General features: G+C 57.7%; 59 protein-coding genes (2 of these 59 cut by a window edge). 23 read left to right on the forward strand and 36 right to left on the reverse strand.

From position 1 onward, the window contains the following. The 9 genes in view from AC2FJ5_RS15150 to AC2FJ5_RS15190 are tightly spaced (at most 21 nt apart) and all read right to left on the reverse strand, a layout consistent with a single transcriptional unit that may run on beyond the window. Nucleotides 1-139, reverse strand: the 5' end (the start) of a protein-coding gene (locus AC2FJ5_RS15150) for a flagellar basal body-associated protein FliL (protein ID WP_496793849.1). The gene continues 380 nt to the left of window position 1, outside the view; 139 of the gene's 519 nt are visible here — the first part of the coding sequence; its start codon is at nt 137-139; the stop codon falls past the left edge of the window. A gap of 12 nt (nt 140-151) precedes the next feature. Continuing rightward, complete coding sequence (gene flgH / locus AC2FJ5_RS15155; protein ID WP_496793850.1) at nt 152-883, reverse strand: flagellar basal body L-ring protein FlgH; 732 nt, start codon at nt 881-883, stop codon at nt 152-154. Further along, nucleotides 883-1,299: a flagellar basal body P-ring formation chaperone FlgA gene (gene flgA, locus AC2FJ5_RS15160; protein WP_496697358.1), complete on the reverse strand. Its 417-nt coding sequence runs from the start codon at nt 1,297-1,299 to the stop codon at nt 883-885. The genes flgH and flgA overlap by 1 nt, the downstream gene beginning before the upstream one ends. After that, a complete protein-coding gene (gene flgG / locus AC2FJ5_RS15165; protein ID WP_496750505.1) occupies nt 1,299-2,084 on the reverse strand; it encodes a flagellar basal-body rod protein FlgG in 786 nt (261 codons plus the stop codon). Before flgG ends, flgA begins: the two co-directional genes overlap by 1 nt. A gap of 21 nt (nt 2,085-2,105) precedes the next feature. Next, nucleotides 2,106-2,816 (reverse strand): flagellar hook-basal body complex protein, encoded by a 711-nt coding sequence (locus AC2FJ5_RS15170; RefSeq protein ID WP_271950829.1) that lies wholly within the window; start codon nt 2,814-2,816, stop codon nt 2,106-2,108. Beyond that, the gene (locus AC2FJ5_RS15175) at nt 2,816-3,088 is read right to left on the reverse strand and encodes a flagellar biosynthetic protein FliQ (RefSeq protein ID WP_496697355.1); all 273 of its coding nucleotides are present in this window, start codon (nt 3,086-3,088) and stop codon (nt 2,816-2,818) included. The genes AC2FJ5_RS15170 and AC2FJ5_RS15175 overlap by 1 nt, the downstream gene beginning before the upstream one ends. Before the next feature lie 3 nt (nt 3,089-3,091). Then, nucleotides 3,092-3,382: a flagellar hook-basal body complex protein FliE gene (gene fliE, locus AC2FJ5_RS15180; protein WP_496793851.1), complete on the reverse strand. Its 291-nt coding sequence runs from the start codon at nt 3,380-3,382 to the stop codon at nt 3,092-3,094. Nucleotides 3,383-3,393: 11 nt separating this feature from the next. Next, the gene (gene flgC / locus AC2FJ5_RS15185; RefSeq protein ID WP_496697353.1) at nt 3,394-3,780 is read right to left on the reverse strand and encodes a flagellar basal body rod protein FlgC; all 387 of its coding nucleotides are present in this window, start codon (nt 3,778-3,780) and stop codon (nt 3,394-3,396) included. Nucleotides 3,781-3,793: 13 nt separating this feature from the next. Continuing rightward, nucleotides 3,794-4,180, reverse strand: a complete 387-nt coding sequence (locus AC2FJ5_RS15190; RefSeq protein ID WP_496703074.1) for a FlgB family protein — start codon at nt 4,178-4,180, stop codon at nt 3,794-3,796. 87 nt (nt 4,181-4,267) lie between these two features. Here AC2FJ5_RS15190 and AC2FJ5_RS15195 point away from each other — a divergent pair, with 87 nt between their 5' ends. From AC2FJ5_RS15195 to AC2FJ5_RS15220, 6 genes are all read left to right on the forward strand, one after another. Then, nucleotides 4,268-5,605 (forward strand): FliI/YscN family ATPase, encoded by a 1,338-nt coding sequence (locus tag AC2FJ5_RS15195; protein ID WP_496793853.1) that lies wholly within the window; start codon nt 4,268-4,270, stop codon nt 5,603-5,605. 85 nt (nt 5,606-5,690) lie between these two features. After that, on the forward strand, nt 5,691-6,530 hold the full coding sequence (locus AC2FJ5_RS15200) for a flagellar motor protein MotB (protein ID WP_496790072.1): 840 nt from the start codon (nt 5,691-5,693) through the stop codon (nt 6,528-6,530). Nucleotides 6,531-6,628: 98 nt separating this feature from the next. Then, complete coding sequence (locus AC2FJ5_RS15205; protein ID WP_496793854.1) at nt 6,629-7,924, forward strand: flagellar hook protein FlgE; 1,296 nt, start codon at nt 6,629-6,631, stop codon at nt 7,922-7,924. A gap of 33 nt (nt 7,925-7,957) precedes the next feature. Beyond that, nucleotides 7,958-9,409 carry a flagellar hook-associated protein FlgK gene (gene flgK, locus AC2FJ5_RS15210; protein ID WP_496793855.1) on the forward strand — a complete coding sequence of 484 codons (1,452 nt, stop codon included), beginning with the start codon at nt 7,958-7,960 and terminating at the stop codon, nt 9,407-9,409. A gap of 2 nt (nt 9,410-9,411) precedes the next feature. Continuing rightward, nucleotides 9,412-10,419 carry a flagellin gene (locus AC2FJ5_RS15215; RefSeq protein WP_496793856.1) on the forward strand — a complete coding sequence of 336 codons (1,008 nt, stop codon included), beginning with the start codon at nt 9,412-9,414 and terminating at the stop codon, nt 10,417-10,419. Next, nucleotides 10,416-11,510, forward strand: coding sequence for a flagellar basal body P-ring protein FlgI (locus tag AC2FJ5_RS15220; protein WP_496703064.1), 1,095 nt, complete (start codon nt 10,416-10,418; stop codon nt 11,508-11,510). The genes AC2FJ5_RS15215 and AC2FJ5_RS15220 overlap by 4 nt, the downstream gene beginning before the upstream one ends. 52 nt (nt 11,511-11,562) lie before the next feature. Here AC2FJ5_RS15220 and AC2FJ5_RS15225 read toward each other — a convergent pair whose 3' ends face one another. From AC2FJ5_RS15225 to AC2FJ5_RS15260, 8 genes are read right to left on the reverse strand one after another with little or no spacing between them, the layout of a single operon-like run. Beyond that, nucleotides 11,563-12,207 (reverse strand): DUF1523 family protein, encoded by a 645-nt coding sequence (locus AC2FJ5_RS15225; protein WP_496689870.1) that lies wholly within the window; start codon nt 12,205-12,207, stop codon nt 11,563-11,565. 10 nt (nt 12,208-12,217) lie between these two features. Continuing rightward, nucleotides 12,218-12,484, reverse strand: coding sequence for a hypothetical protein (locus AC2FJ5_RS15230; RefSeq protein WP_282022190.1), 267 nt, complete (start codon nt 12,482-12,484; stop codon nt 12,218-12,220). 1 nt (nt 12,485) lies between these two features. Further along, nucleotides 12,486-13,823, reverse strand: coding sequence for a DUF6638 family protein (locus AC2FJ5_RS15235; protein ID WP_496793858.1), 1,338 nt, complete (start codon nt 13,821-13,823; stop codon nt 12,486-12,488). Further along, a complete protein-coding gene (locus AC2FJ5_RS15240) occupies nt 13,820-14,572 on the reverse strand; it encodes a hypothetical protein (RefSeq protein WP_496793859.1) in 753 nt (250 codons plus the stop codon). Before AC2FJ5_RS15240 ends, AC2FJ5_RS15235 begins: the two co-directional genes overlap by 4 nt. Next, nucleotides 14,572-16,503 (reverse strand): AAA family ATPase, encoded by a 1,932-nt coding sequence (locus AC2FJ5_RS15245; protein ID WP_496793860.1) that lies wholly within the window; start codon nt 16,501-16,503, stop codon nt 14,572-14,574. The genes AC2FJ5_RS15240 and AC2FJ5_RS15245 overlap by 1 nt, the downstream gene beginning before the upstream one ends. A gap of 22 nt (nt 16,504-16,525) precedes the next feature. After that, the gene (locus AC2FJ5_RS15250) at nt 16,526-17,644 is read right to left on the reverse strand and encodes a hypothetical protein (RefSeq protein ID WP_496793861.1); all 1,119 of its coding nucleotides are present in this window, start codon (nt 17,642-17,644) and stop codon (nt 16,526-16,528) included. Further along, nucleotides 17,641-18,033 carry a hypothetical protein gene (locus AC2FJ5_RS15255; protein ID WP_496793863.1) on the reverse strand — a complete coding sequence of 131 codons (393 nt, stop codon included), beginning with the start codon at nt 18,031-18,033 and terminating at the stop codon, nt 17,641-17,643. The genes AC2FJ5_RS15250 and AC2FJ5_RS15255 overlap by 4 nt, the downstream gene beginning before the upstream one ends. Before the next feature lie 14 nt (nt 18,034-18,047). Further along, nucleotides 18,048-19,127: a hypothetical protein gene (locus tag AC2FJ5_RS15260; RefSeq protein ID WP_496793864.1), complete on the reverse strand. Its 1,080-nt coding sequence runs from the start codon at nt 19,125-19,127 to the stop codon at nt 18,048-18,050. Nucleotides 19,128-19,385: 258 nt separating this feature from the next. Here AC2FJ5_RS15260 and AC2FJ5_RS15265 point away from each other — a divergent pair, with 258 nt between their 5' ends. Then, nucleotides 19,386-20,861, forward strand: a complete 1,476-nt coding sequence (locus tag AC2FJ5_RS15265) for an NAD-dependent succinate-semialdehyde dehydrogenase (RefSeq protein ID WP_496793865.1) — start codon at nt 19,386-19,388, stop codon at nt 20,859-20,861. A gap of 122 nt (nt 20,862-20,983) precedes the next feature. Here AC2FJ5_RS15265 and AC2FJ5_RS15270 read toward each other — a convergent pair whose 3' ends face one another. From AC2FJ5_RS15270 to AC2FJ5_RS15295, 6 genes are all read right to left on the reverse strand, one after another. After that, nucleotides 20,984-21,451 (reverse strand): Hsp20 family protein, encoded by a 468-nt coding sequence (locus tag AC2FJ5_RS15270; protein ID WP_142638359.1) that lies wholly within the window; start codon nt 21,449-21,451, stop codon nt 20,984-20,986. Between the two features lie 122 nt (nt 21,452-21,573). After that, nucleotides 21,574-22,347 (reverse strand): trypsin-like serine peptidase, encoded by a 774-nt coding sequence (locus AC2FJ5_RS15275; protein WP_496692695.1) that lies wholly within the window; start codon nt 22,345-22,347, stop codon nt 21,574-21,576. A 38-nt stretch (nt 22,348-22,385) separates the two neighbouring features. Then, entirely contained in the window at nt 22,386-23,177 is a 792-nt protein-coding gene (locus AC2FJ5_RS15280) for a trypsin-like serine peptidase (protein ID WP_282022199.1), read from the reverse strand. A 106-nt stretch (nt 23,178-23,283) separates the two neighbouring features. Then, a complete protein-coding gene (gene glcF / locus AC2FJ5_RS15285; RefSeq protein WP_496793866.1) occupies nt 23,284-24,606 on the reverse strand; it encodes a glycolate oxidase subunit GlcF in 1,323 nt (440 codons plus the stop codon). Between the two features lie 4 nt (nt 24,607-24,610). Then, nucleotides 24,611-25,711: an FAD-binding protein gene (locus AC2FJ5_RS15290; protein ID WP_496793868.1), complete on the reverse strand. Its 1,101-nt coding sequence runs from the start codon at nt 25,709-25,711 to the stop codon at nt 24,611-24,613. Nucleotides 25,712-25,732: 21 nt separating this feature from the next. Then, the gene (locus AC2FJ5_RS15295) at nt 25,733-27,181 is read right to left on the reverse strand and encodes an FAD-linked oxidase C-terminal domain-containing protein (protein ID WP_496793869.1); all 1,449 of its coding nucleotides are present in this window, start codon (nt 27,179-27,181) and stop codon (nt 25,733-25,735) included. A gap of 82 nt (nt 27,182-27,263) precedes the next feature. On the opposite strand from AC2FJ5_RS15295, the gene AC2FJ5_RS15300 reads away from it, so the two are divergent. After that, the gene (locus AC2FJ5_RS15300; protein ID WP_496692691.1) at nt 27,264-27,974 is read left to right on the forward strand and encodes a DUF599 domain-containing protein; all 711 of its coding nucleotides are present in this window, start codon (nt 27,264-27,266) and stop codon (nt 27,972-27,974) included. 233 nt (nt 27,975-28,207) lie between these two features. On the opposite strand, the gene AC2FJ5_RS15305 is transcribed toward AC2FJ5_RS15300, so the two are convergent. Further along, nucleotides 28,208-29,743, reverse strand: a complete 1,536-nt coding sequence (locus AC2FJ5_RS15305; RefSeq protein ID WP_496793870.1) for a winged helix-turn-helix domain-containing protein — start codon at nt 29,741-29,743, stop codon at nt 28,208-28,210. Between the two features lie 131 nt (nt 29,744-29,874). Here AC2FJ5_RS15305 and AC2FJ5_RS15310 point away from each other — a divergent pair, with 131 nt between their 5' ends. From AC2FJ5_RS15310 to AC2FJ5_RS15320, 3 genes are all read left to right on the forward strand, one after another. Continuing rightward, entirely contained in the window at nt 29,875-30,921 is a 1,047-nt protein-coding gene (locus AC2FJ5_RS15310) for a PLP-dependent cysteine synthase family protein (protein WP_496793872.1), read from the forward strand. Further along, a complete protein-coding gene (locus AC2FJ5_RS15315; RefSeq protein ID WP_496793873.1) occupies nt 30,921-32,399 on the forward strand; it encodes a pyridoxal phosphate-dependent decarboxylase family protein in 1,479 nt (492 codons plus the stop codon). The genes AC2FJ5_RS15310 and AC2FJ5_RS15315 overlap by 1 nt, the downstream gene beginning before the upstream one ends. 237 nt (nt 32,400-32,636) lie before the next feature. Next, nucleotides 32,637-32,984, forward strand: a complete 348-nt coding sequence (locus AC2FJ5_RS15320; protein WP_142638371.1) for a hypothetical protein — start codon at nt 32,637-32,639, stop codon at nt 32,982-32,984. Between the two features lie 2 nt (nt 32,985-32,986). Here the strand turns inward: AC2FJ5_RS15320 and AC2FJ5_RS15325 are convergent, their stop codons facing one another. The 4 genes from AC2FJ5_RS15325 to AC2FJ5_RS15340 form a co-directional block, all read right to left on the reverse strand. Next, nucleotides 32,987-33,472, reverse strand: coding sequence for a flavodoxin family protein (locus AC2FJ5_RS15325; RefSeq protein ID WP_496793874.1), 486 nt, complete (start codon nt 33,470-33,472; stop codon nt 32,987-32,989). A 1-nt stretch (nt 33,473) separates the two neighbouring features. Then, a complete protein-coding gene (gene rlmH / locus AC2FJ5_RS15330) occupies nt 33,474-33,944 on the reverse strand; it encodes a 23S rRNA (pseudouridine(1915)-N(3))-methyltransferase RlmH (RefSeq protein ID WP_496703039.1) in 471 nt (156 codons plus the stop codon). Nucleotides 33,945-33,988: 44 nt separating this feature from the next. Beyond that, nucleotides 33,989-34,351, reverse strand: coding sequence for a ribosome silencing factor (rsfS, locus tag AC2FJ5_RS15335; protein WP_496750536.1), 363 nt, complete (start codon nt 34,349-34,351; stop codon nt 33,989-33,991). Between the two features lie 162 nt (nt 34,352-34,513). Further along, nucleotides 34,514-35,866 carry a mechanosensitive ion channel family protein gene (locus AC2FJ5_RS15340; protein WP_496750538.1) on the reverse strand — a complete coding sequence of 451 codons (1,353 nt, stop codon included), beginning with the start codon at nt 35,864-35,866 and terminating at the stop codon, nt 34,514-34,516. Nucleotides 35,867-35,968: 102 nt separating this feature from the next. Here AC2FJ5_RS15340 and AC2FJ5_RS15345 point away from each other — a divergent pair, with 102 nt between their 5' ends. From AC2FJ5_RS15345 to AC2FJ5_RS15370, 6 genes are all read left to right on the forward strand, one after another. Beyond that, nucleotides 35,969-36,067 (forward strand): isopropylmalate isomerase, encoded by a 99-nt coding sequence (locus tag AC2FJ5_RS15345; RefSeq protein WP_271950909.1) that lies wholly within the window; start codon nt 35,969-35,971, stop codon nt 36,065-36,067. Between the two features lie 52 nt (nt 36,068-36,119). Next, a complete protein-coding gene (leuC, locus tag AC2FJ5_RS15350; protein ID WP_496697309.1) occupies nt 36,120-37,523 on the forward strand; it encodes a 3-isopropylmalate dehydratase large subunit in 1,404 nt (467 codons plus the stop codon). A gap of 37 nt (nt 37,524-37,560) precedes the next feature. Then, nucleotides 37,561-38,115 carry an HdeD family acid-resistance protein gene (locus tag AC2FJ5_RS15355; protein WP_271950915.1) on the forward strand — a complete coding sequence of 185 codons (555 nt, stop codon included), beginning with the start codon at nt 37,561-37,563 and terminating at the stop codon, nt 38,113-38,115. A gap of 42 nt (nt 38,116-38,157) precedes the next feature. Further along, entirely contained in the window at nt 38,158-38,763 is a 606-nt protein-coding gene (leuD, locus tag AC2FJ5_RS15360) for a 3-isopropylmalate dehydratase small subunit (RefSeq protein WP_142638386.1), read from the forward strand. A 362-nt stretch (nt 38,764-39,125) separates the two neighbouring features. Then, nucleotides 39,126-39,956: a hypothetical protein gene (locus tag AC2FJ5_RS15365; RefSeq protein WP_496793876.1), complete on the forward strand. Its 831-nt coding sequence runs from the start codon at nt 39,126-39,128 to the stop codon at nt 39,954-39,956. Further along, on the forward strand, nt 39,953-40,978 hold the full coding sequence (locus AC2FJ5_RS15370) for an endonuclease/exonuclease/phosphatase family protein (RefSeq protein WP_496793877.1): 1,026 nt from the start codon (nt 39,953-39,955) through the stop codon (nt 40,976-40,978). Before AC2FJ5_RS15365 ends, AC2FJ5_RS15370 begins: the two co-directional genes overlap by 4 nt. A 6-nt stretch (nt 40,979-40,984) precedes the next feature. On the opposite strand, the gene AC2FJ5_RS15375 is transcribed toward AC2FJ5_RS15370, so the two are convergent. After that, a complete protein-coding gene (locus AC2FJ5_RS15375; protein WP_496793879.1) occupies nt 40,985-41,884 on the reverse strand; it encodes a sugar nucleotide-binding protein in 900 nt (299 codons plus the stop codon). Between the two features lie 86 nt (nt 41,885-41,970). On the opposite strand from AC2FJ5_RS15375, the gene AC2FJ5_RS15380 reads away from it, so the two are divergent. Further along, nucleotides 41,971-42,864 (forward strand): LysR family transcriptional regulator, encoded by an 894-nt coding sequence (locus AC2FJ5_RS15380; RefSeq protein WP_142638394.1) that lies wholly within the window; start codon nt 41,971-41,973, stop codon nt 42,862-42,864. A 141-nt stretch (nt 42,865-43,005) separates the two neighbouring features. Further along, nucleotides 43,006-44,109, forward strand: coding sequence for a 3-isopropylmalate dehydrogenase (gene leuB, locus AC2FJ5_RS15385; protein ID WP_142638396.1), 1,104 nt, complete (start codon nt 43,006-43,008; stop codon nt 44,107-44,109). Nucleotides 44,110-44,272: 163 nt separating this feature from the next. On the opposite strand, the gene AC2FJ5_RS15390 is transcribed toward leuB, so the two are convergent. Next, nucleotides 44,273-45,253, reverse strand: coding sequence for a hypothetical protein (locus AC2FJ5_RS15390; protein ID WP_496709714.1), 981 nt, complete (start codon nt 45,251-45,253; stop codon nt 44,273-44,275). A gap of 325 nt (nt 45,254-45,578) precedes the next feature. Further along, the gene (locus AC2FJ5_RS15395; RefSeq protein ID WP_496793880.1) at nt 45,579-47,762 is read right to left on the reverse strand and encodes a transglycosylase domain-containing protein; all 2,184 of its coding nucleotides are present in this window, start codon (nt 47,760-47,762) and stop codon (nt 45,579-45,581) included. A gap of 258 nt (nt 47,763-48,020) precedes the next feature. Here AC2FJ5_RS15395 and AC2FJ5_RS15400 point away from each other — a divergent pair, with 258 nt between their 5' ends. Continuing rightward, nucleotides 48,021-48,359 (forward strand): P-II family nitrogen regulator, encoded by a 339-nt coding sequence (locus AC2FJ5_RS15400; protein ID WP_142638403.1) that lies wholly within the window; start codon nt 48,021-48,023, stop codon nt 48,357-48,359. Between the two features lie 33 nt (nt 48,360-48,392). Next, nucleotides 48,393-49,715 (forward strand): ammonium transporter, encoded by a 1,323-nt coding sequence (locus AC2FJ5_RS15405; protein ID WP_281973849.1) that lies wholly within the window; start codon nt 48,393-48,395, stop codon nt 49,713-49,715. A 64-nt stretch (nt 49,716-49,779) separates the two neighbouring features. On the opposite strand, the gene AC2FJ5_RS15410 is transcribed toward AC2FJ5_RS15405, so the two are convergent. The 4 genes from AC2FJ5_RS15410 to AC2FJ5_RS15425 all read right to left on the reverse strand — a co-directional run bounded on the left by AC2FJ5_RS15410 (nt 49,780) and on the right by AC2FJ5_RS15425 (nt 52,728). Continuing rightward, nucleotides 49,780-50,964: an amino acid aminotransferase gene (locus AC2FJ5_RS15410; protein ID WP_496709712.1), complete on the reverse strand. Its 1,185-nt coding sequence runs from the start codon at nt 50,962-50,964 to the stop codon at nt 49,780-49,782. After that, on the reverse strand, nt 50,964-51,818 hold the full coding sequence (gene sseA, locus AC2FJ5_RS15415) for a 3-mercaptopyruvate sulfurtransferase (RefSeq protein WP_496694075.1): 855 nt from the start codon (nt 51,816-51,818) through the stop codon (nt 50,964-50,966). Before sseA ends, AC2FJ5_RS15410 begins: the two co-directional genes overlap by 1 nt. A gap of 80 nt (nt 51,819-51,898) precedes the next feature. Further along, nucleotides 51,899-52,168, reverse strand: a complete 270-nt coding sequence (locus AC2FJ5_RS15420) for a CBU_0592 family membrane protein (protein WP_142638410.1) — start codon at nt 52,166-52,168, stop codon at nt 51,899-51,901. A gap of 2 nt (nt 52,169-52,170) precedes the next feature. After that, entirely contained in the window at nt 52,171-52,728 is a 558-nt protein-coding gene (locus AC2FJ5_RS15425) for a helix-turn-helix domain-containing protein (protein ID WP_142638464.1), read from the reverse strand. Between the two features lie 106 nt (nt 52,729-52,834). Between AC2FJ5_RS15425 and ilvD the strand changes: the two genes are divergently transcribed. Further along, nucleotides 52,835-54,667 (forward strand): dihydroxy-acid dehydratase, encoded by a 1,833-nt coding sequence (ilvD, locus tag AC2FJ5_RS15430; protein WP_496703026.1) that lies wholly within the window; start codon nt 52,835-52,837, stop codon nt 54,665-54,667. A gap of 184 nt (nt 54,668-54,851) precedes the next feature. Here ilvD and AC2FJ5_RS15435 read toward each other — a convergent pair whose 3' ends face one another. After that, nucleotides 54,852-55,670 (reverse strand): sulfotransferase family protein, encoded by an 819-nt coding sequence (locus AC2FJ5_RS15435; protein ID WP_282027281.1) that lies wholly within the window; start codon nt 55,668-55,670, stop codon nt 54,852-54,854. Between the two features lie 142 nt (nt 55,671-55,812). On the opposite strand from AC2FJ5_RS15435, the gene AC2FJ5_RS15440 reads away from it, so the two are divergent. Beyond that, on the forward strand, nt 55,813-55,901 hold the start of the coding sequence (locus AC2FJ5_RS15440) for a DUF5928 domain-containing protein (RefSeq protein WP_281973851.1). The gene runs 1,489 nt beyond the window's last position; 89 of the gene's 1,578 nt are visible here — the first part of the coding sequence; it begins with the start codon at nt 55,813-55,815; its stop codon lies off the right edge, out of view.

The raw sequence follows: 55,901 nt of genomic DNA on the forward strand, positions 1-55,901 counted from the left end.
TGGCTTTCTTGGGTTCGGCCTTGGCGGATTTTTCCATCTCACCATCTTTGGTTTTCCCGGACGGAGACATGGCAATTCCCGCACCAATACCGCCGCCCAGGCCAGCAAGCAGAAACAAAATAGGAAGTAGCTTTTTCATCGTTGGACGACCTCAGAACGGCAAAAGTGTATCGAGGACCTGCTGGCCGTAACGAGGCTGCTGCACATCCGTGATCTGGCCTCGGCCACCATAAGACACGCGCGCCGAGGCGATCTTGTCATAGGTGATTTCATTCTTCCGCGAGATGTCCTGTGGCCTCACATATCCCGTGACCAAAAGCTCTCGCAGCTCGAAATTAACGCGCAGCTCTTGCGAGCCGGATATGGCCAGCACGCCATTCGGTAAGGCGTCGATGACGGTCGCCGCAACCCGCAGGGTCAGCTTTTCCTTACGCTTGACCGAGCCCTTGCCTTTACTGACCGAGGATGAGTCGATCCCGACAGCTTTGTCCAGCGTCGCCCCATCGGGCAGCCGTTCCAATGCGCGCTGCGGCAGGCCGAACAGCTCTGGAACCTCAAGGCTTTCGGACCCGCTGCGCGAGCGGTTCGTATCGTTGGAAATCTCGGCTTTCTCGTCCAGCTCGATCACAACTGTCAGGATATCGCCCTTTTTGATCGCGCGCTGATCACCCAGAAGCGATTGCTGCCCCCCGCTCCACAGCGATGACCGATCCACATTGCGTTGCGGCTGCGTGTGCAACGGTAAACCCGGCCACAGCATGGCGACATGTTCAGCAGATTCGTCCGCGGGTGTGAAACTTGGTGGCTTTCCCAAATGATCTATGCGGCCGCAGGCGGTCAGAGCCAGACTTGCCATCATCAACAATTTTAGTTTTCCGGACATCATTTTACCTCGATTTGACCGTCTGGTCGGATAAAGCCAACGACGGTAGTGCGGGACGACAGATTCATGACGCGAATACGATCACCGACAGCCCCACGCCCAAGGGCACGGCCCTCGGCTGTGATCGAAAGGGGCTGGCGGTCAAAGACCAGAACCACCAGATCATTGCGGTCCACCAATGCGGGCGGTCCAACATCGGCAGCGCGCACCGGACGTCCGGGGTAGAGCGCGATGCGCGTTTCCTGACCGATCAGATCATCGGGGTTTGTAACCGCTCCGGGGACAACCTGATCTTTGATCTCAAGATCGGCAGCCGAGATCACCTCTTTGGCGCGGATGGTCCGGATCGGCACCACAATTTCAGCCAGGGCGCAAAGCGGGCTGATCGTCATCAGCGCTATGAACAGGGCACGCATCACCGTACCTGCGTTGTAGCGCCCATCATCTGATCGACGGCCGAGATGACTTTGGCGTTCATCTCATACCCCCGCTGGGCCTCGATCAGTTCAGTGACTTCGCGCACCGCATCGACCGAGCTGTCCTCGAGATATCCCTGCCGCAGGGTGCCCATCCCACCCTCACCCGGAGTGCCGATGACAGGCGCGCCCGAGGCTTCGGTTTCTTTGAACAGGTTGCTGCCGATCGCCTCCAACCCCTTCGCATTGGAGAAACTGGCCAGGGTAAATTCACCCAGCAGCTGCCCCTCGGCGGCATCGTCGAAATAGGCATAGACCTCACCCGATGCGTTGATCGAAATCGACCTTGCATCGTCCGGAATCGTGATCTCAGGCGCGACGGCGAAACCGTCTGAGGTAACGATCAACCCCTCTGCCGAGCGCTTCAGGCTGCCGTCGCGGGTAAAGCCGGACTGACCGCTGGGCAACGTCACCTCAAGATAGCCGCGCCCTTCGATTGCGACATCCAAATCGCTGCCAGTGGCCGCCAACGCACCCTGTGCCAGCTGCACGGTGACCGCAGCCGGGCGCACCCCCAGACCCAGTTGGATACCTGTGGGCAAGACGGTGCCGTCATTGGCATTCACCGTCCCTGCGCGCGCCATTTGTTGATAGTGCAGGTCTGCAAACTCGGCGCGGCGCGCGTTGTAGCCTGTGGTATTCATATTCGCCAGGTTGTTCGAGATCGTCTCGACCCGCATCTGCTGCGCGGTCATGCCTGTCGCTGCGATTTTCAGTGCCCGCATATCAATTCCTCCGTTATCAAATCAGCGCATCAGCGCCTTAAGCGCCCCACGCACACGTTCGTCTTCGGTTTCAAGAAAACTCTGCCCCAACTCATAGGCGCGCTGGATTTCGATCATCCGGGTGACCTGTTCGATCGCGTTCACGTTCGATCCTTCGAGGAATCGGTGCACAATGACCGGCTCCTCCACGGGTTCAATCGCTGCATCTGACCGAAATTGCGTGCTGCCCTCGCGCACCAGGCTCGTGGGATCAGCAACGCGGTAGACGCCGATCTGTCCCAGAACCTGCCCTTCGATACTGAGCGTGCCGTCGCTGCCGACATCAATCGACGCGGCATCCGGCGGAATGAAAACAGGGGCGCCGTTGCTGTCCAGAACCCGGTACCCATCCATGGTAACCAGATCACCCTCGGCACTGGGTGAAAACGCACCCGCCCGTGTCAGCCGGTTGCCGCTGGGGGTTTCGATCATGAAAAACCCGTCGCCTTCGATGGCGAAATCAAATTGCCCGCCGGTTTCGGTCAGAACGCCTTGTTGCAACGAGGTATTGCGTGCCTCTGCCCGCGCCATGGACAAGGACGGATTGCCCGGCGAGGCTTTCACGAACTCGGAAAACACCAAGCCCTGCTGGCGGTAGCCCGTGGTATTGGCATTGGCGATATTATTCGCCACCAACCGCATTTCATTCATCAGCCCCGATTGGCGGGACAAGGTGGTATATGAGGTATCCATCAGCGGCCTCCGGCGATCAGTGGGATGAGGGTTGAGGTGAAGAACGTCACCAGCGTCTGGGTCATGAACCCCATCGAAATCCAGAAAACGATCACGATGGCGACCAGCTTTGGCACGAAGGTCAGCGTCATTTCCTGCACCGAGGTCAGCGCCTGGAACAGACCCACAACCAGACCCGAGACCAGTGCCACCGCCAGGATCGGGACGGATGTGATCACCGCAACCCACAATGCCTGGCGGACGATGTCATAATAGAGACCTTCGCTGAGCATCGATCAGACCGGCATCCGCAGGATTTCCTGATAGGCCTCGACCACTTTGTTGCGCACGATGACGGCGGTTTCGACGGCCAGTTCGGTCTGCGCCAACGCCTGAACCAGCGCGTGCGGATCGGCTTGGCCGGTCATCGCCGCGCCGGACATCTGCTCGGACTGTTTCAATGTTGCGGCAAAGTCCTGAAAGGTTGAGCGCAACCCCTGTGCCATTCCGGCAAGGTCGGGGTCGGGCTGCGTAGCGGGCCGCGCTACGGCATAGCACTGCGCGGCGGTCAGGGATCGGATATCCATTCTGGTGTCCTTTATTTTCTGAGAAGTTCCATAAGGCTCGACGACATTTGTCGTGTCTGGTCGAACATCTTGAGATTGGCTTCGTAGCTGCGCTGCGCTTCGCGCGCGTCAGCGATTTCGATCATCAGATCAACGTTGGACCCGCGATAATGGCCGGTCTCATCGGCCAAAGCGTGGCCCGGGTCATAGATGCGGGCCAGGTCGCGGCGATCAAGCTTAACGCGCCCGGTCTCGACCATTTGCGCGCCGTCTTTGCTGACCGCTTCAAACGGCACGGTTTTGCGCCGATATCCCGGCGTATCCGCATTCGAGATGTTTTCGGAGACGTGCCGCAAACGGGCCGCCTGCGCGCGCAGGGCGCTGGCCGAGGCGGAAAGGGAATGGGAAAAATCGCTCATCTCTCAGCCCTCCTCACCCGCGACCAAGGCTGGTGCGCAGCATGCCAATCGAGGATTTATAGATCGCCAGCGCGCGATCATGTTGACGCTTGACCTCGACCGCTTTGAGCATTTCTTCCTCAAGAGAAACACCATTTCCGTTGGGATCGCCCGAGGGCGCGGCATCGAACTCGGCCCAGGGTTGGGCTGCGGCGGCGCCGTTCAGATGCCCGGCCCGCGTGGCGGTCATCGCAACCTCACGCCCGGAATTTTCGAAAGCTATCTGAAAGGTCTCGATATCGCGGGGCTGATAACCCGGCGTATCCGCATTTGCCATGTTTCGCGCAATGACAGACTGCCGTTGCCCGGCATGGGCTGCCATTGCGTACGCTGTCTTAAAGACGTTCAGGTCAGAGAACATCGGGGCTTCTCCCTCGATCAATTTCAATCAAGGCTTAACCCCGATTCCTTTAGAAACCGTTTTCAGAAACCCGTTGGAGAACCCACGATGACCGATCTCGACCCGATGCTTCTGAAATGCGAATTCGACCGTCTGTCCGCCATGCGTCATATGGGCCGCGTGGCCAGTGTTGGGCGCGGCGTCATAGAAATAGAGGGGTTGGAGTACGTTGCCCGCATCGGCGACAACCTGACCCTGCGGCGGCGCAGCGGCCCTGATCTGGCGGGTGAAGTTCTGCATGTCGAATCGGATCTGATCCACATGTTACCCGCCGCTGCACCCGATGGGGTTTGCTTGGGTGATCGGGTGATTCTAAATCAGACACCGGCATTTTCCCCCGGGCTGCACTGGCTGGGCCGGGTCATTGATCCCTTCGGCAAACCGCTGGACGGCAAGCCGTTGCTGTCGGGCACTCAGGAACGAGACATCCTGCAAAATCCACCACCTGCCGTTGTCCGCAAACCGCTGGGCGCACGGATGGAAACCGGGCTGAGCATTATGAACACCATGTTACCTGTGGTGCAGGGGCAGCGTATCGGCCTGTTCGCCGGGTCAGGGGTCGGCAAGTCGACCCTGTTGGCCACGCTGGCGCGGTCGATGCAGGCAGACGCGGTTGTGGTCGCTCTGGTCGGCGAACGGGGTCGTGAGGTCAATGAGTTCGTTGAACATGCGCTTGGGGCCAAGGGGTTGGCACGATCTGTGGTTGTGGCGGCAACCTCGGATCAGTCTGCGCTGGCCCGCAGGCGCTGTGCATGGTCGGCACTTTCAGTCGCGGAATTCTTGCGGGATCAGGGGCTGAACGTCCTGTTTCTGGCTGATTCGGTCACCCGCTTTGCCGAGGCGCACCGCGAAATCGCTGTTGCGATGGGTGAGGCCCCCTCTTTGCGCGGGTTCCCACCTTCGGTCACGCCCTTGATCGCTGGTCTTTGCGAACGAACCGGGCCGGGCACGGCTGATCAGGGTGATATCACAGCAGTTTTCAGCGTTCTGGTTGCGGGCTCGGACATGGATGAACCGATAGCGGACATTCTGCGTGGCGTTCTGGACGGGCATATCGTCCTGAGCCGCGGAATCGCCGAGCGCGGCCGTTTCCCCGCCATTGACCTTAGCCGGTCGGTTTCACGCAGCCTGCCGGGGGCTGCCTCCGAGGCGGAAAACCGGATGATCTCGGAAACCCGCAAGCTGGTTGGCAGTTACGAGCAATCCGAGGTTATGATCAAAGCCGGGCTTTATGCCGAGGGGGCAGACCCGTTATTGGATCAGGCAGTCCGGGTTCATGACGAGCTTGATGCCTTTTTCGGCAAGGCCGAGCCGGACGGAATCAGCAACAGTTTCAACCACCTGCAACTGATTCTGCGCCGTGCCGGGGCAGCATTACCGCAGTGAGGAACTCAAGACAGTTTTAAGTGTTAAGCCCACCTTAAGACCTGCCCGGCTACCCCTGTAACTGGGTGATAAAAAGGTGGTGGAGATGGGTGCGCAATCCAATGTGGCGCCAGTCATCATCAAGAAGAAACGTGTGTCAGGTGGCGATGGTCACCATGGTGGCGCGTGGAAAGTCGCATATGCCGACTTTGTCACGGCCATGATGGCGTTCTTCATGTTGATGTGGCTGCTGAATGCAACAACGGAACAACAACGCAAAGGGCTTGCGGATTATTTCTCGCCGACCATTCCGATAAACCCGGTTTCGGGTGGCGGCGATGGGGCCTTTGGCGGCAATAACATGTTCTCTGAGGAAACTCTGGTCATGGACGGGACCGGCGCCAGCAAACGCAGCCCGACGCCCGCGCGACAAGCGCGTGGATCGGTTGGCGTCAGCTCGGACGGCGGCGGAAAAGAAACGGTCGAAGACTTTTCCTCACTGGAATCAGAGCTTATGGGGCGAACCGGCGAAAGCATGGTGTCCGACAAGGTCCTCAAACATATCGTCACCCGCGTGACGGATGAGGGTCTGGTGGTCGAACTCTTCGCCACCAAGGATCAACCTCTGTTCGAATCAGGGACGAACCAACCAACCAATATGCTGCGTGCTCTGACATTGTTGGTGGCCCGATCCTCTGATCTGGTGACAAATGACATGGCGGTCGGAGGGCATGTCGGTTCCTCGCCGGTGGTTCTGGCCAAAAACCCGGCCTGGGATTTGTCTACCTCGCGCGCTCAGCAAGTTCGCCAAATGCTGCAGGACAAGGGTGTTGCGCCGCTCAGGTTGGACCGCGTAACCGGTCATGCTGATCGAAAATTGTCGGATGAAAACCCGATGGCCGCACGCAACAACAGGATCGAGATTATCTTTCTGCGCGGCACCTGAGAATAAAAGGATAGACGGCATTTTACCTGTTAGCGCGCTGTTAAGGCCCAGCGCGTTAGCTGTTGCATCAAGATTTGACGCAACAGAAGGGCGTGCCAATGACAATTTCCTCTTCGCTGAACGCTGGTGTGGCCGCATTGAAGGCCAATGCAAACCGGCTGGCGACGATCTCGGACAATATCGCGAATTCATCAACCTTCGGGTATAAACGGGTGGAAACTGATTTCCATTCTATGGTCACCTCCGGCCAGGGCGGCAGCTATTCCGCTGGGGGCGTTCGCACCACCAGCCAACGCCTGATCGACCAGCGCGGTTCGCTGGTGACAACCAACAACTCCACCGACCTTGCGGTGCGTGGGCGCGGCATGATGCCTGTACGACCAAGTTCTCAGATCGCGGCCGGTTCGAATGAGATGTTGCTGACCACGACAGGGTCGTTCCGCACCAATGAAGAAGGATATCTGGTCACCGAATCAGGGCTTGTTCTGCTGGGTTGGCGTGCGAATGCGGATGGAACCATCCCTGCGGTTCCGCGTGACACTCCAGCTGCGCTTGAACCCATTCAGCTCAGTGTTAATCAACTGTCGGGCGCACCCACGACGCAGATGAATCTGCGCATGAACCTGCCCGCGACCGCTACGGATGCGGGTTCCCCTGGCGACATGCAACCCTTGTCCGTTGAATATTTCGACAATCTGGGAAAATCCGAAAGCGTTGATATCGAACTCGTCCCTACAGTGCCGGCCACCGGCAGCAGTAACGAATGGACGATGATCATGCGCGATTCAGCCTCGGGCGGCACCATTATCGGTGAATACACCCTGACCTTCACCGATAGCCGAACTGCGGGTGGCACGCTGTCCAGCGTAACTGCGGTCACCGGCGGTGCATATGACCCAGCAACCGGCAGCGTTGTGGTGAACGTGGCCGGCGGCCCAATGGAGATCAATATAGGGGAAATCGGGGATGCCGACGGAATCACGCAACTGTCCGATACATTTGCACCAGTTTCGATCACGCGCGACGGTTCGGCGGTCGGCACCATGACCAGCGTTCAGGTTGACGAAAACGGGTATGTTTATGCGTTCTACGATACCGGCGTCAGCCGACGCATGTACCAGATCCCATTGGCGGATGTTCCGAACCCAAATGGACTGACCGCGCTGGACAGTCAGACCTATGCACCATCCCGGGAAAGCGGGACGTTCTTTCTGTGGAATGCGGGGGACGGGCCAACCGGCGACCTGGTTTCTTTCGCACGAGAAGAATCCACTACCGATGTGGCGACCGAGCTGACCTCGATGATCCAGACACAGCGGGCTTACTCTTCCAGCGCAAAGGTTATCCAAACGGTGGATGAGATGCTTCAGGAAACAACCAATATCAAACGCTGATCAGGGTTTTGATTCAGGAAAGGGACCTGCAGAATGAATATGTCCACAGCATTGAACAACGCGTTGGGCGGCCTGACCGCCGCCAGTCGCGGTGCGGCGGTTGTGTCCGAAAATATTGCAAACGCATTGACGCCCGGCTACGCGCGCAGGTCTTTGGAACTGGCAACCAACACGATTTCCGGCCACGGCGTGCGTACCGTAGGTGTCATTCGTCATCAGAATCCCGTCCTCACGTCCAACCGCCGGGCCACGGATGCCGATCTGGCCTTCCACACCACCATTTCAGACTTTCACACAAGGTTGGAATCTTTGGTAGGGCCCGCCGATGATCCCGCTTCGCTTGTGGTTCGACTGGCTGATTTTGACAACAGCCTTTTAACAGCGGCAAGCCTGCCGGATTCCAGTGAAAGACTGGACCAGGTTGCGCGCACGGCTCAGGATCTGGCGCGCGGCCTGAACGCAGCATCGGAAGGGTTACGGCAGATGCGGTCCGAAGCTGACCGGACCATTGGCAAACAGGTCGATACCCTGAATCAGACTCTGAAGGACATCGAAGAGCTGAATGCCAAGATCCCGGCCATTAAGTATTCCGGCGCCGATATTGGTGGGCTACTGGATCAACGACAGGTCCTGATTGATCAGGTCAACGAACTGGTTCCTGTAAATGTGATTCAAAGGGACAATGATCAAGTCTCGCTTTATTCTGATGGCGGCTTGATATTGCTGGAAAACACTGCGGCCGAGTTCTCCTTTTCGACAACCGGCGACACCAAGCCCCATATGACCCTAGCAAACGGGTTGTTGTCCGGGCTTGAGCTGAACGGAAACCCTGTCCGCACCAGTGGCGATTTTGCCCAAATTCGCGGTGGTGCCTTGATGGCCCAATTCCAGATTCGGGATGAAATCGCGGTTGAGGCTCAAGTCGATCTGGATGCTGTTGCGCGCGATCTTATCGAAAGATTCGAAACGCCGGGGCTGGATCCGACGGCGCTGGCCACGGATCCGGGCGTGTTCACCGATGATGGCAGCCGGTTTGATCCGGCATCGGTGACGGGATTGGCCTCGCGCATCAGCTTGAACGCAATCGTCGACCCGGACGCCGGGGGAGACAGCTGGAAACTACGCGCCGGGCTGGGGGCAGCCACACCTGGTAGCGCCGGAGATGCCAGCCAGCTGCGCGCCTTCAGTTCAATTCTGAACGACGAACGCCCTGTTGCAGGCTCGGTTTTCGGGGCCGGAAACATGCGCGCCGCCGACATCTCTGAGGCGCTGCTGTCACGGGTTGGCTCGGACGCCCATGTGGCCGATGGGCGGCGGGTGTTTGCAAACAGCGCCAATCTGGAAATGACGGCCATTGAGGCTGAACAGGGCGTCGATACCGACCAAGAGCTGCAGCGGCTGATGCAAATCGAACAGGCCTATGGGGCAAATGCCAGACTGGTTTCAGTCGTCGATGAACTTATGGATACGTTGTTAAGGCTGTGATGATGAATGTAACCTCTATGGGCGACCTAGCGCGCGGATTGACCCTGAAATCGCGGGCGACTGATATCAAAAATCAGATCGAAACCCTGTCTTATGAGATGTCTTCAGGCAAAGTGCAGGATGTCTCCGGCCATCTTGACGGGGATTATTCCTATCTTCTGGATATGGATCGAAACCTGTCACGCCTGGATGCCTTTCAGGTGGCCACAGCCGAAGCTGGCCTGTTCACCAACGCTATGCAGCTTAGCCTTACAACGGTCAACGACGCGGTGGGGCGCCTGACGTCATCCTTACTGGCATATGGGACCTCCAATCAGGCGGTCACGCATGAGCATGCCTCTGTCCAGGCCAGAAATGAGCTGGATACGGTCATGTCGGCATTGAACACCCGTGCGGGTGGCCGAAGCCTGTTTTCCGGCGTGGATACTGATGTGTCGCCTCTGGCATCTGCGGATACCTTGTTGACCGCGTTAGAGGCGGAGTTGACGGGGCTGACAACACTCACAGATATCACACAAGCGGCGGAAGACTGGTTCAATGACCCTGCGGGTTTCGATGCGGTTATCTATCAGGGCTCAGATACGGCGCTGGCACCGATGAGCATTTCGGAGAATGAAAGTGTCTCTATTCCGATCACTGCGACCGATCCGACGCTCAAAGCCGCGTTGCGGGACATCGCCGTCGCCGCTCTGGTTTCGGACGATAATCTGGGACTTCCCAATGATCTGCGGACGTCCTTGTTTACCCAGTTGGGTGTCGAGCTTGCCAATACGCAGGACGGCACAGTGAACCTGCGGGCGGATGTTGGTTCGGCGGAGGCCCGGATTGAACAAGCCGCCACGCGCAACGCGGCGGCGCGTACAAGCCTGGAATACAGCCGAAACTCTCTGATCGCCGCGGACCCGTATCAAACCGCAGTGCAACTGCAGACTGTCCAATTTCAATTGGAAAGCCTGTATTCTGTCACCGTTCGCAACGCGAACCTATCGTTGGTGAATTTCCTGAGATGAGATTACTTGCCATTCTCCTGATCCTGCTTCCGAGCCTGTCTTTTGCCGGGGCAATCCGGCTGAAGGACCTTGTCGATTTCGACGGGGTGCGCGGCAATGATCTGGTTGGTTATGGTCTTGTGGTCGGATTGAATGGAACCGGCGATGGGCTCAGGAATTCTCCGTTCACCGAAGAGATCATGTCCAATATTCTGGAACGGCTTGGTGTGAACGTGAATGGTGAGGATTTTCGCCCCAAAAACGTGGCCGCCGTGCTTGTGACAGCCAGCCTACCCCCCTTTTCGCGGGTCGGTGGCCAGATTGATGTCACCGTTTCGGCCATCGGCGATTCCAAAAGCTTGCTGGGCGGGACGCTTATTATGACACCGCTGAATGCGGCAGATGGTCAGATCTATGCGGTGGCACAGGGGTCAGTTCTTGCAGGTGGCGCCGTTGCCGAAGGCGATGCGGCTTCGGTCACCCAAGGGGTTCCGACATCCGGCGTGATCCCCTCCGGGGCACGGGTCGAACGTGAAATCGACTTTGAGCTTTCCGATCTGACCCAAATGCGCCTGGCCCTGCGTGAACCGGATTTCACAACCGCCGGTCGGATCGAGCAGGCAATCAATACCGAATTCAACCGGGCCGTAGCGATCATGCGCGATTCCGGGACGGTCGAACTGAATATTGCAGCGACACAGGCGATCTCGACCGCGCATGCGCTTGGGCGCATTGAGAACATCCTGGTAGAGCCAGAAACAAAGGCGCGAGTAGTAGTCGATCAGCGTTCGGGCACGATTGTCATGGGTCAGGAAGTGCGTATCTCACGCGTGGCAGTCTCGCAGGGCAACCTGACACTGACGGTCGAAGAGGCCCCAATCGCGGTTCAGCCAAACCCGTTCGCACGAGGCGAAACCGTCGTGGTTCCGCGTACCGTAGCCGGTATCGAAGAAGAGGAAGGCACCGGTCTGGCGGAAATTCCCGAGGCCACGACCTTGTCCGAAGTCGTCGCAGGGCTAAACGCGTTAGGTGTCTCACCCCGCGACATGATCGACATCCTGAAAACGATCAAAGCCGCCGGAGCGTTACACGCCGAGTTCATCGTTCGATGACGGGCTATCCCGGCGGTAGGCGCACAGCCCCAAGACCCGCCGGGAATTCACGTCACTTTGATTTCCAACTGTCCAACCATTTGCGGAATCGGTTGCGATGCTCGCCGATGGCGTCGCCGGTTGCATACAACCCATCCTCGACACTCTCGATCATCGGATCGATCCGCGCCTGACGGAACCTGCGCCAGCGCACCCAGATTGCCCAGACAATCGCAAAGAAGACCGTCAGGAAGACGATGTTGAACCAAGGGATCAGACGCGCATCCGGACCATCGACATGTTTGATAAAGACAGCGTTGGGAAAGATCGACATGAACTCATTCCGCCAGCCATAATGCGTCACGGCAACCCAGTCCGGGTCGTTTTTGTCCGAGATCGCGTCATTGGCTTCGGTATACAAATTGGCAGTGTCGAATTTGAAATAGGGCGGCCAACCCCAGCTGGTATCTTCGTTGCGATACACAATCGGTTTGCCATTGGCACGTACGGCCTGAATGAACTGTACATCCCGGTTCGACAGACTGGCCGACTGATCATCGGGCTCGGACCAGAAGATCCGGGTCCAGTCGTTCAGGTCCTGCCGTTCTTCATAGGTGTTGACGATCCGAACCACATCCCGTTGCGGCAGAGAATACTGAAGGATTACGGCGACCGTTCCCCAGAAAATCAGAATGAATGCCCATTTCAAATAGGCCATGCTTTACCTCTCACATGTAGTTCACAATGTAGATCAGCGACCCGATCGCTACCCAAGGCACAACATAGACACCCAGGATCAATTTGCGCCGGAACGAATTGTCATAGACGTGCAGCCCCCGTGCGACAAAGGCTGCCTTGTCTCCGGTTTTGCCCTTTTCGTCCCACCAACGCTCTAGCCTGCGGCGACGCGCACTGCGTGAATACAGCGACAGGGCAAAATAGGCCACGGTCTGGATGACTAGCAGGATCAGAAACAGGCGCATCGCTCCGAACATTTCAATCCTTTCCTAATGCGCCCCAGGGACCAACGCGGGCGATAACGGTTTCGCTGATCCTGTCTCGACCGCTCATATCCGGCTCATGTCCGAACAGGGCAGCGCGGGCACCCGCCTTGTCCACCTGATACTCACGCGCGAGGAAATCAGCAACATAGGCCTTCTTGGCCTCGGACCAGGATTTGTAGGTGCTATAGAACAGCTCTTTGTGGCAGATGAACATCTGGCGCGGGTCCAGTGGGGCCAATTCGGCCAGCAGCATGTTCACCAGATCACGGTTCGGCGTATCGGCAGCCCGCAGCGTATAGAAATACGCCGAATGATCCGAGGTGATCCGGGGCCACCGCCCGCCATCCGTCGCCCAACGCAATAGCTGCGCCAGCCCATGATAGGCCTCTGGCAACCGATCCGCGTGGGTGCGCGCCAGCCGACGCATATCACTGCGGTTCAGGCCAGTCAGATCGACCCCGGCATCAGCGGCCGCGTCGACGGTCAGGAAGTCCATCTTTTGCTGCAGGATCGCAGCAGCATCCACGCCGCGCGCCTTGACGATGGGTTCGACCAGGTCGTTATAGTCCAGAAACTTGGCGATCTGGTTCCGCTGCGACGGGTCAAACGTGTATTTGATGTTCAGATCGTCGGGCTTTTCGCCCATGCAGATCGCCGCCGGGTGATCCATGTCTGGAAACAGATACAGCCCGCCGAAATGCGCGGTCCAGAAATTACGCTGTTCAAAGGCAGTGTGGCGCAGGTGGACCGGGTTGCGGGTGACATCGCCAGTTTCCTTGGCCGTTGCGATCATCTTTGCGATCAACACATCGTCAAACCAGGCGTCCTCTTCGGTTTTGAACTGCTCGACCATGCCTGCCAGTTGCTGAGCCTTGCGTAGGGTGCCGCCAGCAGTATCGGCCTCAATCTCGATCTTCTGGATGTTGAAAAGATCGCGCGGGGTGCTGAGCTTGATGACCGAGTTCACCAGCTCCCCGGCCACCGCATCGGTGGCGGTCAGGGCAAACAGCTGCGCCTCGTTCATCTCGATGAATTCGCGCAGGATATCGCGCGAGGTCGAGAATTTGACGTTCAGCAGAGGCGCGCGTTTCTGCTCGGTCGTCAGCAGGATGAACTGCCGGTTGACCCCGTTGGGGTTGAGGTAGAGCTCATCCTCCAGCTCAATCCCCACCTCTGGCGAATAGCCCGAGATATCGACATGGAAATCCGTCAGTTCCGTGGTCTTGCCCGCCAGATGCTGCAACGCGCGGTTATACCGCTCGACCAGAGCCGGGCTTGAGATGTGGACGAGGTTGCCAAACATCAGGCCTTTTTCGATGAGGCGGATCATTTTAGATCACTTAGCCTTTCGCGTTGTTTGCGACTGCCCATTTCTTGAACTGCGGTTTCGACGAGACGAACCTTAGACATATTTGTTTCACGCAGCATTTCCTCCGCTTCGGCTTCTCCATGTACAAGCTCATTACGGATTTTTTGGACTTGCGCGAACGCGACGATCACATCTGCCGACAGCTCACCTTCTTGTTGAAGCTCAATGATATTTGCTTGGGCTGTTTTTCGAGCACCATTCGGTGCCCACTGTGCAAGGATTCGTTCAATACTTATCCAAGACTCAAAGAACTCCCCAATTAGCTTAGTGCTCGAGTCACTGGGAACCTCTAGGTCCAAGCTGACGTCAAAAAGAGCCTCAAAAAGCTTTTCGCAGAGTTCAGCATAAACTTCCAGATTACGTCGCTCTACCGTGAGTCCGTTTCCCTGATGATAAAGTTCATTTCGCAGCCTATGAAACCACTCGAATTCACCAAGGTTCAAACCGATTATCTTGTCTTGCGCGTGCCGTTCGATACCATCCAATAAACTTGGGAAGTTCCTACAGAAATCGTCACGCTCTTTACGTGTGAGATCAATTCCGGTTACTCGCCTTGGCAGAGTAAGGTAAGTCTGCATGATCAGCTCTGCAGCATTGTCTATCAAGATCATCGCGATTCGGCGATTAGCGTCGGATTGATCCGATACCAACAGTATCCCATGCTGCAGAAGTTCTGCGGGTCCGGCCGCCCAAAGAGGTTTTGCAGCCATTAACCCTTCCCCTCCAGATACCGCCGCTTGGCCTCTTCCATCCGGCCCATCTCGCGGACGGCGTTCTCGATGGCGACCTCGTCGCTCTTGTCGGCATAGCGGAACTCGCTGTCGGCGTAGCGGTTGATCTCTTGTATCACCATCTCGACCGTGATCGGCTGGCGCAGGTCCTCGATCATGGCCTTCTTGGTGTCGTAGTCACGGAACAGGAACAGGTCGGGGTTTTCCATCCACTCGTCGGGCAGTTCGAAATCCATCGCGCGGACCTTGACCGCATCGGTGATGTTCTTGATCGCGCGGCCGGTGAACCGCTCATCCGCCTGTTGGATCGCCTTGAGATAGGTGCCCATCTTGGCAATCGTATCCATCTGGCCGATATCGCCGGAGACCCGGTCATAGACTTGCAGCAGAGCCTCTTCGTGCGGGCGGGAATGACTTTCGAAACTGGCAGCGACAGCCTTTTTGATTTCCTGCGCGGCATAGGCCTCGTGTTCGCCCAGCGGGATGTCGTGGTTGCGGCCCATCAGCAAGTGCAGGATGTCGATGTAATCCTCGCGCGTTTGCGGACCATCCACCAGGAACCGCGCGCCCGCACGCTGGCGCAGCGCGTCGTCCACATTCTCGGGGTAGTTCGAGAACATACCAAAGGTGCAGTTGCCGCGCACGACGGTGTTGGCGCCCGCAAAGCTCTCCATCAGCACGGCGGTGATTTCCAACTGCCCGGCCGAGGACTGCCGATCACCGCGTTTGCCCGCCAGTTGGTCGATATCGTCGATGGTGCCAAAGCCGATGACCGAGGGGTCGATGATCGTGTTGATAAACGCCTTGGCATTCTGGCCGGATTTACCCTGATAGCTGTCGATATTGTCGGTGCTCAGGTTCTGATAGCGGAACGGATAGCCCGCGTTCTGGCAATAGTCGTTGATCAGCCCGGCCATCATCTGGATCAGGGTGGTCTTGCCGGTGCCCGGTTTGCCGTCGCCCATGAAGGTAAAGATGAACCCGCCAAGCTCGGCAAACGGGTTCAGGCGACGGTCGAAGTCATAGGCCATCACCATCTTGGCCAGCTTCATCGCCTGATATTTGGCGATATGGTTGCCGACCACCTCGTTCGGTTTCTTGAACGTCATGGTCAGGGTGGTGGATTTGGCTTTGGAGGCCGGCTCAAAACCCCGGATCGTCAGATCATCAGCCTCGATATGCCATGCGGCGTTCTGGAACGGGGCTAGATGACCTGCGGATTGGGCACGCAGAGTGGCCTTGTCCATAAGTTGTTCTGCATAGGCACTGGTGGCTGCGATCAGATGAGCATCGTCGGGGGCATGTTTGGCGAGGGTCTGGTCCAGCTCCCACAGCGCGCCATGCAGGGCGAGCTGGCCATTGTCGGTCAGAACCTCTTCGATTTCCCCAACATCAACCGTGGTTTCACCCAGATGCGACGACATCAGATAGGCCAGCGCATTGCCGAAGCTGTGCGAGGTGATCAGCGCCTCAGCCGTCAGCAGTTCCGAGAATTCAGTCTTGCGGGCGGCGGGCAGATCCCCGGCCAAATTCGCACGTTTTAGATCGGCCAGAGGGGTCTGTTCGGCATAGGCTTCAGACACCGCCAGAGCGATGGCGATGGCGCGACGAATGGCCTGTTGTGTGGTGGCCTGCGGGGGTGAAACTAGCGTATCGCCGTCATCTGACGCCTCGATTCGTTCCACCAGATGCACCCCGTCAGCCCGCACAGTCCGCCGTGTCACCAAACCTGGCGTGGTGGACCGAAACCGCCGACCTGTGGAGACGCCCGGCGACCTCTCAACCGCGGCCTCAACTGCTTTGGCAATCCGCGGCGCGTGCTCGAACCCGTTCAGCAAGGCGGTGGCCGCAGTGTAGTGCTTGCGAATATCGTCTTCGCGCAATTCCATCTGGTCTGACGTCAAACTCATCTCAAAATCGCCTTTACTGTCTTCAATATCTCAACACCTGCCCGGTCTTGCTGACGACGAACTTGCGCACGTCACCAAAACCCGGCGGGTTGCGCTCGGCCAGTACCTGGAACGGGCGTTGTGGCAGAATGATCGAGCGCTCGGTTTGCGTCGCCCCCGTCTCGGCCCCCTGCCCGCCGAATGGGTCCAGCGCAAAGACCTCGCGGTCTACGGTCCCGAACCAGCCTGAGCGTTCCTGAATCACATCCTCGCTTCGCAGCGCTTCAGTGGTCCAGGCCAAGGCCCAATCCTGACCCGCAGGGGATTTCGCATCCTCCAGCACCTGCCGCAGCGGGCCGGATTGCTCGGTAAAGGCCGAGGAATACATTGGCCCCACATGAATGCGGCGCAGGTGTTTGGGATGCAGGTCGTCGAAATCCTGATCAAAGCCTTTGGCAATGGTCACCAGTTTCAACCCACCCAAGGATTGCGCCATCAGATGCGCCTGCACTTCGGGCCAGCGGCGTTGATCTTTGGGCAGGGCCGTGCGCCCCGAATCCTCCAACTCCATCAGGTAGATGACCGGCAGGTTGATCTGGCTGTCGTACACGGCCCAGTGGATCAGGAACCTGCGCCGCTCGCCCTCATTGCCAATCCAGTGACATTCGGGATCGTTACGGGCCCAGAAAAGCTCACCCTTCAGCAATTCCTCGTAATAGAGCCTTTGGGACAGCGCGAATTGCAGCTTGGTCGGGATTTCCCGGTCGCTGATAATGGTGCGCACCATGTCGGTTTTCAGCTCATCCTCGGACGGCATATTCGCCAGATGCACCTGCGCCTGCTGCGCATCGTTGGCCATGGTCAGCAACTCAGCCGCCACTGGAAAGCCGCTGTCGCGCTTGTCCATGGCGAGGCTGCCAAAGAACCGCCCCGTATCGCGCCCGACCAGCAGGTATTTCATGGACAGCGCGCGGAATGTGTAGAGCAGCCCAGAGAGGTAGCGCGACACAATGCGCACCTCTTGTTTGGAAATCGCGCCCTCAGCCTCCATCGTCGCGGCCACGCGCAGGAGGTGAACGGTGATCACCTCAAATTTGCGGAAATAGCGGCGCGAGGCGAACGTGTCGGTCAGGCCGACATGGTCTTGGGTGAGGTTAGTCATTGGGCGCGCGTCTGATAGAGTTCTCTTCTGCAACTATCTACTTGAGCCACAAAATTTATTGCACCGAGCCCTACAACCACGATCAGAGGCACCCCCACTTCCAAGAACTTTGGGAACAAGTAAAGCATGCATGCGAAAGGCAGCGCCCATACCTTCGCATATTTTAGCCATAAATTTTTGGATCGAATGGATTCGCCAAAGCTGATTTCTTGGCTCATTTCTTTTTTCGAAGCGGATGTCAGCCGCGCAAATTGGTGGATCAAAAAGAACCCTGGCATCAAAGACCAAAATGCAACTAGCCCGAACATGTAAGCTTCGAAAACTAGACTGAATCCCATGACGACAAACCAGGCCGCCAGCCAAGCTGATATACAAATGTCTCGTGTCATCTTGAGCAATGGGCTCACCCACCATACAAATTCTTGTCATGCTTCTCGACAATCGAGGCAAACCGGCGGGCAAAGCGTTCATCTGCCTTGGCCTTTTTCTCCAGCACGTCGCGGGCAAAGACCATGTGGTCCTCATGCGCCTCAAGCATGTCGGCCATTTTCTGGTTGGTCGCGGTGCCGATTGAGGCCATGGCGGTTTGCGCCTCTTGGTCGGTCTGCACGCCGATCTCGTTGATGCGGTGGGCCACGTCCTGCTGCTGCGCGGTTTTCAGCGATTTGGTCAGGGCGTCATACAGCACCACGCGCTGTTGCGTGTCTGTCTGCAGCTTGTTGATCAGCACCATCTGCGTCGCCGCCTGGTTCTGCAGGGAATCGACCCAAGTCTTGCCCTTTTCGATATAGCGCTCAAGCGTTTGGCTTTTGGCCAGCTTGACCTGCTCTTCCTGAACCTTGGCGTTGTATTGCTTGTTCAGCTCGGCCAGCTCGGTCTCCAACTGGGTGCGCGCGGCGGCGTCTTGTTCGACGCTGATCTTGTTCTCCAGCGTGATAATTGTCGGGTCCATGCCCTGAATCTCAGCCCTCAGCGCTTCTAACTCGGCCACGGTGGCCTCACGGTCGTCCAGCGTGCCGGTCAGGTTGTTTTCAACCTTCACGCGCTGTTCTTCCAGCACCGACAGCTGCCCTTCCAGCAGTTTCACGATCACGTCGGATTTGGCGATCAGGTCCTGCAGCTTGTCGTCGATACTGGCGGTGCGCATCCGCTCCTGCCGCATCGATTCAGATTTACCCTTCGAGAAGATACCAATAAACGTCTCCCACCCGGATTTTGAGCGCATCTCGTCAAAATCCTTAGAGAATGCGCTGGTGACGTCATCCAGACCCATGATCAGCTCGGCGATATTGGCGTTCATGACTTCGGTATGGGCGTGCACATCTTCCAAAGTGGCGTTTTCGATATCGATATCCGCCTCGGCCGTACCGATCTTGGCCCGCGCCGCCTCAATCCGCGAGGTCAGCCCTTGGATCTGCGACTGGCTTTCGCGCACTTTCGTCTGTGTTTCTTCAATCAACGCTTCGAATTGCTGGTTCGACATCTCTGCTGTCCCCTGTTTTCTTTATTTACCCAATAAGATAGGGAATGTTATGTTCATTTACATCCCCTTGAGCCCTCAAATCACCGAGACTTTTACAATTTCGTATCGAAAAAGATAGGCCACGCAGGCGAGATATCTGCACTCTGCAACGATGAATTTGATCAAATCTGGATTGATCCTGTCCGCCGAGTGGACATAGACAAATGCGACGCCACCTGTTTGGGTGCGCGCAAACCCTTTTCTGCCGGAGTCCGACCCATGCTGGATACTACGACCGACCTGAAATCCATTCTGAAAAACCCCGATCTGCTGGTGACCAAGGCCTATATCGGCGGCCAGTGGGTCGATGGTGACAATGGGACGTTTTCCGTCACCAACCCTGCACGGGGCGATGTGATCGCCGAGGTCGCCGACCTGAGCCGCGCGCAGGTTGCAGGTGCCATCGCACAGGCCGAGGCCGCGCAAAAGGAATGGGCCAAGCTGACCGGCAAGGAACGCGCCGTGATCCTGCGCCGCTGGTACGATCTGATGATGGAAAACGCCGAGGATCTGGGCAAGATCCTGACCGCCGAACAGGGCAAGCCGCTGGCCGAAGCCGTGGGTGAGATCGGCTATGGTGCCTCGTTCATCGAGTTTTTCGGCGAAGAGGCCAAGCGCGTTTATGGCGAGACTATTCCAGGTCATCAGCGCGACAAACGCATCATGGTGCTGAAGCAGCCCATCGGCGTTGCGGCCTCGATCACGCCCTGGAACTTCCCCAATGCGATGATCACCCGTAAGGCCGGGCCGGCGCTTGCCGCCGGATGCGCCTTTGTCGCCCGGCCTGCCGCCGAGACACCCTTGTCGGCGCTGGTTCTGGGCGCATTGGCCCAGCAGGCAGGCATCCCCGCCGGTGTGTTCAACGTGGTGCCCTCGTCGCGCGCCAGCGAAATCGGCCAGGAATTCTGCGAAAATCCCGGCGTGCGCAAGCTCACCTTTACCGGCTCAACCGAAGTCGGGCGCATCCTGCTGCGACAGGCGGCGGAACAGGTGATGAAATGCTCGATGGAGCTGGGCGGCAATGCGCCGTTCATCGTGTTTGACGATGCCGATCTGGATGCCGCCGTCGAAGGCGCGATGATGTGCAAGTTCCGCAATAACGGCCAAACCTGTGTCTGCGCCAACCGCATCTATGTGCAGGCCGGTGTCTATGACGCGTTTGCTGCCAAGTTGAAGGCCGCGGTCGAGGCTCTGAACGTCGGCGACGGCCTGAACGAAGGCATCACCACCGGACCGCTGATCAATGATGACGCCGTTGCCAAGGTGCAAGAACACATCAAGGATGTAACCGACAAAGGCGGCCAAATCCTGACCGGTGGCCTGCCGCACGATCTGGGCGGCACCTTCTTTGAGCCTACCATTGTCACCGGTGTGACGCAGGACATGCTGGTGGCGCAGGACGAAACCTTTGGCCCGCTGGCACCGCTGTTCAAGTTCGAGGATGAAGACGACGTGATCGCCATGGCCAATGACACGATCTTTGGTCTGGCCTCGTATTTCTATGCCAAAGATCTCAGCCGCGTTTACAAAGTGGCCGAAGCACTGGAATACGGGATCGTTGGTGTGAACACCGGCATCATCTCAACCGAGTTAGGCCCGTTCGGCGGCGTCAAACAATCCGGCTTGGGCCGCGAAGGCAGCCATCATGGCATGGAAGACTATCTGGAGATGAAATACATCTGCCTGTCGGTCTGATCCGCCCAAACCTTCGCTGTACAGCTGGCCGTAAAGGCAACGCCCCGCGTCTGGAGGAACGCGGGGCGCATGGTGCGGTAATCCAGAGAGGAACGATTACCGCGGCGTGGTGACTGACTGCCTCAGTTTACGGCTTTGGCGTCAACCACATCCTTTTCGATGGCCTTGCTGGACGAAATCTCGATCCGGCGGGCTTTCAGCGCTTCGGGCACTTCGCGCTTGAGATCGATATTCAGCATGCCGTTCTCATGGCTGGCACCGGTGACACGAACGTGGTCGGCAAGGGCAAAACGGCGCTCGAACGCGCGGGTGGCGATGCCGCGGTGCAGATAGCTGCGATCTTTGTCTTCTGCAGTTTTCTTACCGGCGACGACCAACGAATTCTCTTTCACTTCGACCGAAAGATCGGCCTCGGAAAAACCGGCAACTGCAACCGAGATACGATAGGTGTCGACATCGGTTTTTTCGATGTTGTAGGGCGGATAGCTGGGTTGAGCCACATCATTGGTCAGAACGCGATCCATCATGTCAGCGATCTGGTCAAAACCTACGGTGGCGCGGTGCAGCGGTGCAAAGTCAAATGTACGCATATGTCGTATCCTCATGTTTGAGCGATGAACGTAATGCCCTCCGATCGGACGGGCGTTCGATTGTCTCAGGCCCCGTTTGCGGCGGCCCGATACATTTGACATGGGAAACGTTCTGGTCGAGTTCAACCCCCTCCCGAGCTGATGAATTTCGCACCGGTGTCCGACTTGCCTGATCCCACCTGCAATCGCTTTATTGTCGCCTTTGGTTTAGGGGCATCCCGGCGCAGAGTCGCCTTCAGATCGGCCACAATTTCCTGCAATTCCATGCCGAATCCCACTTTCTGCCGACCATCCGTACCAACTGCAGAGACTACTGAAAGTATTTGCCAGCGCGGACCGTTTCGCGCCAACAGGGCCGAACCCGAGGACCCAAAGGTAATGTCGCAGTTGAATGTGATCAGGCCCTGATAGCGCTGCAGGATTTTGCAGGACCGTTCCCGCGTAATCGCATTCGATCGGCCCCGACCATACGATGCAAGACTGACCTCATCTCCCGCCACGCGCCCGTTATGCAACGCAAAGGGATCGGCCACGGAATAGGGGATCGGTTGATCCAGCCGCATCAACGCGACATCAACGCGCACGGCATCGGGCGACAGTTGAGCGAAACGTGTGTAATCCGGATGTGCCGCGATCTGCACCACCTTGCGATCTGCCAACGCAGTTCCGTCGCTTAGCCCTGCCCGAAAGGTTACCTGCCCCGGCCCATAGGGTTGACCGGTTCTTTTGTCCAAGGCGCAATGGGCCGCGGTCAGTACCAGATCCTGTGCGATCAACGTACCCGTACAAAACCCCTCGGAGCCGATATCCAGGCGGCCGACGGCCTCCCAGCCATATAGGTCATCGCGGTCGGTGAGTTTGCGTTTTGCACTTTGCGCCTGGGACATCGTTGTCATCATAGACAGGCATAAAAACAGACTTGCCCAAAATCGCATCATGGCCGGACGAACCTGGCGCCAATATGACGGCTTGCCGAATCGCCGGTTTCCGAGCCGCTGAATCCGCGCCCGGCGGACAGTTCACTCCGCAGCAAAGGCAGCGAAACCTCGACTGCGGTACCTATGGCCACAGGCTCGCCATTGAATTCCGCCTTGGCCGCCACGACCGAGACGATCCGTGGTCTTTCGCCCTCGAACGCAAATACCGGGGCGCCGGAGGATCCAAACTCGACATCACAGGACAGGACAAGAACCTCGGAAACGCCGGTCACGACCGAGCAGACCTCTTGCAGTGATGGCGCCTCGGCGCGGTCCTTCGCATAGGACACAACCCCAACTTCCTGTCCGCGAACGGGCCGATCGCCGGTATCAAATGGAATGACCGAGGTACTGCGGATTGGCTGCCATAGCTCGATCAGCGCAATATCGCTACCGATCCGGTTGGTCGGGGTTTCGTCGTCGTAAAAGTAATCGGGGTGAATCACCGCCCTGCGCGCCGCACGATAGGCTGATGCCCGACCCAGACGCCAGGCGGCAAGAAATTCGACCTTAGACAGGTCAATACGTTGGCCTGTGGCCTTATCATAAAGACAATGCGCTGCCGTCAGCACCTGGTTCTGCGCAATCAGCGTCGCGGTGCAGAATGCTTCGCCGTCAATATTCAAGCGCCCGACAGCCATCCAGGCCCGCCCGGCATCGGTGGTGTCCAGACTTTTCAGCCCGCTATCCTGCGCCATTGCGGCCATCGGCATCAGTGCCAGCGCAAAAGCCTTGATCCAGTTTCTCAAGCGGTTCTCCGGCGTTTCTTTCGGCACATACTCCTAGCTGTGGGGTACGGCGAAAATAGGGCCGGCACGTTTCCCGTTCTATCTGATGCAGCCCTGCATCAGGTAGCTAACGCAGGATCGGAACGGCCGTTCCCACCTCATGACCCTGCTGCATCGCACGCGGCAATGGCCCACCGGTAGCCCAATCCAACAGCTCGACCGTATGCAAAATAGGTATCTGCGTGGCCGAACCGATCTGCATCATGCAACCAATATTGCCTGCAGCGATAACATCGGGGTTCTTAGCCTCAAGCGTCCGAACCTTGCGTTGCTTTAACTGACCCGAGATTTCGGGCTGCATCAGGTTATAGGTCCCGGCGCTGCCACAGCACAGATGGCTGTCTGAAGGCTCTAACACGGTGAAACCCGCGTTCTTCAGCAGGTCTTTGGGATGGTTTTTGATCTTTTGCCCATGCTGCAAAGAACAAGCGGCATGATAGGCGACGGTCATGCCCTTGTGCTGGCCTCCGGGCAGGTCCAACTGCACCAGCAATTCGCTGATATCCATGGCAATCTCCGAGACCCGCGCGGCATCTGCCGCCAAAGCCTCGTTTCGGAACATGTGCCCGTAATCCTTGACGGTCGTACCACAACCCGAGGTGTTGATGACGACGGCATCCAGCCCCTGGCCATCGATCTCATTGGTCCAGGCCTGTATATTGGCCGCCGCCGCTTTGTGGCTGTCAGCCACCTTGCCCATGTGATGGGTCAGCGCACCACAGCATCCCGCGCCTTTGGCCACAACGACTTCGCAGCCCAGTCGGGTCAGCAGGCGAATCGTGGCGTCGTTGATATCCGTGTTCAGCGCCTTTTGGGCGCAGCCTGTCATCAGTGCCACGCGCTTTTTCGGCGCTCCTTTAGGGGCAAAGCGTTGCGGGTCATCGTTGCGGCTGACCGGAGGGATATGTTTTGGTGCCATCTCCAGCATCGCCCGCAGCCGCGCATCCGGCATCAGAAACCGGAAGGGACGGCCCAGCTTGGCCCCGATCAGGGCCCAGCGAAACCGCATCGGATAGGGCAGAATCTGCGCCAGAACCCAACGCAGAAGGCGATCGGTCAGCGGGCGTTTGTAATTCTGCTCGATATACTCGCGCGCGTGATCGACCAGATGCATATAGTGAACGCCCGACGGACAGGTGGTCATGCAGGCCAGACAGGACAGGCAGCGGTCGATATGTTTGACGGTTTTCTCATCCGGGACACGCTCATTCTCAAGCATGTCCTTGATCAGGTAGATCCGTCCGCGCGGGCTGTCGAGCTCATCCCCCAGCACCTGATAAGTCGGGCAAGTGGCGGTACAAAAGCCGCAATGAACACAGCTGCGCAGGATCTGGTTCGAGCGTTGGATCGCCGGATCTTGCATCTGTTTTTCGGTGAAATCTGTCTGCATTGCCCTACCCCATCAGCCCCGGGTTAAACAGCCCTCGGGGGTCAAATTTCGCCCGAATACCTTTTGTTAGAGCCTCTACTGCTGCATTCTCAGGCTGGAACCGCCCCAGCCTCTCGACCGTTTCCGCATCGCCACGCACAAGGGTTGCATGGCCCGAGAAGGTGCCAAGACGCGCCCGCAAATCGGTTCCCGCAGGAAGGCGCAGCCAGATCAGACCGCCGCCCCAGTCGTAAAGCACCTGTTCAGCCTTGGCCCGCGCCGCGATCATCGGGGCGTCACCGGGCGTGACAGACAGACGCCACACGTCGCCAGTCTTGCCCCGGAACGCGTGAACATCGCGGATCGCCGTCCACAGCGTTGCCGGTTCATCGACATTTGCGATCTGGCCGAACCCAGTCAGTTCGGATGTCAGCCTCTCGGTTCTGTAAGCGACGGAATCGGCAAAACCTTCGACTCTAATTAAGGCCTTTTCGCCTTCCGGGTCATAAGCTGCGCCAGTGACCTCGAACGGAGATCTAAGCGCGGCGGACAGCGTTTTTGTCGCTGCATCTGCATCAGATACGGTCACTGACAGGGTTGCTGTGCGGTCTGGCTTGGGCAGGACTTTCAGCGATACTTCGGTCAGCACGCCCAAAGTCCCCCAGGACCCGCACATCAGCTTGACCAGATCATAGCCGGTGACATTCTTCATCACCCGACCGCCATTTTTGATCACCTGCCCGGTGCCGTCGACATATCGCACCCCCAGCAAGAAATCGCGACATGCGCCTGCCTGAATGCGGCGCGGCCCCGAGATGTTGGCGGCAACCACACCGCCGATTGTCGGCTCGCCTTCGGTGTCCAGCAAGCCGCGGTGGTCCATCGGTTCAAATGCCAGTTGCTGGCCCTCGGCGTCCAATGCGGCCTCAACCTCGGCCAGCGGTGTCCCGGCCTGCGCAACCAGCGTCAGGGCACCGGGTTCATATAGAGTGATGCCGGTCAGCCTGCCGGTCTCAATCACTTCGTCAGGCCCCGCGATACCACGGGTGCCGCCGCCGACGATACGCACGGCGCCTGTCAACCCGGCCACCATCTGGGCTAGTTCAGTTTCTGACGTGGGTTTCATCATATTTCTCTTTGTTAGAGCCTATTTTGGAGCCATTTTCGGGTCGCGACGGGATTCGGAGGCGTCCAGCGGGAACACTTTGGCGGGGTTCAGCAACCATCCTGGATCGAACACATCCTTAACCGCCATCTGCGCTTCAAGATCGGCAGGGGCATATTGATGATGCATCAGATCGCGCTTTTCAATTCCCACACCATGCTCGCCGGTCAGGCAACCGCCTTCATCCACACAAAGTTTCAGGATTTCCGCCCCGAACGCCTCACATTTTTCGAGGTCGCCGGGTTTGTTGGCATCAAACAGGATCAAAGGGTGCATGTTCCCGTCGCCGGCATGGAATACATTTCCAACCGGCAGGCCGAACTCATCGCTCAGCTCACCAATCCGGCGCAATACGGCGGGCAGCGCCGATACCGGGATGGTCCCATCCAGGCACATATAGTCGTTCATCTGCCCCATGGCGCCAAAGGCCGATTTGCGGCCCAACCAGATCCGGGCGCTTTCATCCGCCGACTGGCTCTCGCGCAGCTCGACCGGATTGTGGCGTTTTGCAATCTCGACAATCTTGGCCAGCTGGCTGTCGATCTCGGCCACCGAGCCTTCGACCTCGACAATCAACAATGCTTCGCATTCCGGATACCCGGCATGTGCAAAGTTTTCGCAGGCCTGAATGCACAGGCGATCCATGAACTCAATCGCAACAGGCAAGATACCGGACTTGATGATGTCCGAAACGCATTGGCCTGCGATTTCATTGTCATCAAACCCCATCAGGACGGGCCGTGCGCCTTCGGGCTTGCGCAGGATGCGCAGGGTCGCTTCGGTGACGACGCCCAGTTGCCCTTCGGACCCGCAGATCACCCCCAGCAGGTCAAGACCCGGCGCGTCCAGATGAGCGCCACCGATTTCGACTACGCAGCCATCCATCATCACCAGGGTCACACCCAGCAGGTTGTTCGTGGTCACCCCGTATTTCAGGCAATGCGCCCCGCCGGAATTCATCGCGATATTGCCCGCAATCGCGCAAGCCAGTTGCGACGACGGATCGGGGGCATAAAAGAAATCCTCTTCCTCGACCGCGCCGGTGACACTCAGGTTGGTGCGCCCAGTCTGGACCTTGATGAATCGGTTGTCATAATCAACCTCCAGCACGTCGTTCATCCGGGCCACGCCCAGTATGACGCAATCAGCTGTTGGCAGCGCGCCCCCGGCCAGCGACGTACCCGCACCACGCGGTACCACCGGCACGCCTTCGTCATGGCAAATGCGCAAGATATCCGAGACCTGCTGCGTGTTCGAAGGCAAAACCGCCAGCATCGGCGGGCATCTATAGGCGGTCAAAGCATCACATTCATAGGCGCGTGTCTCGGCCGGGTCATGAATGATCGCGTCGTCCGGCAGAACCCCCGACAGGCGCGCCACCACCGCATCTTTGCGACGCAGGACATCAGGGCTTGGCTTTGGCATTTCCATGGCAGGCTCCTTGGTTTGGTAAAATAATATTACCAATTTGTCAGTATGGCAAGTTCCGACTTCCGGAAGTACTGTCACGGCCATGACCTGGATTGACCGCGCCGCTCTGTTTGCCCCTTTGGATTTTGCCGCCATAACGCTGATGATGGGGGCCTGGCTGTGCCTTGGGTGGATGATCGAAAACCCGTCGCCAAAGAAGCGGTCAGTGGCCTTGATGATGGATGAGTATCGCCGCGACTGGATGCGCGAGATGGTCACACGCCAGCCAAGGATGTTTGACGCTCAGGTCGTGGCCACGATGCGGCAAGGCAGTACCTTCTTTGCCTCGACCACGATGATTGCCATCGGTGGTGGCCTGGCCCTGCTGGGCAATACCGAGCGTCTGGCCGGTGTCGCCAGTGATCTGGCCATCGGCAGCTTTCCAGCCCTGGTGTGGGAGATCAAGATACTCGCCGTCGTCCTGCTGCTGGCCAATGCCTTTCTGAAATATGTCTGGGCGCATCGTCTGTTCGGCTATTGCGCGGTACTGATGGCCGCGGTCCCGAATGAGCCCGAAGATCCCATCGCCTATCCCCGCGCCACGCAATCGGCCGAAATCTGCGTCACCGCCGCCCGCAGCTTTAACCGCGGGCTGCGCTCTACCTATTTCGCACTGGCCTTGCTTGCATGGTTTCTGGGGCCACTCGCGTTGATCGTCGGCACAGTTATCACTGCAGGCCTGCTTTACCGACGCGAATTCGCCTCGCAATCCCGCGCGATCCTACTGGCACAGGCAGACAATACGCCGTCGTGATCTAATGCCATGGCTGTGGCGTTACTGCGCCGCCTTTAGTTCTTCCTTGTTACGAGCTGGTTTTCGTGTGGGTCGAAACGAACTTTTTGATCAACGCACAATGAATTGCCGATTTGAGCCCAAAATGCCGATTGCTGCGCCTCAATCCAATGATTACTTATCGTTGGTAACGGCGCTCATTACTTTTTGGTCGCCCACCAAAACCAATCACGGCGCTGATTTCTGACGTAATCCTAGAATCCTAACGCTGTGAGCGCTGCACGTGTTGTGTTTCTTGCCTCACCCTTAGGAAGGGGGAAGGCCGCGAAAAAATGATCTAGTGACGCGTCCGGGCGACGCTTGCGGGCGCAATCAGCAAATCTACGGCCGTCTTCTATGTTTCCATTCGCCTGATGGGCCATAGCCGCTAACATATCGATGAGGAAATGCGCGCCGGGTGTGCGTGCAGACAGATCCCCCCAATGCGCGGCCTCTTCCCATTGGCAACTGTTGATCCGTGCCCATGCTTTCATGCCGTGCATTCCATAGAGCAACGGGTCTAGCGGGCTGAGACGCGTCGCCAGATCTGCACGTTGGTCAATGTTATCACTGACGCCGTTCAACGCTTGCACTAGACCGAGCGAGTAGTGACCCTGCGCATAATTTGGATTTAGCGAAACAGCCTGTTGCAAGTAATGCACCGCGGTATCCAAATCTTGCTGAATCCAATAGCTCCGCCCAAGCACAAAATTGGAAAACGGGTCATCGGGGGCCTGTTCCATTGCCCGTTCAGCAGCAGATAAGGCATCCTGAGCGGCAACACCGCGATCAGCGCCGAAACCGGTAAACGCCTTCTGGAAAGAAACGAAAGAAAGCCCGGCATGGGCACGTGCAAAATTGGGTGCCCGGGCAAGAGCTTCTTTGAAATATCTGGCAGACAAAGCGTTGTCTTCTTGGGTGAACCGGTAAATGTGGTTTAGTCCAAGGTGGAAAAAGCTCCAGGCGTCGAGGGATTCAATATCCTGCCGTCGGGCCTCGGCGGCCTGATGGCGCGGAACATGGAGTTCGACCGCCGCTACTACAGAATTGGTGACATCGGCCTTGATAGAAAAAATGTCATCAATCAGGCCAGTGTAGCGATCAGCCCAGATCACTTGTCCGGAATCCGCAGCAGCAAGCACCGGCGACACGGTCAGATTTGGTCCGTTAATCTCGACGCTACCCGACAGCACATATCTTACATCTAACTGCTCGCGCACACTTTGCGTGTTTGCAACGCTACCGAGTTGGAAACTTGAGGCGCGCGCAATGACCGTCACCCACTTTGTCAGCGACAACGACACAATCAATTCATGTGCAAGGGCCGGAGCGATCACCCTAGCCTGATCTGTTTCTCCAAAGGCCTGAAACGGCAACACGGCAATGGATGGAGCGACCCCTTCATTGATGATCAGCGTCTCTGCGAGGTTTGCGCCGACCTTTTTGGTCACCGGCAATTCGAACCGAAAGCCCTGTCCCCGGATCGTGCGGATGATGCTTTGCGTTTTCCCGTCATCCCCCAAAGCGGCACGGGCAGATCGGATACGGCTTGCAATAGCGGCGTCTGAAATTGGTGCGCCATTCCAGATTTTGGTGACAATTTCGTCCAATGTCGTCACGCGCGAGCCGTTTTGGACCAATAAGCTCAGCAACAGGAAAACTTGCCGTTCAAGATGAACGCCTTGACCGTCCGAATACCGCAATTCAGCGGCAGCGTGGTCCAGCTCGAAATTGCCAAAACAGAATTTCATGAAAGAAATCTATCAGAAGTCGCGGAATTCTACACCATTTCTACAAGCTGTCTGCAAGCTTGTGCGCGAACCATCGGGCAAAGTCAGTACATTAATGCAGAATATCATCCATTCAAAGAGGGGCCAGGAAAGTGATTTACGCAAATATCAACGAAACAATCGGACAAACGCCGGTAGTCCGGATCAACAATCTGGCACCAGATCACGTAGAGCTTTTTGTCAAAGCCGAATTTTTCAACCCCGCAGCATCTGTCAAAGACAGGCTAGCGCTTAGCATTATCGAAGAGGCCGAAAATAGCGGTGCACTAAAACCGGGCCAAACGGTTGTTGAGGCAACCAGCGGCAACACCGGGATTGGTCTGGCGATGGTGTGTGCTGCAAAGGGCTATCCATTGGTGATCGTAATGGCGGACAGTTTTTCCGTCGAACGGCGGCGCCTCATGCGGGTGTTGGGGGCGAAAGTGGTGCTGACACCGCGGGCCGAAAAGGCGATGGGAATGTACAACAAGGCGGTGGAGCTGGCCGAGGCCAACGGTTGGTTTCTGGCCCGTCAATTTGAAACGGACGCGAATGCAAAAGTTCATGAAATGACAACAGGTCCTGAAATTATCGCAGATTTCAAGGACAAGCCGCTGACACACTTTGTAACGGGATTTGGCACAGGAGGGACATTGACCGGAGTCGCGCGCGTGCTGCGTCGCGAGTCACCCGATACCCGGATTATTCTGACCGAACCCGAGAATGCCGGACTCGTAGGAAGTGGGATTGCGCAGGATCGCAATTCTGATGGCAGCCCTGTCGCCGGTCATTCGGCTTGGCAACCACACCCGTTTCAAGGTTGGTCACCTGACTTTATCCCGGCTGTGTTGCAAGAAGCTTTGGACAATGGATCATTTGACGAACTGATGCCTGTCGCCGGTCCTGGCGCGATCAAAATTGCACAGCAGCTTGCCCAGAAAGAGGGCATTCTGACGGGGGTGTCAGGTGGCGGCACGGTTCTGGCAGCACTGCAAGTTGCTAAGACCGCCCCTGAAGGATCCGTTATCTTGGCGATGTTGCCAGATACGGCTGAACGCTATCTTTCGACGCCTTTGTTTGACGACATCGAGGCCGAGATGACCGACGAGGAACGCGCGATTTCCCTGTCCACACCAAGTGCGCAAATGGCGGGCGAGTAATGGACAGAATGCTGCATCAGGAAGAAACACTCGACCCGGAAGACTGGGAGGCCATGCGTGCCACGGCGTACCGCATGGTGGATGAAGCTGTGTCTCGGCTTTCCAATGTGCGCGAATCTCCTGTTTGGCAAAACATGCCAGACAGCGTGCGCGCGACATACAAAGAAGCGCTACCGAGATCGGGAATGCCACTTGATACAGTCTTTGAAGAGATGAAAACCAACTTGCTGCCCTATCCAATGGGTAACATCCATCCCAGGTTTTGGATGTGGTATATGGGTGCCAGCAATTTCACCGGCGCTCTCGGCGACTTTTTAGCTGCCATTCTGGGGTCAAACCTCGGCGGTGGAAATCACGCCGCAGCTCTTATGGACCAGCAAGTAGTGGACTGGCTCAAGACCATGGTCGGGTTCCCGGCTGGTGCAAGTGGAACTTTGACCAGTGGTGGCTCCGTAGCCAACCTGATAGGCCTCACGGTTGCGCGCAACACAGCGCTCGGCCAGAAAACCATCAGGGAACATGGGGTCGGCGGTGCCAAGCTGGCGTTTTATGCGTCCGATCAAGTTCATGGCTGCCATCTGACTGCAATGGAAGTGCTGGGCCTTGGATCAAATTCCCTGCGGTGCCTGCCATCCCGATCAGACTATACGATGGACGTAACAGCCTTGCGTGCACAGATTGCCGAAGACCGCGCGCATGGCATCCAGCCAGTCGCCATTATCGCAACAGCTGGAACTATCAACACCGGCGCAATTGACGATTTGTCCGCACTCGCAGATGTGTCCCGGCGCGAAGGTCTCTGGCTTCACGTGGACGGTTGCATCGGAGCGCTAGCCGCTATCGCTCCTAAAAACGGAGATAAGCTAAAAGGTCTGGACAAAGCTGACTCTGTTGCGCTGGACCCACATAAATGGCTGCATGCACCGTTTGAGGTTGGCTGTTGTGTGGTCAAAGACAAATCGCAACATGTTGATACTTTCGCACTTAGCCAGTCATACCTGGAGAAGGAACCACGTGGCGTCGCCGCTGCCGATTGGCTACATGATTTTGGCATTCAGACATCGCGCGGGTTCCGGGCGCTTAAGGTTTGGATGAGCCTGAAGGAGCATGGTGTCGAAAAATTTGGTCGGCTGATCGACCAGAACATCAACCAAGCAGAGTATCTGGCGGATCGCATCCGAGTGGCACAGGATATCGAACTATTGGCCGATCCTATGTTGGACATCGTGTGCTTTCGCATTTGCCTGCCCAACATGACGGAATCCAATCTCGAAGCCCTCAACCGAGAAGTCATGCTGCGACTGCAGGAAGATGGGGTTGCGGCGCTCTCTGACACGAGAGTTGGTTCAACTTATGCGCTGCGCTGCGCCATTTCCAATCACCGAACGCAACTGAGTGATTTTGACATACTTATAGAGCAAATAGAGGAATTGATCCCGACATGCAGATCGACCTTGCCCGATAACGAACCATACTGAAGCTATTGGTTGTGCGAGCAAACTACGTTTCATGTGTTGCTCTGATACTATAGTGATTGCAACTGGTTGCATAGAAGTTGCCCACGTGCTGTTGGCGATCTGGCAGCACTAGGATGTCGGTTTGCTGCCGTGGACAATTCCCCAGCCCTCCGTTTGGAGTCGGATCTACCCGCGTAAAACGCTATGCAGCCAAAAAGAAAACCTTTGTGGGGCCCGCCAAGAGTTTAGGATCGAAACATGCGATATGTGATTCTCTGCACCTTTCTGGCCAGCCCCACCCTAGCCGATCCGCCAACGATCGAGCAGGTCAACGCCTCGTCCAGCGGTGGCAGTTGGCGTTTCGACGTGACGATCCGGCATCCGGACACCGGATGGGATCACTATGCCGATGGCTGGCGTGTGCTGGATATGGATGGGAATGAGCTGGGGATGCGTGTGTTGCATCACCCGCATGAGACGGAACAGCCCTTTACCCGCTCGCTGGGCGGGGTGGCAATTCCGGATGGTACATCGCAGGTCCAGATACAGGCCCGTTGCAGCGTGGATGGCTGGGCGGACGAAACCATTGTTGTGCCGCTGAACTGACCTCAGAACACGCCCAACGCCAGCCCTGCGGCCATCGCCTGCCCCAAGTCGCGGCATGCCTGCAGCGCCTCTTCGGGGATGCGTTTTTCGGCCAGGATCGCCTCGGGCGTTTGTGCATGGGTGCATATGATCAACGGCAACTGAACTTCTTTCAGCCGCCATCCGGTTGCAATTCGGGCCGTCTGTCGTGCCGCATTCTGCCCGTCTGACCCGGCACAGATCATCTGGGCATAGGGGCGACCTTCGATGCGACCAAGAACCGGATAATAACAGCGGTCGTAAAACTCTTTCATCACGCCCGAAATCGCCGCCAGGTTTTCGGGTGCGCAGAAGATATAACCATCTGCGGTCAGCAGATCTTGGGGTCCGGCCCGCTCTGCGGGCTTCAAAACGGTGTCGGCCTCATCGCGCGCGCCTTCGACTGCAGCTTCGGCCATTTGGTGGCTGCCGCCGGTGCGTGAATGGTAAACGATCAATAGCTGCGCCATGTCAGACCCGGTGATAGGGACCGCCCGACAGGATGGTTGCGGCCCGATAAAGTTGCTCGGCCAGCATCACACGGACCAGCATGTGGGGCCAGACCATGGACCCGAAAGAGATGGAGAAATCCGCCTCGGCGCGCAGATCAGGGTCTATTCCGTCGGCACCGCCAATGATCAGCGCCAGATCCTGCCGCCCCGCATCGCGCCAACTGCCCAGCTTTTGGGCAAAATCGGGCGAGGACATCACCCGCCCCCGTTCATCCAGCGTGCAGATTACGGTGCCTTTGGGCAGCGCCTTGCGCAGCAATGTGGCCTCGGCCCCCATCCCTGCGTTTTTCTTGTCTTCGACCTCGATCACCCGCGCAGGCCCAAGGCCCAGCGCGCGGCCGGTCCGATCAAATCGGGTCAGGTAATCATCAAGCAGGGACTTTTCGGGTCCGGCGCGCAATCGCCCGACCGCAACTATGCTGATCCGCATATCTCTCTCGCCGCCGACCCGTTAATGCAGGCCGGGATAGCGCCTCAGTTCGCCGAGGCGCTGCTGCCCGCAGGCTGCCACATCTTTTCCAGCTGATAGAATTCACGCACTTCGGGGCGGAAGATATGAACGACCACGTCGCCCGTATCGATCAGCACCCAATCGCCGGCATCCTTGCCTTCGACCTTCGAGGTGAATCCGAATTCCTGCTTGATGCGATCCGTCAGTTTTTCCGCCATGGCCGAGACCTGACGGGTCGACCGACCCGAGGCAATAACCATGTGATCCGCGACGGACGACTTGCCCTGCAGGTTGATCTGCACGACGTCTTCGGCCTTGTCATCGGAAAGTGAGGAAAGGATACGTTCAAGCAGCTTGTCGCTGATTGACTGAGACTGGGCCATCATATTGGCCCCATCTTCGGCGGGCAAACCCGCCTGAGTGTGTAGAGACAGGACATAGTCCTCCTTTGCTGCGCGCCATGATATCCCGGCGCCGGGGTACTAATAAGGTAGCAAGGAGATTGCAACATTTCAATGAACACGGGGCGAAAGGGCCGCAACGTTTGCTTAGTCGGTGGCAAGCTGTTGCGCATCGGTGTCGTCATTCAGCACGCGCACCTCTCGCTGCGGGAATGGGATCGAGATGCCTTCAGCCTTGAATGCGTCCCACAGCGCCAGATAGACATTGCCCCGTATATTGGTCAGCCCTTTGGTCGGATCGCTGATCCAGAATCGCAGCACGTAATCCACGCTGCTGTCGCCGAACCCCGTAATGTGGCAGACCGCGTCATGTCCGCTGCCACTGAGCACACGCTCGACAGATTTAACCGCATGGATGGCCGTTGCACGCACATTATGGGGGTCATCCGTGTAACTTGTGCCAAATGTCAGATCCAGCCGTACGAACCGGTCCGAATGCGACCAGTTCACCACCTGATTGGTGATCAAATCCTCGTTCGGGATCAGGTATTCGCGCCCATCCCGCGTTACCACCGAGACATAGCGCGCGCCCAGCGCGTTGATCCAGCCAAACGTGTCGCCCAGCGAAATCACATCGCCCGGTTTAATCGACCGATCCATCAGGATGATGATGCCCGAGATCAGATTCGACACCACTTTCTGCAAACCAAAGCCGATGCCGACACCAATGGCCCCCGACAACAGCGCAATACCAGTCAAATCAAAGCCCAGCGTCCGAATGGCGGCCATGAAGACGGCGCCATAGATGACGACCTGTAATCCCTTGGCCAACAAGACCTGCATTGACGGCGAGATATCGTCATTGCGTTTGAGGCCACGTTCAGCAGCACCGGTGCCAAGACGGGCCAGCGTCAACAACACGCCAATCAGCAAAAGCGCCTTGAGGATACCCAACGCCGAGAGGTGCAGATCCCCGATCGAGATCGCCACCCCATCCAGAAACCCAGCGACGTCATCGGTCAAGTTCAGCGCAATCAGCGTCGCATAAGCCCACATTGCCCATTTGAAAATTCGCCGCAGCGTCCGGTTTCGGACCAGACGGGCCACTAGCGCAATCGCCAGCCAGGCGGTCGCCAATGTTGCCACCACCCCGATGATATAGCTGCGCGATGGCCAGGTGATCTGCTGCATCACCAGATACAGCATCCAGGACAGCGTGACGAAATAGACAAGCGTCAGACGCTGCATCAGCTGGATCAGCGTGCGCAACCGCCATTTGGGCCAACCAGAGCGGGCACGGGCCCAGGCCTCCCATCGGCCCTGCGTAACCAGCTTCAACACATAGGCCAGCGCCCAGAGACCCAGGATGATGACCAGCTGATGTTGACGCCAGCCCGGTGTAATGACCAGATCGACCAGTCTATCGAATTGCAGGGAAAAGGCCTCGATCATGGTCTGATACAGATCAGACAGCGAACTGGGTATCAGGTCTGGGTTCATGCACGTCTCCTGCTTGCCAGCTTGGACAGCGTTGACGCATGATGCAAGCCCGCCGCAGGATTGCGCCTTGATTGACGGACTGACGCGATATATCTGATGCGCATGAGACTCAATCTGACCCCAGCACCTACGTTGCAAGACCGCACGCGCCTGCGTGAACGGTTCTTTGGGGCCGCCCGCACGGTTCTGGCCCGCCTATAAGCGGCGTCCAGCCACTCGCCAGCTAAATCTCAATACATACGGGAGAGGACCGATGTCCCCCAAAACACTCTATGACAAGATCTGGGATGCCCATGTCGCGCACGAAGCCGATGATGGCACCTGTTTGCTGTATATCGACCGCCATCTGGTTCACGAAGTAACCAGTCCGCAGGCGTTCGAAGGCCTGCGTATGGCAGGTCGCCCGGTACGCGCACCGGAAAAGACCATCGCGGTACCGGATCACAACGTGCCCACCACGCCGGATCGCGTGAACGGCATCGAAAACCCCGAATCGCGCATTCAGGTCGAGGCACTGGACAAGAACGCCAAGGATTTCGGCATTCACTATTACCCGGTGAATGACGTTCGCCAGGGCATCGTACATATCGTTGGCCCGGAACAGGGCTGGACCCTGCCCGGCATGACCGTTGTTTGCGGCGACAGCCACACCGCTACCCATGGCGCGTTTGGTGCTCTGGCCCATGGCATCGGCACCTCTGAGGTCGAGCATGTTCTGGCCACTCAGACCCTGATCCAGAAGAAATCCAAGAACATGAAGGTGGAAATCACCGGCACACTGCAGCCGGGCGTGACCGCCAAGGATATCACTCTGGCCGTGATCGGCGAGACCGGCACTGCTGGTGGCACCGGCTATGTCATCGAATATTGCGGCGAAGCGATCCGCAATCTGTCGATGGAAGGCCGCATGACCGTCTGCAACATGGCCATCGAAGGCGGTGCCCGCGCCGGCCTGATCGCCCCGGATGAGACCACGTTCGAATATGTCAAAGGCCGCCCACACGCACCGAAAGGGGCCCAGTGGGAAGCGGCGATGGACTGGTGGAAAACACTGTTCACCGACGAAGACGCGCATTTCGACAAGGTCATCACCCTGCGCGGCGAAGACATCGCGCCGGTCGTCACCTGGGGCACCAGCCCCGAGGACGTGCTGCCGATCACTGCATCCGTGCCTCACCCCGAGGATTTCGAAGGCGGCAAAGTCGATGCGGCCCGCCGGTCGATCGAATATATGGGTCTGGAAGCCGGTCAGAAGCTCAGCGACGTTGAAATCGACACCGTCTTTATCGGGTCCTGCACCAACGGCCGCATCGAGGACCTGCGCGCCGCTGCCGAGATTCTGAAGGGCAAAAAGATCAAGGACGGGATGCGGGCGATGGTTGTGCCCGGTTCAGGCCTTGTCCGCGCGCAGGCCGAGGAAGAAGGTCTGGCCGAGATCTTCAAAGAGGCCGGGTTCGAATGGCGTCTGGCGGGATGTTCCATGTGCCTTGCGATGAACCCCGACCAGTTGCAACCGGGCGAGCGCTGCGCCGCGACCTCGAACCGCAACTTCGAAGGCCGTCAGGGCCGCGGCGGGCGCACCCACCTGCTGAGCCCCGCAATGGCTGCCGCGGCGGCAATCACAGGACGGCTGACAGACGTCCGCGAGTTGATGTAAGCTGCCCTCATAACTGGATATTTGAGGGATTTAAGACATGAGTGACTGGATCAAATGGCTCCTGATGGGGCTTCTGTCCATAGTGTTCGGCCTTTTTGTGCTGGGCGCGCCTGCAGTGGCGTCGATTGCCGTAACGGTGGTGACCGGCGTACTGCTGCTGATTTCAGGGGCACTGCAGGTGGTCGGCGGGTTCACCGTCGAGGGCACCGGTAACAAGATCCTGTCGCTTATTATGGGTGCGGTGATGCTGTTTCTGGGCTGGTCCTTCCTGGATCACCCGCTGCAGGGCACCGTGACGCTGGCGACGGTCTGTCTGATCCTGTTCATGGCAGGCGGTATTGCGCGGGTCATTTTGTCGTTCCAGATGAAAGGTACGCAGTATTTCTGGGCGACTCTGATCTCGGGCGTGATGTCGATTGTTCTGGCGATGCTCATCTGGCGGTTCGCAGCAACCGATCCTGTCGTGCTGTTGCAACTGCTCGGCATCCTGCTGGGGATCGAGATGGTGTTCAACGGTCTGGGTCTGGTCTTCATGGCGCTCTTCATCAAAGACGCACCCAAAGGCGAAACAACTGAAGCGAAACAAGCTTAAACGCGGGGCATGGGCGCGGCCCTCCCCCGCAGGAGTGTAGACATGGAAAAGTTTGACAAAGTCCACGGGGTGGCCGCCCCGATGCCATTGATCAATATCGACACCGATATGATCATTCCGAAAGTGCACCTGAAAACGATCAAACGATCCGGCCTTGGCGTCGTACTGTTTGACGAGATGCGCTATCACGATCACGGCGGTGAGAATGAAGAGTTCATTCTGAACAAACCCGCCTATCGGCAAACCGAGATTCTGGTGGCCGGCGACAATTTCGGCTGCGGCTCATCGCGCGAACACGCGCCCTGGGCGATCAAGGATTTCGGCATCAAGGTTGTGATCTCGACCAGCTTTGCCGACATCTTCTTCAACAACTGCTTCAAGAACGGCATCCTGCCCATCGTGGTCGAGGAAGAACATCATGCGGTTCTGATGGAAGACGCGCATAGAGGCGAAAACGCCCGCATGACCGTGCATCTGGAAGATCAGCAGATCACCACATCCGATGGTGTCGTGATCGAATTCGAGGTGGATTCTCATCGTAAGCACTGCCTGCTGAACGGTCTGGACGATATTGGCCTGACGATGGAAAAAGACCATCACATCGAGAAATTCGAGGATCATGCGGGCCAGGCACGCCCCTGGGTGTGATTCTGGGAACGAATCTGTTGATACTCAACTTTATGGGGACGCCACGGCGTCCCCATTCGCCTTCTTGGGGTTCTGAACGGCGAAACCACTACATATAGGTCTCGACTTGAAACACACGTCGGATTTGCGTCAAAAATGATGCAATCCCGCACCAGTTGCGCCATCATTTTGCCCAAAATTGAGTGTTTTCTGCCACCTGGCTTGAGCGAAATGTCGCTTATCGCCAATGTCGGCGGGTACAGGCACCCACCATGGCAAAACATTGGTGAGAGATGGCATCTGCTGCAACGGTAACGTGGCAGGCACAAGTTGGAATGAAGTCGGCAAAGAATCGGCTAATCCAGTTTGAAAGGGTTCGGATAGTGATTGCGCGCACAACAGGGGCGGCAATTCGGGGAATATTGGTTGCACTTTTGGTGCTGACACCCGCGTTGTACTTGCCCGTATCATCAACGAATGGGACCGAGATTGTCGTCTTTCTCGCCATTCTCGCGTTTTTCCTGACCTTCGCCGAATATAATTCGGCCTTCCCAAGCTTTATTGAATTTCGCGACGCACCACCGGTGAACCGCCTGCGCTTTGTTGGACTGGTTTCGATGGTCGCTTTCCTGACGCTGATCTGCAAAAACGCCTATTCGCCGACAGAATTGACCTCAGGTTTTTATGTGATCGGGTTGGGCGTCGCCAATGTGGTCGATTTCCCCTATTCACCCGTGCGTCTGATCGTGTTGATGCTGCCTGTCAACGCAAGCGCGCCGCTGATCGAACTTGTTCGTATCGCTGCCAGTGTGGCCTATGTCGCAGCTATGGTCACAATCGCCAGTTTCTACTACGCGGTGAAAATGCGTGGTTGGCCCACCGGAAACGGAGCCTTCAACGTCTGGACCAATCTGCCGCTGTTCGATCCGACCAAGGGTGGCGATGTCGTGACCCGTCTGCAGCGTGATGGACGGTTGAACATCTCGATCGGCGTCCTGCTGCCGTTTGTAATCCCGGCTCTGATCAAGATCCTGACCGATTATGTGAGCCCGATCTCGCTGAACAGCCCCCAGACGCTGATCTGGACGTTGAGCGCTTGGGCCTTTCTGCCTGCTAGCATGATCATGCGAGGAATGGCGACACTGCGCATTGCAAACCTGATTGTCCAAAAACGCCGCGCCTATTCTACGACTGAATCAACACAAACCGCATGAATCGCGTTTTTCTGCTGCTTTTGCTGCCATTCGCGGCACAGGCAGAGACGATACGCATAGCTACTTTCAACACCGAACTCAGCCGTAAAGGACCGGGCATTCTGCTGCGCGATATCCGGCGCGAGGATGCGCAGGTTCGTGCTGTGATGCGGGTGTTGTTGGAAACCCAACCCGATATCGTTGCCTTGCAGGGCATCGACTGGGATCTCAATGGCGAAACGCTGACCGCATTCGGTGAGGCGCTGCGCGACGAGGGGCTGGACTATCCCTATCGCTTTACCGCCAAGCCTAATTCAGGAATGGAAACCAGTCTGGATCTGGACGGGGACGGGCAGGCCAATGGACCAAGAGATTCCCAAGGCTATGGCGAGTTCACCGGTCAGGGCGGGCTGGCCATTCTGTCCCGGTTTCCCATCGGCCATGACGTGCAGGATTTCTCGGGAATACTGTGGCGCGACCTGCCGGGGGCTGATCCGCCGACGGTCGATGGCACACCATTTCCCTCTGAAGCCGCCCAGCGCATTCAGCGACTGTCCTCGGTGGCACATTGGATCGTACCAATCGAGTCCCCGATCGGCCACCTGAACCTGATGACATTTCACGCGACCCCGCCCGTTTTCGACGGACCCGAGGACCGGAACGGGTTGCGCAATCGTGACGAAATTCGCTTGTGGAACGCTGTGCTGGACGGTGCTCTAGGCCCTGCCCCACTCGGGCCTTTCGTGATTGCTGGGGATGCAAATCTGGACCCCACGCGCGGGGAAGGCCGGAAAGAGGCTATCCAGGGCTTGCTGGCAGACCCGCGGTTGCAGGATGCAAGGCCTGCCACCCCCTCGGGGGCATTGGCCACGGTTGAGTGGAAAGCCGTCGGAGAAATGCGGGTAGATTACGTTCTGCCCTCGGCAGATCTACGCGTTGTGGATGCGGGCATCTTTTGGCCCGACACGGGCGCAGACCTGCGTGCAATCGCCGAACAGGCCAGCCGGCACCGGCTTGTTTGGGTGGACCTGGGACATCGCTAACGCTGGTCAGGCCCGGGCAGTTCTGACCAAAGTCGCTTTCTGCTTGGCTGTTTTCGGGATCGCAGAAGCCATCGCCGTGTCCAAGTCGGTCGTCTGAAATCCAGGGATAAGGTCGTCAAAGAATGCGCCGTCCAAACTATGCGGCAGATCCCATAGATAGCGCATCTCAACCAGATGTGGCGCCAACTTCCAGAAAGGCCGCAGTGCCTGAATCGGCCACCATTTCATGGGGCTGACAGCTATTTCGGCACCGGTCACCCGCGACAAGGATTGCGCAATATCCCGGCCGGTCAGGGTAACCCCGGCATAAGGAACCTCGCAGAACCGGGGAAGGTCCTGGCGGATATCAGCCAACGCAACGGCCGCTCGGGTCAGGTCGGGCAGATAGGCCCAGGCGTGTGGGATATCCGGGCGACCAGGATAAACCATCTTGCCGCGTGCCAAAGGCTTGATCATGACCTGATCGAACCAGTTCCCCGAGGCGCAGGTGTCAATGAAATCACCTGCCCTGAGAAGAATCGTTCTTACCGAGGATTTTCGATAGGCTTCTTCCATCTCAACCCGGATCCTGCCCAGGGGATTATGCGCCGCATGCGGTGTTGCACCCGACCATGGCCCCGGCGTTTGCGCGCCAAAAACATAGACATTGCCGGGAAGGATCACAGTTGCACCGTGATCCGCTGCCGCATTGATCACGTCACGATGCAGTTCGGGGACTTGTCGCGCCCAGTCCGGATAGGCCGGATTCCAGGCATTGACGACAACATCCACCCCTTCGACAGATCGCTTCAGGTCCTGCGTCTTGCGATCAAAGCAGTGTACGATCCAGCCCGCCTCGCGAAAAGCTATTGCGGCATTGCGTCCAAACCGACCCGTCGCACCCAGAATAAGGACTGTTCCCGTCATATAAGCCTCCTCTTGTCCATCTAATATGAGCCATTCAGTTCAATTCAGGAATTGCCGCCAAACGCAGAACGTGTATTCATTTTTGAATGGACAAATCTATCACCCACTCTGACTGGTCTCTGATCCAAAGCTTTCTGGCCGTGGCGGAAACCGGGTCTTTGTCTGCCGCTGCCCGGCAGTTGAACCGCAGCCAGCCCACCCTGGGTCGCCAGATCCACGCACTTGAGGATGAGCTTGGCGTCTCGCTGTTTGACAGGCATGCGCGGGGCTTGAAGCTAAGCGAAGTCGGGGCGCAGCTTTTCCCGATGGCGCAACAGATGCACGTAGCCATGAACGCGTTCAGCCTGACGGCCGCAGGCCAGTCTCAGGAATTGGAAGGGTCGGTGCGCATCACCGCGTCGGTCTTTGCCTCTCATCACCTGCTGCCGCCGATTCTGGCCCAAATACGGGCAGCAGAACCCGCGATACAACTGGAACTGGTCGCCACCGATGCCACCGAGAACCTGCTCTACCGCGAGGCCGATATCGCAGTGCGGATGTTTCGGCCGGAACAGATGGACATCATTACGAAACATTTGGGTGAAATCAGACTGTGCTTCTGCGCAAGCCGGTCCTATCTGGATCGTGCCGGCCGCCCCAATTCTCCCGACGATCTGTTGAGCCATGACCTTGTCGGGTTTGATGCGAACGAGCAGATCATTATCGGCATGCGCGAAATGGGCTGGCCGGTGAACCGGGACAGCTTTGCCACACGCTGCGACTTTCAGACTGCCTATTGGGAACTGGTCCGCGCGGGCTGCGGTATCGGTTTTAGCGCCGTGAGAGTTGCCGAGGCCGACCCAGAGGTAGAGGTTTTGGACATAAATGTCGAAATCCCTGCGCTGCCGGTTTGGCTTGCCGCACCGCAGGCGATGCGGCAAACGACACGAATCCGACGAGTCTGGGATATGTTGGCCGAAGGGATAAAGGCCGATCTCTGACCGATTCACACTATCCGTGACGTAGCAAGGGCACGGAAACCCGATTTCCCGTCCAGAACCTGCGTTTAGGCCGGTTCGTCTCATTGACCCGATGCGGCGCAGGCGCTAGGGCCTTTGCTGTCAAACGCAAGGAGATCCTTCATGTCCAACCCCTCGCTCCTCATCCTGCCCGGAGACGGAATTGGCCCCGAAGTCATGGCCGAAGTGCGCCGTATCATCGACTGGTTCGGTGCCAAGCGCGGCCTAGAATTCGACGTGAGCGAGGATCTGGTCGGCGGTGCCGCCTATGACGCCCATGGCAAACCGCTGTCGGACGAAACCATGGCCAAGGCGCAGGAGGCGGACGCAGTTCTGCTGGGTGCTGTTGGTGGACCCAAATACGACGATCTGGATTTTAGCCTCAAGCCCGAGCGCGGCTTGCTACGGCTGCGCAAAGAGATGGACCTGTATTCGAACCTGCGCCCGGCACAATGCTTTGACGCGCTGGCGGATTTCTCGTCGCTGAAGAAAGACATCGTTGCCGGTCTGGATATCATGATCGTGCGCGAGCTGACCTCGGGCGTCTATTTCGGTGAGCCGCGCGGCATCTTCGAGGAAGGCAATGAACGCGTCGGCATCAACACCCAGCGCTATACCGAATCCGAGATCGAACGCGCCGCACGCTCGGCTTTTGAGCTGGCGATGCGCCGGAACAAGAAACTGTGCTCGATGGAAAAGGCCAATGTCATGGAATCCGGCATTCTATGGCGCGAAGTCGTAAACCGGGTCGCTCAAGACTATCCCGAGGTCGAGCTGAGCCACATGTATGCCGACAATGGCGCGATGCAGCTGGTGCGTGCGCCCAAGCAGTTTGATGTGATCGTCACCGACAACTTGTTTGGCGACATCTTGTCCGACTGTGCCGCGATGCTGACCGGTTCACTGGGCATGCTGCCGTCCGCCTCCCTGGGCTCACCAATGGCCAATGGCCGCCCCAAGGCGATGTACGAGCCGGTCCACGGTTCCGCACCCGATATCGCCGGTCAGGGCAAGGCCAACCCCATCGCCTGTATCCTGAGCTTTGCCATGGCACTGCGCTACAGCTTCGATCAGGGGGCCGAGGCTGACCGACTGGAAGCCGCGATCGAAAAAGTCCTGGCCGATGGTGTCCGCACCGGCGACCTGCTGGCCGACGAAGGGGTCACGCCGGTATCCACCACGGAAATGGGCGACGCGATTCTGGCGGCGCTGGACGACAGCCTCTGATCAGAGGTCACAACCGAAAATAGAGGCGGCGCCAGATGCGCCGCCCATCTATAGCCGATGGCGTGGATCACTGGCACTTAGTCTGCTCGGGCTCTTGCCACGGACGACGTTAGTCTGCATTGAGCCCAAATTGACCAATGTTTTGCAATGCGGCGAACGGTAGTTATGGGCGCGCCTGGCGCTTCTTTCGGTCAGCCTTACGTTGTTCAATATGAATTGAAGATCTTCCATCAGCAATGAATGCGCTAAGACGCCGGTCAGTCCGTTCGTTGGCCGCTCCGGCTAGTCCCAGAACGGTGTGAACAGTTGCCGCTCCCGGCACCAGATCAAGTGCGACGTCCTGTGCCATGTCTACAATGGTCTCTTTGAGGCCGTCGGCTCCAACCGCCGCAGAAAGAGCCCCCGATGCAAATTCTGAAACTCGCTCATCTAACTCTTCAAGAATCTCCTCGACGGGTTGGTTATGTAGTTTGCTGGTTTCCTGGTTTGCCCAATTTCTAAAATCTGAAAGGAATTTACTTTCTCGCATAGGATCGATCACGGGATGATAAGGTCCTGACGCCCCTGTGATATCGTACATGCTTACTACATTCAGGGCATTTTCAGCGAGTTCAAATTTCTCGAATTGAGTTCTTGCTTGCAAGTATTCAAGCCCTTCCGGGAAAAGGAACTGATGTGTCAGATTATTCATCGCTAGGTCAAATTCTAGCTCATCGCATTGATCAATTAATTCAAGGTCTCTTAGCAGGTTTTCAGGTGTTGGATTTCCTGAGAAGCTGTGATTATCGACACCGCTATCTACGCCGTAGTATCCTTCAATGAACCCACCGTACCCTTCTGTATCCAAGTCGTTTATATTTGGAAATTCGATGCCCGTGCCCCAGTCAATTCGCGGCATATTTTCCACTAGCTTCGTTAGCTCAGGTTTTTCTTCGCTAAGAATCCGGCAGTAGGGTAGTTGGCGCATACTTGAGGGGCAAAGCCACTCTTCCGCGAACCAAATCTCGTCGTAGAGAAGCATTAAACCCATACTTCCCACGACCACCGGATTTGCTTGCTTTGGTCTCCCCTGTTCATCTTTTACGGCGGGAGACTGATAGTCATATCCAATCGGTGTGGAATATCCAACAAGTGCTCGACGCATAGCTTTTCCGAGTTCTAAGTTAACTTGAGCAGCGAGATTAGTTCATATCCAAGTAATTGATAACCCCACTCTTTCGTATTGGGATTATCGAAAGGTTGCGCTGGATAAAGCGATCCCACGACGCATTTCTAGCCGCTCCTGTTCGAAAGCAGGCATTAGCGCAGCTGCAACGAATTGGCGCTTTGTCCGCATATCGGAAGTTGCAATGTTGGCAGCGGCAGAGCAGTTCAGAGATGGAATTCACGTTGATACGGATGCGAATCGGGCATTCTGCACCATGTGCTGTCATTGGCTGACCCTGCGCGCCGACTTTTCCTTGCCTACATCAGTTGCCAAAGAGGTTGTTCAGCAGGTTGTTGATCGCATTTTCGAACCCATTGCCCTGATTGCGGCGCTGACGCCTGGGCTGCTCTTGCCGGACGGGCGGATCGGGGGCCAGCATTGGCAGCGGTGTGGGCGTCATCCCCTCGGTCACGCGCACCATCGTCTCTTTCCAAATCTCCGCAGGTAGCCCGCCGCCGGTCACGCCGGACAGGGGGGTGTTGTCGTCATAACCCATCCAGACTCCGGTCACATAATCGGCCGTGAACCCGATGAACCAGGCATCCCGCGCTGCCTGCGTGGTGCCGGTCTTACCTGCCACCTGCCAGCCGGGCAGTTTCGCGCGCCCGCCCGTGCCTTCGGACACGACACGTTCCATCATCCAGGTCAGTTGCTTGGCTGCCTTATCGTTGATCACCCGCTCACCGATGCCGGTGCTCGTCGCCATCAGAGGAGCGTCGTCTCCCAGCAGCTTCAGCTCGGTCAACCCATAGGGCTCAACCGCTGAGCCACCATTCAGGATACCGGCATAGGCCCCGGTCATCTCAATCAGAGTGCTTTCCGATGCGCCCAGCGCCAGCGCGGGTCCCTCGGCCAGATTGCTTTCAATGCCAAACTCACTGGCGACGGTACGGACATTTTCCAGACCGGCAACCTCGGCCACTTTCACGGCCGGGATGTTCAACGAGTTCTTGAGGGCATCAGCAAGCGTGACGCGACCATAATGCTTGTTGGTGTAGTTCTTGGGGCACCATTGCCCCGAACCGGCGATATTGATGCAATAGGGCTCGTCCATCACAGTATCCAGAGGCGAATAGCCCAGTTCCAACGCGGTGGCATAGACGAAGGGTTTGAAGGATGACCCTGTTTGCCTCAGCGCCTGTGTGGCCCGGTTGAAGGCGCCCGATACGCGGGTCTTGCGCCCGCCGACCATGGCGCGCACGGCCCCATCTGCGGACATCACCACAATCGCGGCCTGCGCCTTGGACCCTTCGCGGACCTTTTCCTTGAAGATATATTGCAATGCCTCTTCTGCGGATTTCTGCAGGCGCTGGTCCAGCGTGGTTCGGATCACCACATCATCGGTGGTGTCCGAGCCGAAAAAGCTGGGCAGTTCCGTGATGACCCAATCGGCAAAATACCCACCGGCGCGTGCAGCCGCAGCCGCAGACAGTTGCGCCGGGCTGCTGCGGGCACCGCTGGCCTGAGCAGTGGTCAGATAGCCCTGCGCCTCCATCAGCCCAATCACCAACTGCGCCCTATCCTGCGAGCGTTGCAGGTTATTTGTCGGCGCATACCGCGTCGGCGCCACCAGCAGACCTGCCAGCATCGCCGCCTGCGAGGGGCTGACCTCGGCGGCAGAAATCCCGAAATAGCGCTGGCTTGCCGCCTCAAAACCCCGCGCACCGGACCCGAGGAAGGCACGGTTCAGATAGATGGTCAGGATTTCATCCTTGGAGTATTTGACCTCCATCGCGATCGCATAGACAGCCTCTTTGCCCTTGCGCCACAGGGATCCCTGACGGCAATCAGCCTCATAGGCGGCCTCAGACTCCCACTCGCTAGGGACATATGGCACGCCCAGACACAACAGTTTGGCCGTCTGCTGGGTGATGGTCGATCCGCCATGACCAGACAAAGGCCCTCGGCCTTCGCGCAGGTTGATACGCACAGCGCTAGCGACACCCCGAGGACTGACGCCGAAATGGCGGTAGAATCGCTTGTCCTCGGTGGCGACCACTGCATTCTTCAGATACGGAGAAACCGTGTCCGCGGTGATTACCCCGCCGAACTGATCCCCACGCCAGGCAAAGACTTTGCCATCCCGATCCAACAACGTGACCGACCCGCGCGCGCGCCCGTCTAGCAAAGCATCGACATCAGGCAAAGAGGTATAGACAACCCCGACAGCCAGCGCCAGCAACAGAGCGGCCACAGCGCCCACGCGCCAGCTTACCCCCCAGATCAGGCGCCAGACCCAGCGAAACAACCGGCGAAAAAAGCCACCACCACCGCCGGATTTCCGGCGTGTCTTTCTCCGTGTGCTTTTGCGGGTTGTCGTTTTGCGCGCCGCAGCCTTTTTGCCTGCGGGTTTCGCAGTGCGTTTGGTCGCCGTGGGTTTTCGCCCCTTCGACGCGTATCTTTTGTCCGCCACAAGCGGTGCCTTGCGGCGCCTGGACTCAGTCATGCTCAAACTCTGCCCGGTTATCGTTTTGAGGCACCATACCCTGCTATACCGATGAAGTAGAGGTCTGAATTTCCGGAATACACCCTCTCTAACTCGCCTATAATTTAGTCGATATGCAGAATCTGTGCAAAAATTGTGCACTCACTCACCAATTCCTCCCGAATTTGACCACTGAACCGTTCCTTGCACAGCTTCGGCACGCTCTTTTTCTGCAGGTGCAAACACGCCGGACAGACCGGGGAAGCAGAGGGGAACAGCGTGAAACTGATTATTGCAACAATCAAACCGTTCAAGCTCGAGGAGGTGCGCGAGGCACTGACCGACGCGGGCATACGCGGCATGATGGTAACCGAGATCAAGGGCTTCGGCTCGCAATCGGGGCACACGGAAATCTATCGCGGCGCCGAATACGCGGTGAACTTTGTACCCAAGATCAAGCTTGAGATCGTGGTGCCCGCCACGATGGCCGACCAGATCGTAGAAACCATCACCAAATCCGCCAAGACCGGCAAGATCGGCGACGGCAAGATTTTCGTCCTCGACGTTGAGCAGGCCCTGCGCGTGCGGACCGGGGAAACGAACGAAGAGGCGCTTTAAGCGCCCCCACTCAACACTATTCGAGGACTGACAATGAACCTGATGAAATCTCTCATCCCTGCCGCCGCGATAGTCGCGCTGCCGCAGATTGGCCTAGCGCAGGAGGCCGCCACCGGCGAAGCCGCGCTGCACACACAATACATCTTCACAACGCTGCTGTTTCTGATGGCAGGGTTCCTGGTGTTCTTCATGGCCGCCGGCTTTGCCATGCTCGAAGGCGGGCTGGTGCGGTCGAAAAACGTGGCCATGCAGATGATCAAGAACGTGGCGCTGTTTTCCTTTGCCGCGATCATGTACTGGCTGATCGGCTTCAACCTGATGTACCCCGGCGACGGCTGGACCATCGCGGGGTGGGTTGGACCGTTCTTCAAAACCACAGTCCTGGATCCGGTGGGCGTGGGTGCTGACGCCGCGGCATTGGATTATGCTTCGGTTGGTTCGGACTTCTTCTTCCAGCTGGTGTTTGTGGCCGCAACTGCGTCGATCGTATCGGGTGCTGTAGCTGAACGTATCAAGCTGTGGCCCTTCCTGGTTTTCGTGATTGTTCTGACCGGCGTCATGTACCCGATCTCTGGCTCGTGGCAGTGGGGCGGTGGCTGGTTGTCCGAGGCTGGTTTCTCGGATTTTGCTGGCTCGACAATCGTGCATTCGGTTGGCGGCTGGGCGGCTCTGGCAGGTGCCCTGATCCTGGGTCCGCGGATTGGCAAGTACAAAGACGGCAAGGTTCATCCGATGCCCGGTTCGAACCTGGCGCTGGCCACTTTGGGGACATTCATCCTGTGGCTGGGATGGTTCGGCTTCAACGGCGGCTCGCAGCTGGCGATGGGAACCGTGGGTGACGTATCCGACGTGTCGCGCATCTTTGCTAACACCAACATGGCCGCAGCGGCAGGCGCAGTGGCAGCCCTGATCCTGACACAGCTGTTGTACAAAAAACCTGACCTGACCATGGTGCTGAACGGCGCGCTGGCCGGCCTGGTGTCGATCACTGCGGAACCGCTGGCCCCGACGCTGTTCGGCGCACTGTGGATCGGTGCCGTAGGCGGTATCATCGTGGTCTTTGCGGTTCCAATGCTGGACAAGTTCAAGATCGACGACGTTGTCGGTGCCATCCCGGTTCACCTGTTCGCCGGGATCTGGGGCACCATCGCCGTGATCTTTTACGGCGAAGCCAGCCTGGGTACGCAGCTGCTGGGTATCCTCGCCTACGGTCTGTTCACCTTTGTCGGCGCATTGATCCTGTGGTCGATCCTGAAGGCCACCGTCGGCATTCGAGTCAGCGAAGAGGATGAGATCAACGGCCTGGACATGGCGGAACTGGGCATGGAAGCGTACCCAGAGTTCTCCAAGGGCTGATATCCAACCCAATCCAACAAAAAACCCGGGCGGTGTCGCCCGGGTTTCTTTTTTTTCCGCAGATTTAAACTCCGACGTCGATAATCGCTTTGGCCAGAATCGGAACCGTGTTGGCATTCAGCCCGGCAATGTTCAGACGGCTGTCGCCGACCATGTAGATGCCGTGATCAGCGCGCAGTTGTTCCACCAGTTCCGGTGCCGCGCCCAAGCGCGAGAACATGCCGCGATGCTGGGCGACAAAGCCGAACCGGTCGGAGCCGCTGTGGCGTTGCAGCTCATCGGCCAGTTGCTGGCGCAGCCCCAGCATGGACAAGCGGATCTCCTCCAGCTCGGCCTCCCAGTCGGCCCGCAGGACGGGGTCGGTCAGGATCGTGGTGACCACGCGCGCGCCGTGGTCGGGCGGGAATGAATAGTTCTGGCGGTTCAGAAAGGCCAGCGTGCTCTGGTTCAACGCGGTCTGGCCCGCATCTGCACTGATTGCCATCAATAGGCCCGTGCGTTCACGGTAGACGCCGAAATTCTTGGAACACGACGCCGCGATCAGGCATTCCTTGACCGAAGAAGCAACAAGGCGGGTCGCCTGCGCATCCTCTTCCAGACCGTCGCCAAAACCCTGATAGGCAATGTCGATCATCGCCACGAGGCCAAGCTCGTTGATGATGTTCACCACTTCCTGCCACTGCACCAGGTTCAGGTTGGCCCCGGTCGGGTTGTGGCAACAGCCGTGCAACAACACCACGTCGCCCGACTTGGCGGTTTTCAGATCGGCAATCATGCCGTCGAAATCGACGCCACGAGTCTCGCCATCGAAATAGCGGTATGGAACCGCTTCCATCCCCAGATAATTCAGGATCGACAGATGGTTCGGCCAGGTCGGGTTCGAGACGAACACGCGGGCCGAAGGGTTGGCCATGCGGATCATCTCAAACGCTTGACGGCATGCGCCAGTGCCGCCAGGCGTAGCCACTGCGGCAATGTTGCCACGCGGCACCGATGTGCGCAGGATCAGGTCAATCATCGCATCCGCATAGGCCGGATCACCAGCCAGACCGGTATAGGCCTTGCTTTCCTGCTCTTCCAGAATGCGCTTTTCGGCGGCCTTGACCGCGCGCATCACTGGCGTGATGCCTTCGGCATTCTTGTAGACGCCAACACCCAGGTCGATCTTCTGATCGCGCGGGTCTTCGCGGTACATCTGCATCAGCGCTAGAATCTTGTCGGCAGGTTGCGGTTTGAGATGTTCAAACATCAGGTCTCTCCGGTTGCGACGGGCAGGGTCGGGAAGGCACCCCATTCAGCCCAGGAGCCGTCATAAAGCGAGTGGTCTTTCTTGCCCATGCGCTCGAGCGCAAGGCTGAGAATCGCGGCAGTCACACCCGACCCGCATGAGGTAATCGCCGGTTTCGACAGGTCGACGCCAGCGGCCTCGAAAATGGCGCGGCATTCCTCGGGCGATTTCATCGTGTGATTCTTGTTCAGCAAGGTGCCGAAGGGGACGTTTCGTGATCCGGGGATACGACCAGACCGCAGCCCTTCGCGCGGCTCGGGATCGGTACCTGCGAAGCGGCCGGCTGCGCGTGCGTCAATGATCTCGTGATCCCCCAGCTTGGCGGCGGCAGATACCTGCGTGACATCACGCACAAGATGGTTCTGAACCCGCACGGTCATGTGGCGGTCGCGGATAACAGGCGGCAGGTCTTCAACCTCTCGCCCCTCGGCCAGCCATTTCGGCAAGCCACCGTCCAGCACGGCAATGTTGTCCTGCCCCATCAGGCGGAACATCCACCAGACCCGCGCAGCCGAGGACAGCCCCGAGCCGTCATAGACCACCACCTGATGGCCATCCCCCACGCCCATCGCCCTCAGGCGCGACATGAATTTCTCGACCGGAGGCACCATATGCGGCAGGTCCGACCGATGATCGGCAATATCATCAATGTCAAAGAATCTCGCGCCGGGGATATGGGTCGCGTCATATTCCGCTTTGGCGTCGCGTCCGTGTTGCGGCAGATACCATGATCCGTCCAGAACCCGCAGGTCCGGATCCTTGAGATGGGCCGCAAGCCATTCGGTTGAAACGAGGGTTTTGGGATCGTCCTGCATCAATGCCTCCCCTATGCGCGCTTGGTTTGTCCCTATACGCGCGCGCATGTCTGTTCAAGGCTGGATGGCGGCCTGTACCGCTAACGGGCCCGCCTGAGGCGGAAAAACTGAGCGATCCCGATCAGACTGATCAAAATCCAGAAGGATTCGATCAGCATCGAGGCCAAATTGAAGTTCTCAAACAGCGAATAGACGATCAGAATCGACCCCAATAGGTTTACCACTGGAAAGGCCAGGTCGTCGGAATTCATCATCCGCATCTGCGTGGCGAAATACGCAGCGACCACGATCATCGCCCCGATTGAGCCGATTCCATCCGCGATGGTCAAAGTGTCAAGAAACGCAGTCATGATCAGCCCTTGCCGTTTTCAGGAAACTCGCTGTGTTGCCCATAATGGTGCATGTTCAAAAACGCAGCCCCCTGCGCGCCCGCACGATAGCCATGCGGTAGATCGGCGGCAAAACGCAGCCCCTGTCCAGCATTTAGCGGCACCCAGGCCTCACCACGCAGAATTTCAAGCGTACCGGAAAGGACAAAGACCTCTTCGGTCACGCCCGCCGCATGCGCGGGCGACTCGTGGCATTGGTTTGGGGTCAGACTGACGTGAAAGGTTTCGGCCCCTAGCGCGGAATCAAACGGAAAGACGATCTTGACCTCGATGCTGCCCGGAAAAGTCACGGTCTGAAAAACAGAGGGGTCCCCATTCGCGGTTTCAATCAGCGCGCTCAGCGGCAGTTGGAACCCCTTGGCGATCTTCCACAAAGTGGCGATGGTTGGGCTGGATTCGCCACGCTCGATCTGCCCCAGCATGGCTTTGCTGACGCCTGTCATCTCGGCGACTTTGGACAGGCTCAGCCCGGATGCCGCCCGCATGTCCCGTAATTTCAGCGTGATCTCGTCCGGTGCCATGATGCTGTCTTTCGAATCCTCTTGTGCGTTATAGCGCACATGTGGTACGTGCGCTATAACGCACAAATCCCAAGACATGCAACCCGAGGCAAAAGGGAAACAGCATATGCCATTGTACCGATCCAGAACCTCAACCCATGGCCGCAACATGGCCGGTGCCCGCGGCCTGTGGCGCGCGACTGGCATGGGCGACGACGATTTCGGCAAGCCGATCATCGCCATCGTCAACTCGTTCACCCAGTTCGTACCGGGCCACGTGCACCTGAAGGATCTGGGTCAGATGGTCGCCCGCGAGGTCGAGGCGGCGGGTGGTGTTGCCAAGGAATTCAACACCATCGCCGTGGATGACGGTATCGCCATGGGCCATGACGGGATGTTGTATTCGCTGCCCTCGCGTGAGGTAATCGCGGATTCTGTTGAATATATGGTCAACGCGCACTGTGCTGATGCGATGGTCTGCATCTCGAACTGTGACAAGATCACGCCCGGCATGCTGATGGCCGCGATGCGCCTGAACATCCCCGCCATTTTCGTCTCGGGTGGGCCAATGGAGGCGGGCAAGATCGACATCGCCGATCTGGACGCCAAAAAGATCGACCTCGTGGACGCTATGGTGGCCGCCGCTGACGACAAGTTCACCGATGAGCAGGTTCAGCATATCGAGGAAAACGCCTGCCCGACTTGCGGGTCGTGCTCGGGCATGTTCACCGCCAACTCGATGAACTGTCTGGCCGAGGCGCTGGGTCTGGCGCTGCCGGGCAACGGCTCGACTCTGGCCACACATGCGGACCGCAAAGAGCTGTTCCTTGAAGCCGGTCGCCGGATCGTCGAGATCACCAAACGGCACTATGATCTGGACGAGAAAGGCTTCCTCCCGCGCGAAATCGCCACGTTCGATGCGTTCGAAAACGCAATGAGCCTGGATATCGCCATGGGCGGATCGACCAACACGGTGCTGCATCTGCTGGCCATCGCGCATGAGGGCGAGGTGGATTTCACCATGACCGACATGGACCGTCTCAGCCGTCAGGTGCCCTGCCTATGCAAAGTCGCACCCAATACCGAAAATGTGCATATGGAAGACGTCCACCGCGCCGGTGGCATCTTCTCAATTCTCGGGGAACTCAGCCGCGCCGGGCTGCTGCACGAGGATTGCAGCACGGTCCATTCCGGCACGATGGGTGAGGCGATTGCCAATTGGGACATCAAGGTGGCCAACAACCCCAAGGCGCAAGACTTGTTCAAGGCCGCGCCGGGCGGTGTGCGCACCACGCAGGCCTTCAGCCAGTCAAACCGGTACAAAGAGCTGGACACCGACCGCGAAGGCGGCGTGATCCGGTCGAAAGAACATGCGTTCAGCCAGGATGGCGGTCTGGCGGTTCTGTTCGGCAATATTGCCCGCGACGGCTGTATCGTGAAAACAGCCGGTGTCGATCCGGCCAGCCTGACCTTCACCGGGTCGGCCTATGTCTGCGAAAGCCAGGATCAGGCGGTGAACGACATTCTGACCAGCAAGGTCAAAGAGGGCGACGTGGTGGTCATCCGCTATGAAGGCCCGCGCGGCGGTCCGGGGATGCAGGAAATGCTGTACCCGACGTCTTACCTGAAATCCAAAGGTCTGGGAAAAGCCTGTGCTTTGCTGACGGATGGACGGTTCTCGGGTGGAACCTCCGGCCTGTCGATCGGCCACGTCTCACCCGAAGCAGCCGAAGGCGGTGTGATCGGGTTGGTGCGTCAGGGTGACCGGATCGAAATCGACATCCCGAACCGCTCGATCCATCTGGCAGTCTCAGATGAAGTGCTTGCCGAACGACGCCAGGAGCAGGATGCAAAAGGCTGGATACCGGCAGCGCCCCGCAAGCGCAAAGTCTCAACCGCGCTCAAAGCCTATGCCAAACTGACAACAAGCGCGGCAAAAGGGGCCGTGCGGGAGGTCTAAGACATAAGGGCCGGACACCAAATCAAGTGATCCGGCCCAATCAATTCCCAAAGCGCTCCCGCGCCTTCTGGCGCTATCGGCTTCGGTCTTGGGCCTGGGGCGGCGCATAGCGCGGCGCCAGGCCCAACCAGAGGAGATGTTTCGCAAGATACATTGCCGATGGGCGGAGAAGGTGATTTCCAGCTCAATCCCCAAGCTTGGCGTGGACTTCATCCAGATCAATCTCGGCGATCGGCATCTTGTTGGCCGGATCTTCAAAATCGTATTTGAATAGATCGAAATCCTGTTTGTAGATCTCGTAGACAAGATGCATCGACAGGTCGTCGAAATAGTCCTCGACAGGATGCTTTCGTTTGGGTCCGTGGCCTTCGGATTCGTTGAACCGCGGGATTTCGGACAGGGCCACCTTGTGTGGCGTTTCCAAGTTGCTCAGAACACCTTGCATCCCATCGTTGAACTTCTCGGTCCAGAAGATGCGATCATATCGTCCGCCATTTGCAATAAAGGTCGACACATGGCCAGACATGGCGGACCAGTGGATATCCGGATCCATGGGCCGGCGCCACCTGATCGTGTCACGAGCAAATAACAGGAATCTGCGGAAACTGGCGACCTGGTCAAAATCACCCTGACCGTCCTCTCCGCCAACCTCGATGCCGTAATTGTAGATCAGCGTCGGCACCAGATTGCCGCGATACCGTTTGCCGTTGCGCTGAATTCCACAGATCTTATCAAAAAACGAACTGAGAATTCGCGTGTACGGGTTCCGCACGCAGGTGAAAGAAAAGGAGTTATGATTTCGGACATTTGTCGAAATCGGCTCCTGGCTGGGACCGAACGCCCATTTATGCATCCCGTCCTTGGCATCGTGGATATCGCCGTCAAAAAACCGGCCATGATCCGAAAAATACATGATTTGCCCGATGGTTGAGCATGCACATTTCGGGACAACACGGTAAACCATGCTCTCGCTCTCGGTCATCCATGTACCGGGAAAACCCATTTTCTGCGCCTCCTCAACAGGTCGTAACTCACTATTCGCGCCTGCTTTTGTATCTACAGAACCAAAAATAATCTGTTTATTCAATCGCTCATCATCAGTATCACAGAGGGAACCGGGCAGAAACGGATAACAAAGAACTGAAATGGCAAAAATTGCCTACATTTTGTTGTGCCACAAGGACCCTGACGCAATCATTGCGCAGGCCGAGCAGCTAACCGCCGCTGGCGATTG

It is taken from the genome of Ruegeria sp. CDSA221, assembly GCF_059611825.1.

Coding starts and splice junctions, on each gene's coding strand:
- flgH (WP_496793850.1), bottom strand. CDS start 883: ATGTCCGGAAAACTAAAATTGTTGATGATGGCAAGTCTGGCTCTGACC.
- flgA (WP_496697358.1), bottom strand. CDS start 1,299: ATGCGTGCCCTGTTCATAGCGCTGATGACGATCAGCCCGCTTTGCGCC.
- flgG (WP_496750505.1), bottom strand. CDS start 2,084: ATGCGGGCACTGAAAATCGCAGCGACAGGCATGACCGCGCAGCAGATG.
- AC2FJ5_RS15170 (WP_271950829.1), bottom strand. CDS start 2,816: ATGGATACCTCATATACCACCTTGTCCCGCCAATCGGGGCTGATGAAT.
- AC2FJ5_RS15175 (WP_496697355.1), bottom strand. CDS start 3,088: ATGCTCAGCGAAGGTCTCTATTATGACATCGTCCGCCAGGCATTGTGG.
- fliE (WP_496793851.1), bottom strand. CDS start 3,382: ATGGATATCCGATCCCTGACCGCCGCGCAGTGCTATGCCGTAGCGCGG.
- flgC (WP_496697353.1), bottom strand. CDS start 3,780: ATGAGCGATTTTTCCCATTCCCTTTCCGCCTCGGCCAGCGCCCTGCGC.
- AC2FJ5_RS15190 (WP_496703074.1), bottom strand. CDS start 4,180: ATGTTCTCTGACCTGAACGTCTTTAAGACAGCGTACGCAATGGCAGCC.
- AC2FJ5_RS15195 (WP_496793853.1), top strand. CDS start 4,268: ATGACCGATCTCGACCCGATGCTTCTGAAATGCGAATTCGACCGTCTG.
- AC2FJ5_RS15200 (WP_496790072.1), top strand. CDS start 5,691: ATGGGTGCGCAATCCAATGTGGCGCCAGTCATCATCAAGAAGAAACGT.
- AC2FJ5_RS15205 (WP_496793854.1), top strand. CDS start 6,629: ATGACAATTTCCTCTTCGCTGAACGCTGGTGTGGCCGCATTGAAGGCC.
- flgK (WP_496793855.1), top strand. CDS start 7,958: ATGAATATGTCCACAGCATTGAACAACGCGTTGGGCGGCCTGACCGCC.
- AC2FJ5_RS15215 (WP_496793856.1), top strand. CDS start 9,412: ATGAATGTAACCTCTATGGGCGACCTAGCGCGCGGATTGACCCTGAAA.
- AC2FJ5_RS15220 (WP_496703064.1), top strand. CDS start 10,416: ATGAGATTACTTGCCATTCTCCTGATCCTGCTTCCGAGCCTGTCTTTT.
- AC2FJ5_RS15225 (WP_496689870.1), bottom strand. CDS start 12,207: ATGGCCTATTTGAAATGGGCATTCATTCTGATTTTCTGGGGAACGGTC.
- AC2FJ5_RS15230 (WP_282022190.1), bottom strand. CDS start 12,484: ATGTTCGGAGCGATGCGCCTGTTTCTGATCCTGCTAGTCATCCAGACC.
- AC2FJ5_RS15235 (WP_496793858.1), bottom strand. CDS start 13,823: ATGATCCGCCTCATCGAAAAAGGCCTGATGTTTGGCAACCTCGTCCAC.
- AC2FJ5_RS15240 (WP_496793859.1), bottom strand. CDS start 14,572: ATGGCTGCAAAACCTCTTTGGGCGGCCGGACCCGCAGAACTTCTGCAG.
- AC2FJ5_RS15245 (WP_496793860.1), bottom strand. CDS start 16,503: ATGAGTTTGACGTCAGACCAGATGGAATTGCGCGAAGACGATATTCGC.
- AC2FJ5_RS15250 (WP_496793861.1), bottom strand. CDS start 17,644: ATGACTAACCTCACCCAAGACCATGTCGGCCTGACCGACACGTTCGCC.
- AC2FJ5_RS15255 (WP_496793863.1), bottom strand. CDS start 18,033: ATGACACGAGACATTTGTATATCAGCTTGGCTGGCGGCCTGGTTTGTC.
- AC2FJ5_RS15260 (WP_496793864.1), bottom strand. CDS start 19,127: ATGTCGAACCAGCAATTCGAAGCGTTGATTGAAGAAACACAGACGAAA.
- AC2FJ5_RS15265 (WP_496793865.1), top strand. CDS start 19,386: ATGCTGGATACTACGACCGACCTGAAATCCATTCTGAAAAACCCCGAT.
- AC2FJ5_RS15270 (WP_142638359.1), bottom strand. CDS start 21,451: ATGCGTACATTTGACTTTGCACCGCTGCACCGCGCCACCGTAGGTTTT.
- AC2FJ5_RS15275 (WP_496692695.1), bottom strand. CDS start 22,347: ATGACAACGATGTCCCAGGCGCAAAGTGCAAAACGCAAACTCACCGAC.
- glcF (WP_496793866.1), bottom strand. CDS start 24,606: ATGCAGACAGATTTCACCGAAAAACAGATGCAAGATCCGGCGATCCAA.
- AC2FJ5_RS15290 (WP_496793868.1), bottom strand. CDS start 25,711: ATGAAACCCACGTCAGAAACTGAACTAGCCCAGATGGTGGCCGGGTTG.
- AC2FJ5_RS15295 (WP_496793869.1), bottom strand. CDS start 27,181: ATGGAAATGCCAAAGCCAAGCCCTGATGTCCTGCGTCGCAAAGATGCG.
- AC2FJ5_RS15300 (WP_496692691.1), top strand. CDS start 27,264: ATGACCTGGATTGACCGCGCCGCTCTGTTTGCCCCTTTGGATTTTGCC.
- AC2FJ5_RS15305 (WP_496793870.1), bottom strand. CDS start 29,743: ATGAAATTCTGTTTTGGCAATTTCGAGCTGGACCACGCTGCCGCTGAA.
- AC2FJ5_RS15315 (WP_496793873.1), top strand. CDS start 30,921: ATGGACAGAATGCTGCATCAGGAAGAAACACTCGACCCGGAAGACTGG.
- AC2FJ5_RS15320 (WP_142638371.1), top strand. CDS start 32,637: ATGCGATATGTGATTCTCTGCACCTTTCTGGCCAGCCCCACCCTAGCC.
- AC2FJ5_RS15325 (WP_496793874.1), bottom strand. CDS start 33,472: ATGGCGCAGCTATTGATCGTTTACCATTCACGCACCGGCGGCAGCCAC.
- rlmH (WP_496703039.1), bottom strand. CDS start 33,944: ATGCGGATCAGCATAGTTGCGGTCGGGCGATTGCGCGCCGGACCCGAA.
- rsfS (WP_496750536.1), bottom strand. CDS start 34,351: ATGATGGCCCAGTCTCAGTCAATCAGCGACAAGCTGCTTGAACGTATC.
- AC2FJ5_RS15340 (WP_496750538.1), bottom strand. CDS start 35,866: ATGAACCCAGACCTGATACCCAGTTCGCTGTCTGATCTGTATCAGACC.
- AC2FJ5_RS15345 (WP_271950909.1), top strand. CDS start 35,969: ATGAGACTCAATCTGACCCCAGCACCTACGTTGCAAGACCGCACGCGC.
- leuC (WP_496697309.1), top strand. CDS start 36,120: ATGTCCCCCAAAACACTCTATGACAAGATCTGGGATGCCCATGTCGCG.
- AC2FJ5_RS15355 (WP_271950915.1), top strand. CDS start 37,561: ATGAGTGACTGGATCAAATGGCTCCTGATGGGGCTTCTGTCCATAGTG.
- leuD (WP_142638386.1), top strand. CDS start 38,158: ATGGAAAAGTTTGACAAAGTCCACGGGGTGGCCGCCCCGATGCCATTG.
- AC2FJ5_RS15370 (WP_496793877.1), top strand. CDS start 39,953: ATGAATCGCGTTTTTCTGCTGCTTTTGCTGCCATTCGCGGCACAGGCA.
- AC2FJ5_RS15375 (WP_496793879.1), bottom strand. CDS start 41,884: ATGACGGGAACAGTCCTTATTCTGGGTGCGACGGGTCGGTTTGGACGC.
- AC2FJ5_RS15380 (WP_142638394.1), top strand. CDS start 41,971: ATGGACAAATCTATCACCCACTCTGACTGGTCTCTGATCCAAAGCTTT.
- leuB (WP_142638396.1), top strand. CDS start 43,006: ATGTCCAACCCCTCGCTCCTCATCCTGCCCGGAGACGGAATTGGCCCC.
- AC2FJ5_RS15390 (WP_496709714.1), bottom strand. CDS start 45,253: ATGCGTCGAGCACTTGTTGGATATTCCACACCGATTGGATATGACTAT.
- AC2FJ5_RS15395 (WP_496793880.1), bottom strand. CDS start 47,762: ATGACTGAGTCCAGGCGCCGCAAGGCACCGCTTGTGGCGGACAAAAGA.
- AC2FJ5_RS15405 (WP_281973849.1), top strand. CDS start 48,393: ATGAACCTGATGAAATCTCTCATCCCTGCCGCCGCGATAGTCGCGCTG.
- AC2FJ5_RS15410 (WP_496709712.1), bottom strand. CDS start 50,964: ATGTTTGAACATCTCAAACCGCAACCTGCCGACAAGATTCTAGCGCTG.
- sseA (WP_496694075.1), bottom strand. CDS start 51,818: ATGCAGGACGATCCCAAAACCCTCGTTTCAACCGAATGGCTTGCGGCC.
- AC2FJ5_RS15420 (WP_142638410.1), bottom strand. CDS start 52,168: ATGACTGCGTTTCTTGACACTTTGACCATCGCGGATGGAATCGGCTCA.
- AC2FJ5_RS15425 (WP_142638464.1), bottom strand. CDS start 52,728: ATGGCACCGGACGAGATCACGCTGAAATTACGGGACATGCGGGCGGCA.
- ilvD (WP_496703026.1), top strand. CDS start 52,835: ATGCCATTGTACCGATCCAGAACCTCAACCCATGGCCGCAACATGGCC.
- AC2FJ5_RS15435 (WP_282027281.1), bottom strand. CDS start 55,670: ATGGGTTTTCCCGGTACATGGATGACCGAGAGCGAGAGCATGGTTTAC.